This window comes from Pseudomonas sp. S2_A02 (genome assembly GCF_054668495.1).
In genome coordinates this window covers 4,826,282-4,883,952 of record NZ_CP162776.1, presented here as the reverse complement: position 1 = coordinate 4,883,952, position 57,671 = coordinate 4,826,282, and the positions used below count along the sequence as shown (strand labels likewise).

The window sequence follows — 57,671 nt, the reverse complement described above, 5'->3', positions numbered from 1 at the left end:
TCCCCATTTCCTTGGCCACTTCGGCAATGATCGGCGCAGCACCGGTACCGGTACCACCGCCCATGCCGGTGGTGATGAACACCATATTGGTGCCCTGCAGGACTTCGGCAATGCGCTCACGGTCTTCGAGAGCGGCCTGACGACCTACTTCAGGGTTGGCGCCGGCACCCAGGCCTTTGGTCACGCCGGTGCCCAGTTGCAGAATGGTCCGCGCGCCGATGCTTTTCAGCGCTTGGGCATCAGTGTTGGCGCAGATGAATTCAACGCCTTCAATGTTGCTCTTGACCATGTGATTGACAGCGTTGCCGCCGCCACCGCCAACACCGATAACTTTAATTACCGGGCTTGCGGGGATGTTGTCTACGAGTTCGAACATTTTCCCTCTCCTTACATTCTCTAGTTTTTTCGCCTACTGCTGTTTGAAGCGGTGTTGCGGTAAAGCTTTAGAAATTGCCTTGTACCCAGCTCTTGAAGCGATCGAGCAAGGCGACTTTCGGTTCGTCATTGCTGTAGCTGTCGCGGCTGCCGATGCCCGAGAACGAAATCCCGTCGGACTGCTTCTGCAGGCCGTACATCAACAAGCCAACGCCGGTGGAATAAATCGGGTTGCGGACCACGTCGTCCAGGCCCTTGACGCCATGCGGCACGCCCAGGCGAACCGGCATGTGGAAGATCTCTTCGGCCAGTTCGACCGCGCCTTCCATCTTCGAGGTACCGCCGGTCAGCACGATGCCGGCCGGGATCAGGTCTTCGTAGCCACTGCGACGCAGTTCGGCCTGGATCAGGGTGAACAGCTCGTCGTAACGCGGCTCGACCACTTCGGCCAGGGCCTGACGGGACAGCTCGCGCGGTGGACGGTCGCCGACGCTTGGCACCTTGATGGTTTCGCCGGCACCGGCCAGTTTGGCCAGGGCGCAGGCGTAGCGAATCTTGATTTCTTCTGCGTACTGGGTCGGGGTGCGCAACGCCATGGCGATGTCGTTGGTCACCTGATCGCCCGCAATCGGGATCACCGCGGTGTGACGGATCGCGCCTTCGGTGAAAATCGCGATGTCGGTGGTGCCGCCGCCGATGTCCACCAGGCACACGCCCAGCTCTTTCTCGTCGTCGGTCAGGACCGAATACGCGGAAGCCAGTTGCTCAAGAATGATGTCGTCGATTTCCAGACCGCAGCGACGCACGCATTTCTCAATGTTCTGTGCGGCGTTGACGGCGCAGGTGACCACGTGAACCTTGGCTTCCAGACGCACGCCGGACATCCCCAGCGGCTCGCGAACGCCTTCCTGGTTATCGATCACGTAATCCTGCGGCAGGGTGTGCAGCACGCGCTGGTCAGCCGGGATCGCCACAGCCTGGGCAGCGTCGAGAACGCGCTCAAGGTCGGCGGAGCTGACTTCGCGATCACGAATCGCCACGATGCCGTGGGAGTTCAGGCTGCGGATGTGATTGCCGGCCACGCCGACAAACGCCGAGTGGATCCGGCAACCGGCCATCAACTGCGCTTCTTCGATCGCGCGCTGGATCGACTGGACGGTGGACTCGATGTTCACCACCACGCCTTTTTTCAGGCCGCGGGACGGATGAGTACCGATCCCGACGATTTCGAGCGTGCCGTCGTCCGAGACCTCGCCGACCAGCGCCACCACCTTGGAGGTGCCGATATCGAGACCGACGATCATTTTGCCGCTTTGCACGTTTGCCATGGGTCCTGCCTCTTCTTAATTCTTCGCGACAGCGGGTTGGGCTGTCGTGGGCGCTACAGGTTCCCGCCAGCCAACAGCAAGGCCGTTGGCGTAGCGCAGATCGATGCGCGCAATGTTCGTAATCTGCTCTTTGAGCGTCTTGTCATAGATGGCAATGAAGCGGCGCATCTTTTCCACCAGGTTGCCGCGTCCCAGCAGCAGTTCGATTCCCGGGCCCGCGCTGCCGGCGCCGGTGGTCAGGAACCAGCTGCCTCGTTCACGCAACTCCAGGCGTGCAATCGAGAAGCCCAATGGCCTGAGCATCTGGCTCAGCACCTGATATTGCTGCATCACTTGCTGCTGGGCCCGCTGCGGGCCAAACAGCTGTGGCAAGTGTTCGTAGTTCGCCAGCTCACGCGGGGTGAACGCCTGCCCCTGGTTGTTCAACAGCGATTCGTCGCCCCAACGGGCCACCGGCAGTTGTTCTTCCAGGCGAATCACTACTTGATCCGGCCATACCCTGCGCACTTCGGCGTGGGCAATCCATGGCATCTGTTCAAGCTCGGTACGCATGCTCTCCAGGTCGATGGTGAAGAAGCTCGACGCCACGTAGGGGGCGATCCGCTGCTGCACCGCTTGCTGGCTGATGTAGCTCAAGTCGCCCTGTACCGCGATCTTGGTGATCGGCCGGTCGGCGTACGGCAGCAAACGCTGTGCGCCTTCATAAGTGCCGAACCCCAACGCAACCAGCAGCACGGGCCAGAACAGGCTTTTCAGAAAACCAAAGTTGGCTTTCGGCAGGCGCGCGGACATCGGCTCTTTGGCAACCATTCGGCTGGCACCCCGCGGTACAGGCTTGCGGCCGGGTGCGGAGGGCTGATGACGTAGCTGAGCGCCTTGCATGGTCTTAACCTCGCGGCTCGTTGTTGCTGGCAGTATTACCGGCAACGCTAGCGGCCAAAATCGCCAGAACCAGTTGCTGGAAATCCAGACCGGCAGCACGGGCTGCCATCGGCACCAGACTGTGATCGGTCATGCCCGGTGCGGTATTGACTTCCAGGAACCAGAACTGCCCATCGGCGTCCTGCATCACGTCTGCCCTGCCCCAACCGGCGATACCCAGCGCCTCACAGGCTTTGGCCGTGAGATCCATGAGTTCTTTTTCTTTGTTGCTGTCCAGGCCACACGGGATCCGGTACTGAGTATCGGAAGCCACATACTTGGCGTCGTAGTCGTAGAAAGTGTGCGGTGTGCCCAAGGCAATCGGTGGCAACACCTGGTCACGCAGGGTGGCGATGGTGAACTCCGGACCTTGAATCCATTGCTCGACCAACACTTGCGAATCGTAGGTACTGGCCGCTTTCCACGCATCGATCAATTCAGACGCGCAAGTCACTTTGGCCATCCCGATGCTGGAACCTTCATGGGCCGGTTTGACGATCAAAGGGAAGCCCAGTTCCGTGGCCGCCGAAATACAATCGGCCTCAGAGCTCAGTACCGCGTGGCGTGGCGTCGGAATACCGAGGCTGTGCCAGACCTGCTTGGTGCGCAGTTTGTCCATGGCCAGTGCCGAGGCCAGAATGCCGCTGCCGGTGTACGGAATCCCTGCGCATTCGAGCAGGCCCTGCATGCTGCCGTCTTCACCGCCACGACCGTGGAGGATGATGAAGGCGCGGTCGATTTTTTCGTTCAGCAGACGCTGCAGCAGGTCATCGCCCACATCAATACCGAACGCGTCCACACCGGCGCTTTGCAGTGCTTCGAGCACCGCGTTACCCGACTTCAGGGACACTTCACGCTCGGCACTCTTGCCGCCGAACAGTACGGCGACGCGGCCGAAATCTTTCGGCGCAATAGTGGAGACGAGGTTGGCGTAAGCAGCAGTCATTTCAACTTCCCCACGCTTGGCGCGGCAACCGCGCCAGCGAACAACGGACTGTTCAATAGTTTCGGTGCGAGACCGCCGATATCACCGGCGCCCTGGCACAACAGAATGTCGCCGGCACGCAGCAGCGGCTTGACGATTGGCGCGAGATCAATGCCGCGCTCGATGTAGATCGGGTCGAGCTGACCACGCTGGCGAATGCTGTTGCACAGCTTGCGGCTGTCGGCGCCCGGGATCGGCTCTTCGCCGGCCGGATAAACTTCCATCAGCAACAGCACGTTGGCGTCGGCCAGTACATTGACGAAATCGTCGTACAGATCGCGGGTGCGGCTGTAACGGTGCGGCTGGTAAACCATCACCAGACGGCGCTCCGGCCAGCCACCGCGCACGGCCTTGATCACGGCCGCGACTTCGGTCGGGTGGTGACCGTAGTCGTCCACCAGCATAACGTTGCCGCCTTCAACCGGCAGTTCGCCGTACACCTGGAAGCGCCGACCGACACCCTGGAACCCGGACAGGCCCTGGACGATGGCTTCATCGCTGACGCCTTCGTCGGTGGCGATGCAAATGGTCGCCAGCGCGTTCAGCACGTTGTGGTTGCCCGGCATGTTCACCGACACATCCAGCGGCTCGCGATCAGGGCGCAGCACGGTAAAGAAAGTCTGCATGCCCTGCTGACGCACATTGATGGCACGCACGTCGGCATCGTCGCCAAAGCCATAAGTGACCGTCGGACGTTTCACCTGCGGGAGGATTTCACGCACTACCGGATCGTCCAGGCACACCACCGCCAGACCGTAGAACGGCAGGTTGTGCAGGAACTCGACGAAGGTTTTCTTCAGTTTGTTGAAGTCGCCGTCGTAGGTCGCCATGTGGTCGGCGTCGATGTTGGTGACCACGGCCACCAGCGGCTGCAAATGCAGGAAGCTGGCATCGCTTTCGTCGGCTTCGGCGATCAGGTAACGGCTGGTGCCGAGCTGGGCATTGGTGCCCGCGGCATTCAGACGACCACCGATCACGAATGTCGGGTCCAGGCCACCAGCAGCGAACACCGAAGCGATCAGGCTGGTGGTGGTGGTTTTGCCGTGGGTACCGGCGACGGCGATGCCGTGGCGGTAGCGCATCAGTTCGGCCAGCATCTCGGCACGCGGCACCACCGGAATCCGGCGTTCCAGGGCCGTGGCCACTTCCGGGTTGGAAGTGTTCACAGCGCTGGAGGTGACCAGCACATCGGCGTTCGCGGTGTTCTCGGCACGATGGCCGATATAGATATGGGCACCGAAGGATTCCAGGCGCTCGGTCACCGGCGATGCTTTCAGGTCGGAACCGGACACTTCATAGCCCAGGTTCAGCAACACTTCGGCAATGCCGCACATGCCCACGCCGCCGATACCGACGAAGTGGATGCGACGGATGCGGCGCATTTCCGGGTGCGGCATGGCTTTCTTGTTCTCAACCATGGGCCACCTCCAGGCAGGTATCGACCACGTTACGAGTGGCATCGGGTTTGGCCAGGCGGCGTGCCGCGGTGGCCATGTCGTTGAGTCGTTGCGGTTGCATCAAGACCTCTGTCAGGCGAGCGGCAAGATCCGCTGCGCCGGTCGTTCTTTGCGGCATCAGGAAGGCAGCGCCTTCACGGGCCAAATAATCGGCGTTGCGGGTCTGGTGATCGTCGATCGCGTGGGGCAAAGGCACCAGCATCGAGGGCAGACCGGCAGCCGCCAGTTCACTGATGGTCAGCGCGCCTGCGCGGCACACCACCAGGTCGGCCCAGCCATAGGCTTGGGCCATGTCTTTGATGAAAGGCTGCACTTGCGCCTCGACGCCAGCTGCGCGATAGCGCTCTGTAGTCACTTCATCGTGGTTTTTGCCGGCCTGATGAAACACGTCCGGGCGCAGGTCGGGGGCGACTTGCGACAGGGCTTCAGGCAGCAACTTGTTCAACGGCTCTGCGCCCAGGCTTCCGCCCAGGATCAGCAAACGCGCCTTGCGACCGGCCAGGGCAGGTCGCGGTGTTTCGAGGAACAGCTCGGTGCGCACCGGGTTACCGGTGGTGCGACGGCTGTTCGACAGGGTAAAGGTGTCAGGGAACGCTTCACAGACTCGGGCGGCCAACGGCACCAGCAACCGATTGGCGGTACCTGCCACGGCGTTCTGCTCGTGAACGATCACCGGTACGCCAGCCAGTTTGGCTGCAACGCCGCCGGGACCTGTCACATAACCGCCGAAGCCGACCACGCACACCGGCCGCAACTGACGAATGATCGCCCGCGCCTGCCAGATCGACTTGAGCAACATGAACGGAGCCTTGAGCAGGGACAATTTGCCCTTGCCGCGCAAACCGCTGGCGTTGATCCGATGCAATTCAAGACCGGCCGCCGGCACCAGATCGTTTTCGATCCCGCGCGGCGTGCCGAGCCAGTGCACGGTGTAACCGCGGGCCTGGAACTCGCGAGCGCACGCCAGCGCCGGGAACACGTGGCCCCCGGTGCCGCCAGCCATGATCAATACGTTAGCGCCCATGGTTCGGCTCCTCGGCGAAGTCGCTCTCATGGAACTCCATCTCTTCACTGCCCAAGTGGGTTCGACTCTCCCACTCGATGCGCAGCAACAAGCCAAGACAGGCACAGCAGATCACCAACGAACTGCCGCCATAACTGAGGAATGGCAGAGTCAGACCCTTGGTTGGCAGCAGGCCGACGTTCACCCCGATGTTGATCAGGAACTGACCAATCCACAGGAACGACAGGCCGTACGCGATATAGGCGGCGAAAAATTGCTTGGCCTTCTCGGCCCAGTAACCGATGTACATGCCACGAATACAGACAAAGACGAACAGCGCTACGGTGCACAAAGAACCCACGGCACCCAGCTCTTCGGCCAGGACCGAGAACACGAAGTCAGTGTGGGCTTCCGGCAGGTAGAACTGTTTCTGCACGCTGTTGCCCAGGCCAACGCCCAGCCATTCGCCGCGACCGAAAGCGATCAAGGCTTGAGACAACTGATAGCCAGCACCGAACTGGTCGGCCCACGGATCCGCAAAGTTGGTCAGTCGCGCCATTCGATACGGCTGCATTTGAATCAACAACACCACCGCACCGACAGCCAGGACAACCATCAAGGAGAAACGGAACAGCCCGACCCCGCCGAGGAACAGCATCGCCGCAGCAGCCCCCATCATCACGACGGTGGCACCGAAGTCCGGCTCCATCAGCAACAGGCCCGCCATTGGCAGCAGAACGATGAACGGCTTGAAGAAACCCATCCAGCTTTCACGCACTTCTTTCTGGCGACGCACCAGATAACCGGCGAGGTAGATCACCACGAACACTTTGGCGATCTCGGAAGGCTGGACGTTGAAGAAACTGAAGCCGATCCAGCGCATCGAACCGTTCACTTCACGGCCAATCCCGGGGACGATCACCATCACCAGCAAACCGAACGCACCAATCAGCATCAACCAGCCCAGCCGTTGCCAGGTCGCGATTGGAATCATCATGGTGACGATGCAGGCACCAAGGCCCAGCACCACGTAGATCAAGTGGCGAATCATGTAATACAGGGCACTGCCCGACTGCACCGCTGCCACTTCGGTCGATGCCGATGCAATCATGACCAGTCCCAGGCCCAGCAGCGCCAGGCAGCCGGCGAGCATCGGGAAATCGAGGTCGATGCCGCGCCCGGTGATGATCGGCGACGGGTACGGCTTGATGATATTCAGGAGGCTCATGCCAAGCCCTCCACGGCGCGGACAAACTGGTGACCGCGATCTTCGTAGTTCTTGAACATGTCGAAACTGGCGCAGGCCGGCGACAACAGCACCACGTCGCCCGGTTGGGCAGCGGCGCGGCATTGCTCCACGGCTTTGACCAGCGAGCCGACGCGAATCTGTGGAACGGTATCGCCGATGGCCTCACCGATCTTGTCGGAGTCACGGCCCATCAATATGACGGCGCGGCAGTTGGCCGCCACCGGATCGCGCAGATCCTTGAACTCGGCACCCTTGCCATCGCCACCGGCGATCAACACGATCTTGCCGTCGATGTCCGCGCCCAAACCTTCGATGGCGGCCAGCGCGGCACCGACGTTGGTGGCTTTGGAATCGTTGTAATAGCCCACGCCATCCAGGTCACGCACCCACTGGCAGCGGTGCTCGAGGCCGGCGAAAGTGCGCAGGGCCGAAAGCATGGCATCGAACGGCAGCCCTACGGCGTGGCCCAGCGCCAAGGCCGCCAGGGCGTTGGACTGGTTATGCGCGCCACGAATCTTCAACTCGCGCACCGGCATCAGGTTCTGGAATTCGAAGGCCAGGTATTTCTCGCCATTCTCTTCCCGGATACCAAAGGCCTTGAAGTCGGGTTTGTTCAGACCGAAGGTCCAGCACGGTTGGCCTTCGCCCATCAGTGGACGGCTCAAGGCGTCCTGACGGTTGACCACAAACTGCCTGGCGCCACGGAAGATCCGGTGCTTGGCCAAGTGATAAGCCGGCAGACCGCTGTAGCGGTCCATGTGGTCTTCGCTGATGTTGAGCACGGTGGCCACTTCGGCGTTGAGCTGGTCGGTGGTTTCGAGCTGGAAGCTCGACAATTCCATCACGTACAACTCGACGTCGTCGCTGAGCAAATCCAGCGCTGGCGTACCGAGGTTGCCGCCGACGGCAACACGCTTGCCGGCCGCAGCCGCCATCTCGCCGACCAAAGTGGTGACGGTGCTTTTGGCGTTGGAACCGCTGATGGCGACAATCGGCGCCTTCGCGTTACGCGCGAACAGCTCGATGTCGCCGGACAACTTTACGCCACGGGCGGCGGCAGCCTGCAGGGCCGGGGTCGCCAGTGCCAGACCGGGGCTCACGTAGAGCTCATCGGCACGGCACAGGAATTCGACGTCCAGCTCGCCACAACGCACTTCCACGTGCGGATAGTCACGTTTGAGCGTGGCCAGTTCCGGTGGATTTTCCCGCGTATCGGCGACAGCAAACGACACGCCCCGATTCGCCAGGAAGCGAACCAGGGACATGCCGCTCTTGCCGAGGCCGACAACGATGCGGAAGTGGTCAGAAGCGATCAGAGACACTCGTTCTACCTCAGCTTCAGGGTGGCAAGGCCGACCAGTACCAGAATCACGGTGATGATCCAGAAACGGACGATCACACGCGGCTCGGGCCAGCCCTTGAGTTCAAAGTGGTGGTGTATCGGTGCCATGCGGAACACACGGCGACCGGTCAACTTAAAGGAGGCAACCTGGATGACAACCGACAGGGTCTCCATCACGAACACGCCGCCCATGATGAACAGAACGATTTCCTGACGGACGATCACCGCGATGGTGCCCAGGGCCGCGCCCAGCGCCAGTGCGCCGACGTCGCCCATGAACACTTGGGCCGGATAGGTGTTGAACCAGAGGAACCCCAGGCCCGCGCCGATCAACGCGCCGCAAAACACGATCAACTCACCCGCGCCCGGTACGTAAGGAATCAGCAGGTATTCGGCGAATTTCACGTTACCCGACAGGTAGCAGAAGATCCCCAAGCCGCCGCCGACCATCACGGTAGGCATGATCGCCAGACCGTCGAGGCCGTCAGTCAGGTTGACCGCGTTGCTCGAACCGACAATCACGAAATAGGTCAGGACGATGAAACCCGCACCCAATGGAATGCTGTAGTCCTTGAGCATCGGCAGGATCAGGGTGGTTTCTACCGGCGTCGCGGCAGTCATATAAAGGAAGATCGCCGCGCCCAGGCCGAACACCGACTGCCAGAAATACTTCCAGCGGCTCGGAAGGCCGCGGGAATTTTTCTCGATGACTTTGCGGTAATCGTCGACCCAGCCGATGGCGCCGAACAGCAAAGTCACCAGCAACACGACCCAGACATAACGGTTGCTCAGGTCGGCCCAGAGCAAGGTGCTGACACCGATGGACGAAAGAATCAGTGCGCCGCCCATGGTCGGGGTGCCGGATTTGGACAGGTGCGATTGCGGGCCGTCGTTGCGAACGGATTGACCGATCTGACGGTTCTGCAAAGTGCGGATCATCCACGGGCCATAGCACAGCGACAAAACCAGCGCGGTCAGCACACCGAGGATCCCGCGCAGGGTCAGGTACTGAAAGACCGCGAAGCCTTTGTAGAACTGTTGCAGATACTCCGCTAGCAGCAGCAGCATTAATGTTTCTCCAGACGGGTCCCGCACAAAGCGGCGACGATGTTTTCCATCGCGGCGCTGCGCGAGCCCTTGATCAAAATGGTGGTGTTTGTGTCCTGCTCGGCTTCCAGGGCCTTGATCAGTTCAGCCTGTGTGCTGAAATGAAAGGCCTGCTCGCCGAACGCGTTCACGGCGTGCGCCATCATTGGCCCCACGGCGTAAAGCGCGCAAACCTTGCCTCGGGCGTACTCGCCCACATCACGATGCCCCTGCTCCGCCCACGCGCCCAACTCGCCGATATCCCCGAGCACCAAAACGGTGCGACCGGAAAAGCCGGCGAGTATATCAACGGCGGCGCACATGGAGGTGGGGTTTGCGTTGTATGTGTCATCGATCACGCGTATGCCGTTACTCGCCAGTTGCGCGACGGTGCGGCCCTTGACCGGTTGCACGGAGCCCAGACCGGTGACGATGCCGAACAGCGACACGCCCAAGGCATGAGCTGCAGCGGCGGCGGCCATCGCATTGGCGACGTTATGGGTGCCGAGCAGGTTCAGTTGAACCCGTTCCACACCTTCAGGGCTGTGCAGGTTGAACGCTGGGCAACCGCGGGCATCGCGGTCCAGATCGCTGGCGTAGAAGTCGGCGCTGATGTTGCTCAGGGCAAACGTCAGCACTTTGCGACCGGCGGCTCGGGTTTTCCAGATTTCAAAAGCCTTGTCGTCAAGATTCAACACGGCGATGCCATCGGCATCCAGCCCTTCGAGAATCTCACCCTTGGCTTCAACGATTTTTTCCGGCCCGCCGAACTCGCCGACGTGGGCGGTCCCGGCGTTGTTGATGACAGCCACATGCGGCTTGGTCATGCCGACGGTGTAGGCAATCTCGCCGAGACGCGAAGCACCGAGTTCGATCACCGCTGCGGTGTGTTCCGGTGCCAATTCGAGCAGGGTCAGCGGAGCGCCGAGGTCATTGTTCAGGTTGCCACGGGTCGCCAATACAGGACCGCGCGTGCGCAGGATGCTCGCGAGCATTTCCTTGACCGTGGTCTTGCCGCTGGAACCGGTGATGGCCACGACCGGCTGAGTGAATGCCGCACGGTTCATCGCGCCCAATTGGCCGAGGGCCTGGCGGGAGTCCTTGACCAGCAGTTGCGGCAGCGCGCTGTCGACAACTTCGCGCTCGACCAAGGCACCCACGGCGCCTTTGGCGGCGACGTCATTGAGGTAGTCATGGCCATCAAAACGCGGGCCGGCCAGAGCAATAAACAGCTGGCCGGGCGTGATCGCGCGGCTGTCGATGCTAACGCCGTCGAAGCTGGCGTCGCTGGCAATCAGACGGCCATTCAATGCGCCGGTCAGTTCGCTCAGTTTCAAGGCTTTAAGCATGGGCCACCTCCCACGCGGTCAGGGCGTGATCGGCCTCGACCAGATCGGAGAAAGCGTGGCGCTCGCCATTGATTTCCTGATAATCCTCATGACCTTTACCGGCCAGGACAATCACGTCATCCGCCGAAGCGCCGGCGATCAATTGGGCAATCGCCTGGCCACGGCCAGCGACGAAGGTAACTTTATCCACAGCAGTGAAACCGGCGCGGATATCGTCGAAAATCACCGTCGGGTCTTCAGTGCGCGGGTTGTCATCGGTGACCAGTACGCCATCGGCCAGACGCTCGACCACTTCCGCCATCAGCGGACGCTTGCCGCGATCGCGATCACCACCGCAACCGAACAGGCACAGCAACCGGCCCTTGGCGTGAGGACGCAGGGCCATCAAGACTTTTTCCAGCGCATCCGGTGTATGGGCGTAATCGACCACCACCAACGGCTGAGTACCGCCGCCCAGCCGCTGCATGCGACCGGCCGGGCCTTCGAGTTTCGGCAGCACTTTGAGAATTTCATCCAGCGCGTAGTCCAGCCCGAGCAAGGCGCCGACCGCAGCCAACACGTTGCTCAAGTTGAAACGACCGAGCAAGGTGCTGCGCAAATGGTGCTCGCCTTGCGGCGTGACCAGCGTGGCGCGCACGCCTTCGTCGTCGAACTGCGCTTCGCGGCAATACAGGTAGGCGCTGGAATCTTCCAGGCTGTAAGTGATCAGTCGCGACTCGCCTTTATCGGCAGCCAGTTGCCGACCGAAATCATCGTCCAGGTTGACCACCCGGCACTTCAGATCATTCCAGGCAAATAACTTGGCCTTGGTTTCGCCATAGGCCTGCATGGTGCCGTGGTAATCCAGATGATCGCGCGACAGGTTGGTCATCACCGCCACATCGAACGCCAACGCAGTCACGCGGCCCTGATCCAGGCCGTGGGAAGAGACTTCCATGGCCACGGCTTTGGCGCCGGCCTTTTTCAGGTCGGCGAGGGTCGCTTGCACCGCAATCGGGTTCGGCGTGGTGTGCAGACCGCTTTCCAGCGCGCCGTAGAATCCGGAGCCCAAAGTGCCGACGATGCCGCAGTGTTGACCGAGCAGGTCAAGTGCCTGGGCGACCAATTGGGTCACGCTGGTCTTGCCGTTGGTACCGGTCACGCCAATCAGATTCAAGTGACGGCTCGGCTCACCATAAAAACGCCCGGCGATGTCCGACAGCTGCGCCGCCAGGCCTTTGACCGGAATCAGCGGCACGTCGGTAATCGGCAGCACGGTCGCGCCTTCGACTTCATAAGCCACGGCAGCAGCGCCGCGTTGCAAGGCGTCGGCGATGTGCGCACGGCCGTCGAACTTGCCACCAGGGACCGCGAGAAACAGATCGCCTGCTCGTACATTGCGACTGTCCAGCGCCAATTCGCGGATCAACAGATCGCGGCCGGCGTGGGCGAAAATCTTGTTCAGGCTCAGCGACATCAGCCGCGCCCTCCATTAGCTTTCAGCGGAACGACCGGTGCGGCGTTCGCTTGTTGAGTGGCTGGAAGGTTGTCCGGGGTGATGTTCATCAGACGCAGGGTCCCGGACATCACTTTGCTGAACACCGGCGCCGATACCAAGCCACCGAAGTAACCGGCCTTGGTCGGTTCATCGATCACCACCACGATTGCATAACGCGGATCGCTCATCGGGCCGAAACCGGCGAACAGCGAGCGGTAGGAATTCTCGGCATAGCCTTTGGTGCCGACCGACGTTTTACGCGCGGTACCCGACTTGCCGCCCACGTGATACGCAGGCACCTGCGCACGGAATACACCGCGCGGGGCTTCGATCACTTGTTGCAGCATGGTTTGCATGGTTTTCGCGACGGCTTCCGGCAGTACCTGTGTGGTTTGCGGCGCCTTGTCGGTTTTGATCAATGTCAGCGGCGCGAGACGACCGTTGTTGGCCAGGGCCGAGAAGGCGTGGACCAACTGGATAGCAGTCACCGAAATACCGTAGCCGTAAGACAGCGTGGCGGTTTCAGCCTTGCGCCATTCGCGGTAGTTCGGCAGGTTGCCGACGCGCTCACCCGGGAAACCGAGGCCGGTGTCCTGGCCGAGACCGACTTTCTGCGCGAGACGGAAAATCGTTTCGCCGCCAATATCGAAGGCGACCTTACTCATGCCGACGTTACTGGAGTTGATCAGGATACCGGTCAGGTCGAGTACCGGGCCTTCACTTTTGGATACGTCCTTGATGGTGTACTTGCCAATCTGCAAGGTGCCTGGATACACCTCGACGGTATCGGTCGGCTTCCAGCGCCCGGTTTCAATCGCGGCGCTCATGGAGATCGCCTTCATGGTCGACCCCGGCTCGAACACGTCGATCATTGCGCGGTTACGCATCATCGCCGGCTGCAGGTTGCGACGGTTGTTCGGGTTGTAGGTCGGCTGGTTGACCATGGCCAGGATCTCGCCAGTCTTCACGTCCATGATCACCAGGCTGCCGGCCTTGGCGCCGTTCTCGATGATCGCGTTACGCAGCTCGCGGTTGGCCAGGTATTGCAGACGCAGGTCAATGGACAACGCCAAGGGCTTGCCGGCCTTGGCGTTTTTGGTGACCTGGACATCTTTGATCAGCCGGCCACGCCGGTCCTTGATCACCTGCCGCTTGCCGGGGACACCGGCCAGCCATTCGTCGTAGGCCAACTCGACGCCTTCGCGTCCGTGATCGTCGATGTCGGTAAAGCCGACCATATGGGCGGTGACTTCACCGGCCGGGTAGAAACGCCGGAACTCTTCGATGCCATAAACGCCCGGCACTTTCAGGTCGAGCACAGCCTGGCCTTGCTCGGGGGTCAGCCCGCGCACCAGATAAATGAATTCTTTATTGGCCTGGGCCTCGAGACGCTCGGCCAGGGCTTTCGGGTCCTGCCCCAGGGCAGCCGCCAGTGCCGGCCACTTCTCTTTGGCCGTTTGCATTTCCTTGGCGTTGGCCCACAGGGTCGTGACCGGCGTACTCACGGCCAACGGCTCGCCGTTACGGTCGGTGATCAGACCACGGTGAGCCGGAATTGGAATATGACGGACGCTGCGCGCATCGCCCTGACCTTTAAGGAAGGCACGGTCGACCACTTGCAAATCGATGATGCGCCAAGAGATCGCCGCCACCATGATGCCGAGTAAACCCACCACCAAACGGAACCGCCATGGGAAGAGCGCGCCTTCGAGTTTCATCATGGCGCCACCATCTGCACTTCAGCGGCGCCGGGAATGCGCATCTTCAGTTGTTCGGTGGCCAGGACTTCGATACGGCTGTGGGCAGTCCAGGTGCTCTGTTCGAGAATCAACCGGCCCCACTCCGCCTGCGCCTTGTCTCGCACACTCAATTCGTTGTACAGCGAATTCAACAGCTGACGGTTCCAGTGCGCGCTATAGGACACGCCGATGGCCGACACGAGCACGCCGACAAACAGCAGCAGCATGAAAAAGCTTCCGCCGGGAAGTGGCTTGGCGAAAAGCTTGCTCACCGCAACTTCTCCGCGACACGCATGATGGCGCTACGGGAACGTGGGTTGGCTTTGAGTTCGGCCTCGGAGGCGGACTGCGCTTTGCCATGGATTTTGATTTTCGGTTCGAAAGCGACATGACGCACCGGCAGGTTGCGCGGCAGGTTGTCGGCTTCGCCTTTCACCAGTTTGCGCATGAACAGTTTGACGATGCGGTCTTCCAGCGAGTGGAAGCTGATGACGACCAGACGGCCGCCCACTTCCAGGCATTCCAGCGCGGCTTCGAGGCCGGCTTCCAGATCGCCCAGTTCGTTGTTGACGTGAATACGCAGGCCCTGGAATGCACGGGTGGCCGGATTCTTGCCCTTTTCCCATGCAGGGTTGGCGACTTTCAGCACTTCAGCCAGATCGCCAGTGCGCTCGAACGGCTTGATGTCGCGACGTTCGGCCACGGCACGCGCCATGCGACCGGAGAAGCGCTCTTCGCCGTATTGCTTGAACACCCGGGCGATTTCTTCCACCGGCGCGGTGTTGACGAACTCGGCTGCACTGATCCCGCGGGACGGGTCCATGCGCATGTCCAACGGACCGTCGTTGAGGAAACTGAAACCGCGTTCAGGGTCGTCGAGCTGCGGCGAAGACACGCCGAGGTCGAGCAGAACGCCGCTGACCTTACCGGCCAGACCACGTTCGGCGACTTCCGAACCGAGCTCGGCAAAGCTGCGCTGCACAATGACAAAGCGGCCGTCTTCGGCCGCTAGCGTTTGCCCGGTGGCAATCGCTTGAGGATCTTTGTCGAATCCGAGCAACCGACCATCAGGCCCGAGCTGGCTGAGAATCAACCGACTGTGGCCACCACGTCCGAACGTACCGTCCAGATAGCAGCCATCAGGACGTACGGCGAGAGCTTCGACGGCTTCGTCAAGCAGTACGGTGATGTGGTTAAAGCCGCTATCAATAGTCACAGGATTAAATCACGCAGTTCATCAGGCATGGCGCCCGGTTGTTGAATAGCAGCCAGGTCAGCGGCAGAAACCACATTCCAGGCATCCTCGTCCCACAATTGGAACTTGTTCAGTTGGCCTACCAACATTGCGCGCTTATCCAACTTGGCATATTCGCGAAGACGTGGCGGAACCAGAAAACGACCACTGCCATCGAGCTCGAGGTCGACGGCATTACCAATCAGTAAACGTTGCAAGCGGCGGTTCTCTTCGCGAAGCGAAGGCAGTGCACGCAGTTTGGTTTCAATAATTTCCCACTCATCGAGGGGATAAACACACAAACACGGATCAACGGCATCGATGGTGACGATCAATTGACCGGAACTTCGCGAAACCAGCTCGTCACGGTACCGGCTCGGCATAGCGAGACGGCCCTTTGCATCGAGACTGATAGCGTTAGCTCCGCGAAACACGTCAGCGCTTCTCCAAATATTAGCGTTTTACGCTCAAAAAACCCACTTCATGCCACTTTCCGCCACTTGCGCACACTATAGGAATGCGCCCACCACACCGTCAAGGCGCGGATTAAAGGAAAAGCCTTACAGAACGGAGATTTAGGAGTGTAAAAGGAGGGTTGACGAGAATCTGACGAATGAATTCGCTCAATAACTTGAATCAGCACAGAAGGCTGCGCTCAGAAGTTAAAGTAGTTTGTTAAGAGTAAGATTTTTTCGGTATTACAAAAGCGCTTCTGCTATTGATTCAGCAGGGAGGGAAATTGCCATTACACACATCGCTGCCAATGACTCGGCAGAGAGGAAAAAAGGTGGAGAGTCGATCTGTAAGCCGGGTTCTGTCTTGAACAGTCATTCGTCTACGATGGCCATCACTGGACATCTTTAGCAACCTACCCGGTCCCAGCGCGGGCCACGCCTTGGGACCCTATTTGGTCTTGCTCCAAGTGGGGTTTACCTAGCCACGAACTGTTGCCAGACGTGCGGTGCGCTCTTACCGCACCTTTTCACCCTTACCGGCGCCGAAGCGCTTAGGCGGTTATTTTCTGTGGCACTTTCCGTAGGCTCACGCCTCCCAGGCATTACCTGGCACTTCGCCCTATGGAGCCCGGACTTTCCTCCCCCTAATTTTCATAGAGGGCAGCGACTGTCCGATCGACTCTCCGCCGCGAAGATTAACGGCAGAGCGGCCGAAGAACAAGCGCTAAAAGCCTCTGGCCGGCGCTGCATGTCGGTTTACTCGCCCTTCTGTTTATCCAGCGCGACCTGATAGAGCACATTCTTGCGTTCGCCGGTAATTTGCGCGGCCAATGCCGCCGCTCGCTTGAGCGGCATCTCTTCGAGTAACAGGTTGAGAATACGCATCGCCTCACTGCTGACAGCGTCTTCGGTTTCGGGGGCAGTCCAGCCCGCCACCAGCACTACACACTCGCCGCGCTGCTGATTGCTGTCCGATTCGACGAACTCGCGCAACTCGGCCAACGGCAAGCCTTTGAGTGTTTCGAAAGTCTTGGTCAGTTCCCGCGCCAGTAATGCCGGACGCTCGCCACCGAATACCAGTTCCATGTCTTGCAGGCACTCGAGGATACGGTGCGGTGCTTCATAGAAAATCAGCGTGCGCGGTTCTTCTTTAACGAGTTCCAGACGAGCACGTCGGCCGACAGCCTTGGCCGGCAAAAAACCTTCGAAGATGAAACGGTCGGACGGCAGCCCCGCCGCCGACAACGCCGCAATCAATGCACACGCACCTGGAACCGGCACCACATTGATTCCCGCGGCACGGGCCTGACGCACCAGGTGATAACCCGGATCGGAAATCAGGGGTGTCCCGGCGTCGGAAATCAGCGCCACATCGTCGCCGGCCAGCAGACGCGTGATAAAGCGGTTACCCTCCTCCCGCTCGTTATGTTCATGGCAGGCCGCCAGTGGCGTGGGAATGCCGAAATGCTGCATCAATCGCTGGGAATGGCGAGTATCTTCGGCCGCGATCAAAGCGACGTCGCGCAGAATTTTCAGCGCCCGCGCACTGATATCGTCCAGGTTGCCGATGGGCGTCGCCACCACATAAAGGGAGCCAGCAGCGGAATTCAAAGCACCTGGAGCAGTCAAAGCGCACACCTCATGATCGGTAAAAAGCGGCATTGTAGCGCGTAGCGGCACTTGCGATACGTCTCACCCTTCCTGGGTTTTCCAGCCTTTTGTGCCGTACTGCAACATTTGCACGAGCTAAATTGATCGATTCACGCCAGTAGCATCGCGCCCCGGCCAGTGCTTGGGTACAATTCCACGCTAATTTGATCGAGTATCAGGAACACTTACATGATCGCTTGCCTGCGGCTGTTCACTGCCCTCTGCCTCGCTGCCTTGTTGGCGGCTTGCGCCAGCTCGCCCTCCTCCAGCCTTGGCGAACTTCCACGGACCCCGGACGCCAGTATCGAGCAACTGCTCGAACAGGCCACTAAAAGCAAAGATCCGGAAAAAGCCGCACTGTTGCGCTTGAGCGCAGCAGACCTGGCTTATCGTCAGGGCAATGCCGGCCAGTCCGCGCAAATCCTGCAACAGGTCCCGGTGGAACAACTCAAGCCTGGCCAACAAGTTTTCGCCAGCACCCTGGCGGCTGAACTGGCCATGACCCGCAATCAGCCCAAAGCGGCGCTGACTGCCCTGAGCCATCCGAGCCTGCAACGCCTGAGCGAACTGCCCGTCGAGCAACAGGTTCGCACCGGCACCGTACATGCTCGCGCCCTTGAGGCCGACGGCCAGACCCTGAACGCCGCACGGGAGCGCATCTTTATTGCCCCGATGCTTGAAGGTGAAGCAGCCAGCAAAAACCACGAAGCAATCTGGACCCTGATCGCTTCGCTGCCGACCGATCAATTGCAGCCGACCACCGACGATGACCTCGGCGGCTGGATACGTCTGGCGCTGGCAGTGAAAACAGCCGGCACTCTGGAACAGCAGCAAGCCGCGATCGACACCTGGCGCGAACAGAATCCAAAGCACCCGGCTGCCATCCAGCTGCCGCTGCCACTGACCAAACTCAAGGAACTGGCCAGCCAGCCCCTGAGCAAGATCGCCCTGCTGCTGCCGCAAGACGGCCCGCTGGGTTCGGTTGGCAAAGCACTGCGCGAAGGCTTCATGGCCGCTCACTACCAGGCGCAACAAGCCGGGCAGAAGCCGCCAGCCATCGAGTTCTATGACAGCTCGCGCCTGACCTCCCTCGATGAGTTCTATCGCAAGGCCCAGGCCGATGGCGTGCAACTGGTGATCGGCCCGCTGGAGAAGCCGCTGGTCAAACAGCTCAGCGCGCGCCCGCAACTGCCGATCACTACCCTGGCGCTGAACTACAGCGAAGGAGAACAAGGTCCGGCCCAACTGTTCCAGTTCGGCCTTGCCGCTGAAGACGAAGCCCGCGAAGTGTCCCGTCGTGCGCGCGCCGATGGCCTGCACCGCGCCGCCATCATGGTGCCGAAAGGCGAATGGGGTGATCGCGTACTCAGGGCATTCAGCCAGGATTGGCAAGCCAACGGTGGCAGCATCGTCGCTACCGAACGCGTCGACCAGCCGGTGCAACTGGCCCAGCAGATTGCCGACATGTTCCAGTTGCGCCAGAGCGAAGGCCGCGCCAAGAGCCTGCAAAGCACCGTTGGCTCGCAGGTTGCCGCCCAACCTTCGCGTCGTCAGGACATCGAGTTCATCTTCCTGGCCGCGACGCCGCAACAGGCTCAACAGATCAAACCGACCCTTAACTTCCAGTACGCGGGGGACGTGCCGGTTTACGCCACCTCCCACGTGTTCAGCGCCAGTGGCGACCAGAACCAGTACAACGACATGAACGGTATTCGCTTCTGCGAAACCCCATGGCTGCTGGATGCCAACGACCCGTTGCGCAAACAAGTCACTGCACAATGGCCACAAGCCGGCGGCAGCTTGGGCCGCCTGTACGCGATGGGCGTTGACGCCTATCGCCTGGCACCGCGCCTGGGGCAACTCAAGGCCTTGCCGGACAGCCGCATCCAGGGTCAATCGGGCAGCCTGGGCATGACTCAGAATCAACGGGTTGAGCGTCAGTTGCCATGGGCAGAGTTCACCAACGGTCAGGTTCAACGCCTGCCGGACACCTCGCGCTGATGCCTGACAGGTCACGCCAGCAAAGCGGTAAAGATGCCGAGCGTCATGCGCTCGAGCATCTTCAGCAACAAGGTCTGCGCCTGCTGGCGCAGAACTGGTTGTGTAAACGCGGCGAGCTTGATCTGGTCATGCTTGATGGCGATACAGTAGTATTCGTCGAAGTCCGCTACAGAAAAAACACCCAATGGGGTGGCGCGCTCGATAGCATCGATGGGCGCAAACGGCAGAAACTGATTTTTGCCGCGCAGTATTTTCTTCAGCGCGAGTCGCGTTGGGCCAATTCCCCCTGCCGCTTCGACGTGGTTGCCATCGACAGCAACCTTGATCAGTTGAATTGGTTGCAGAATGCCTTCGACAGCTGATCGCTTGCACCTCGAACCGGACACCTTCACCCAACACTTTTGCTCTTTGCTTTGCGGGCTGCACATTCATGTGCCAAGTAGCCGCGCTAATTAAGGTCACACAGATGGACATGCAATCCCGAATTCGCCAGCTTTTTCAGGCCAGTATCGACACCAAGCAAATGGCGATGGACGTACTTGCACCGCACATCGAGCAAGCCAGCCAAGTGATGGTCAACGCCCTGCTCAACGAAGGCAAAATGCTTTCCTGCGGCAACGGCGGCTCTGCGGGTGATGCCCAGCACTTTTCATCCGAGCTGCTCAACCGCTTCGAGCGCGAGCGCCCGAGTCTTCCCGCCATCGCGCTGACCACCGACAGCTCGACAATCACCTCGATTGCCAACGATTACAGCTACAACGAAATCTTCTCCAAACAGATTCGTGCCCTCGGCCAGCCGGGTGATGTTTTGCTGGCAATTTCCACCAGCGGCAACTCGGCGAACATAATTCAAGCGATCCAGGCCGCACATGATCGCGAAATGATTGTCGTAGCATTGACCGGTCGTGATGGCGGCGGCATGGCGTCACTGCTTTGCCTGAGGACGTCGAGATTCGCGTACCGGCCAACGTCACCGCACGTATTCAGGAAGTCCACCTGCTGGCGATCCATTGCCTTTGCGATTTGATCGACAGCCAACTGTTCGGGAGTGAAGAATGACCCCTAATCGCCTAGGCCTTCTGGCCTTGACCCTGTGCCTTGGCATCAGTGGCTGCACCTCGGTGGTTAACGCCAGCCGTGAAGCGCCGATCGACGATGACCGTGGCACCCGTACCTTCGGCAGCAAGATCGACGACTCCCTGATCGAAACCAAGGCCGGTGTAAACATCGCCAAGGCCGATCCGGACCTGGACAACAACTCGCACATCGTCATCACCAGCTTCAACGGCGTGGTGCTGCTCGCCGGGCAAACCCCTCGCGCCGACCTCAAGGCCAAGGCCGAACAGGTTGCCGCCTCTGTTCAGCGGGTAAAGAAGGTACACAACGAACTGCAAGTACTGGCGCCCTCGTCGCTGCTGGCGCGTCAGAACGACACCTGGCTGACCACCAAGATCAAGACCCAGATGCTCACCGACGCCTCCATCCCGGGTTCGCGTATCAAAGTCGTGACCGAAAATGGCATCGTCTACTTGCTGGGTCTGCTGACCAAGCAGGAAGCAGCCCAGGCGACCAATCTGGTACAAGGCGTTTCCGGCGTGCAGAAGATCGTGAAGTTGTTTGAGTACATCGACTGATCGGCTTGTTGGAGATAGCGCCCATGCCAGGCGCATATAAAAAAACCCGCTGAAATCACTTCAGCGGGTTTTTCATTTCAACGGCCACGAAGATCAGAAATCCTCCAACCGCCATACCTCATAAGCCGGCGTCTCATAGGGATGACTCTCTTTCAGAGCCACCACCACCGCCCGAATCAACTCATCGCTGACCACAAGCTCAACCTTCCATTCCTCAACCTGCTCGACCTGCCCCGCCTCACCAATAAACGGCTGACTGCCATCCAGTGGACGAAACTGACCCAACCCAAACACCTGCCACGCACAGTGATCATAAGCCCCGATCCGCCCGCCACCGGCAGCGAACACAGCGCTTTTGACCACTTCGACATGACTGGCCGGAACAAAAAAACTGAGCTTGTACACGGCGCTTAGTTAACCCAGACGCGAGCGTTACGGAACATACGCATCCAAGGTGCGTCTTCGTTCCAGTCTTCCGAACGCCACGAGTTCTGCACCGCACGGAATACACGCTCCGGATGCGGCATCATGATGGTCACGCGACCGTCACGGCTGGTAAGCCCGGTGATACCGCGCGGCGAGCCGTTCGGGTTGGCCGGGTAGTTTTCGGTGACCTTGCCGTGATTGTCGACGAAACGCATCGCCACACAACCCGACAGATCAGCTTCCAGCAACGCTTCTTCGCTGGCGAATTCGGCATGGCCTTCACCGTGCGCGATGGCGATCGGCATGCGCGAACCGGCCATGCCTTGCAGGAAGATCGAGTTCGACTCCTGGATCTGTACCATCGCCACGCGAGCTTCGAACTGCTCGGAACGGTTGCGCACGAAGTGCGGCCAGAACTCGCTGCCCGGAATCAGCTCGTGCAGGTTGGACATCATCTGGCAACCGTTGCACACGCCGAGGGTGAAGCTGTCGTTACGTTCGAAGAAGCCCTGGAAGGCATCGCGAGCGCGGCTGTTGAACAGCGCAGACTTGGCCCAGCCTTCGCCGGCACCCAGTACGTCGCCGTACGAGAAACCGCCGCAAGCCACCAGACCTTTGAACTCGTTCAGGTCGACACGGCCGGCCAGAATATCGCTCATGTGCACGTCGATTGCGTTGAAACCGGCGCGGTCGAACGCGGCCGCCATTTCCACCTGACCGTTGACGCCCTGCTCACGCAGCACGGCAACCTGAGGGCGAATGCCTTTCTTGATGTAAGGCGCGGCGACGTCCTGGTTGACGTCGTAGCCGAGCTTGACGCTCAGGCCCGGGTTGTCTTCTTCCAGCAGCACGTCGAATTCTTGTTCGGCGCAGTCGGCGTTATCACGCAGACGCTGGATCTGGTAGCTGGTTTCAGCCCACTGACGTTGCAGCAGACGACGCTGACCTTCGAACACGGTGTCGCCGTTGAACGTGATGCTGATCTCGCCGTTGTTCATCGGCTGACCGATCACCGACACGCAGTCACCCAAGCCCGCTGCGCTGAACTGCGCGAGGATGTCTGGAGTGGCGTCCTGGCGAACCTGAATCACAGCGCCCAGTTCTTCGTTGAACAGGATCGCGGCGATGTCGGCGGAGGTTTCTGCCAGACCGTCGAGGTTCAGGCTCAGGCCGCAGTGGCCAGCGAAGGCCATTTCCACCACGCTGGTCAGCAGACCACCGTCGGAACGGTCGTGGTAAGCCAGCAAGTGACCGTCGGCGTTGAGGCCCTGGATCACGGCGAAGAAGGCTTTCAGGTCTTCGGCGTCATCGACGTCCGGGGCCTGCTTGCCGAGTTTGCCGTGAACCTGAGCGAGGATCGAAGCGCCCATGCGGTTCTGACCGCGACCGAGGTCGATCAGGATCAGGTCGGTGGTGCCCTTGTCCATGCGCAGTTGCGGGGTCATGGTCTGACGGATGTCAGCCACGGGCGCGAAACCGGTCACGATCAGCGACATCGGCGAAGTCACAGTCTTGTCGACGCCGTCGTCGTTCCAACGGGTGGCCATGGACATGGAGTCCTTGCCCACCGGAATGGTGATGCCGAGGTCCGGGCACAATTCCATGCCGACCGCTTTCACGGTGTCGTACAGACGCGCGTCTTCACCCGGGTGACCGGCGGCGGACATCCAGTTCGCCGACAGTTTGATGTCGGAGATTTTGGCGATGCGCGACGCCGCGATGTTGGTCAGGGTTTCGCCGATGGCCATGCGGCCCGACGCCGGAGCGTCCAGCAGAGCCAGCGGAGTGCGCTCGCCCATGGCCATGGCTTCACCGGTGTAGACGTCGAAGCTGGTGGCGGTGACGGCAACGTCAGCCACCGGAACCTGCCACGGGCCGACCATCTGATCACGGGCCACGAGGCCGGTGATGGTGCGGTCGCCGATGGTGATCAGGAAGCTTTTGCTGGCCACGGCAGGGTGATGCAGAACGCGTTCGACGCTGTCGGCGATCTCGAGGGTCGACGGATCAAAATCGTCGCCCAGCTCGTTTTCGCGAACGGCCGAACGGTGCATGCGCGGGGCTTTGCCCAGCAGCACTTCGAGCGGCATGTCCACCGGACTGTTGCCGAAGTGGCTATCCGTGACAGTAAGCTGCGGCTCGGCAGTGGCTTCGCCGACCACGGCAAACGGGCAACGCTCACGTTCGCAGATCGCCTGGAAGCGTTCGAAGTCCGCAGGGCCGACTGCCAGAACGTAGCGTTCCTGGGATTCGTTACTCCAGATTTCGTGCGGGGCCATGCCCGGCTCGTCGTTTGGAATGTTGCGCAGTTCGAAGCGACCGCCACGGTTGCCGTCGTTGACCAGTTCCGGGAAGGCGTTGGACAGACCGCCCGCGCCGACGTCGTGGATGAAGCTGATCGGGTTTTTGTCACCCAACTGCCAGCAACGGTCGATGACTTCCTGGCAGCGACGTTCCATTTCCGGGTTTTCGCGCTGTACGGATGCGAAATCCAGATCCGCCGAGCTGGTGCCGGTGGCCATGGAGGAAGCCGCGCCGCCGCCCAGGCCAATGAGCATTGCCGGGCCGCCAAGAACGATCAGCTTGGAGCCGACGGTGATCTCGCCTTTCTGTACGTGTTCGGCACGGATGTTACCCATGCCGCCAGCCAGCATGATCGGCTTGTGGTAACCACGAACTTCGTCGCCACGCGGGGTGGTGATCGATTGTTCGAAGGTACGGAAATAGCCGGTCAGGGCCGGACGACCGAATTCGTTGTTGAACGCGGCGCCACCCAATGGGCCTTCGATCATGATGTCCAGCGCGGTAACGATGCGCTCAGGCTTGCCGTACGGCACTTCCCACGGCTGCTCGAAGCCCGGGATTTGCAGGTTGGACACGGTGAAACCAGTCAGGCCAGCCTTTGGCTTGGCGCCGCGACCGGTTGCGCCTTCGTCGCGAATCTCACCGCCGCTACCGGTGGATGCGCCCGGGAACGGGGCAATCGCGGTCGGGTGGTTGTGAGTTTCGACTTTCATCAGGATATGCACCGGTTCCTGCACCGCGCCGTACTGGCGGGTTTCAGGGTCCGGGAAGAAACGGCCGGCAACGGAGCCGACAATCACCGAGGCGTTGTCCTTATAAGCCGACAAAACACCTTCGCTGTGCATCTGATAGGTGTTCTTGATCATGCCGAACAGGCTTTTTTCCTGGCTCTGACCGTCGATGTCCCAACTTGCGTTGAAGATCTTGTGACGGCAGTGCTCGGAGTTCGCCTGAGCAAACATCATCAGTTCGATGTCGTGCGGATTGCGTTTCAAGCCGACGAAGGCGTTGACCAGATAGTCGATTTCGTCTTCGGCCAGCGCCAGGCCCAGCTCGGTGTTGGCTTTTTCCAGCGCGGCGCGGCCGCCACCCAACACGTCGATCGCGGTCAGGGGCTTGGGCTCGGCGTGGCTGAACAGGCCGGCGGCTTGTTCGAGGTTACCGAGGACGATCTGGGTCATACGGTCATGCAGCGCGTCCGAGATCAGCTGCGCTTCGGCGTCGCTGAACTGGCCGGCGACGTAGAACGCGATACCGCGCTCCAGGCGCTGGATCTTGGTAAGACCACAGTTGCGAGCGATGTCGCTGGCTTTACTGGACCACGGTGAGATGGTGCCGAAACGTGGCAACACCAGAAACAGACGACCGGTTGGCTCTTGTACTGGAACGCTTGGGCCGTACTTCAGAAGGCGCGCGAGCACCTGCTGTTCGTCGCCGGTCAGGACGCCGGTAACTTCGGCGAAGTGAGCGAATTCAGCATACAAGCCACTGACAGCCGGAACCTTCTGGCTCAGTTGCTCAAGGAGTTTGCTGTGGCGAAAGGCAGAAAGGGCAGGAGCGCCGCGCAGGATCAACATCTTCGGGACAGCCTCGGGAAGGGGTGTGCTTTGAGGCCGTGCATTCTAGCCTAAACCGCCCGCGACAGCACCCGAAACGGTACGCACGGCTGTACCCGAACGTCGGGCCGGGTATTCGGGCCCGAAACAGGTGCGTGTCGAGGGTTATTTTTTCTGTCACAAAATGCTGTTCAGGCCCATTCCTGCGGGCTCCAAGCGGGTTATAGACGCTCTAGCAGACAAGCCCTTTGCTGTCGAGATATGGCGCTCGTGGTCCTTTGCGTATACTGCGCAGATGTTTTCCCCAACGGCTTTGCGTCCGCGGTATGCCAAATGGCTGATCGCAACCGGACTCTTCCTGATGCTCAGCGGCTGTGTTGATAAACCCAACACGCTGGAGCGCGTAAAGGAGGATGGCGTGCTGCGGGTGGTTACCCGTAACAGTCCCGCCACCTACTTTCAGGATCGCAACGGTGAAACCGGCTTCGAATACGAGCTGGTGAAGCGCTTCGCCGACGATCTGGGGGTGGAACTCAAGATCGAAACCGCCGACAACCTCGATGACCTGTTCAGTCAGGTGGGCAAGCCCAATGGCCCGGTGCTGGCTGCTGCCGGCCTGGTCAGCAGCGAGCAACGTAAAAGACAGGTGCGGTTTTCCCACTCCTACCTCGAAGTCACCCCACAGATCATCTACCGCAACGGCCAGTCACGGCCGACCGACGCAGGCGACCTGGTCGGCAAGAAGATCATGGTGCTCAAGGGCAGCACTCACGCCGAGCAATTGGCAGAGCTGAAAAAGAAATATCCCGGCATTGAATACGAAGAGTCCGACGCGGTTGAAGTGGTCGACTTGCTGCGCATGGTCGACGAAGCCCAGATCGATCTGACCCTGGTCGATTCCAACGAAGTCGCGATGAACCAGGTGTACTTCCCCAACGTGCGGGTCGCCTTCGATCTTGGTGACGCCAGTAATCAGAGCTGGGCCGTGGCCGCTGGCGAAGACAACAGCCTGCTCAACGAGATCAACACCTACCTCGACAAGGTGAAGAAAAACGGCACCCTGCAACGTCTGAAAGATCGTTACTACGGCCACGTCGATGTACTCGGCTACATGGGCGCCACCACCTTCGCCCAGCACTTGCAGCAACGGCTGCCAAAATACGAACAGCACTTCAAGGCGTACGCCAAGAAAGAAAAAGTCGACTGGCGCCTGCTGGCGGCGATCGGTTATCAGGAATCACTGTGGCAAGCGGCGGTCACGTCCAAGACCGGCGTACGCGGATTGATGATGCTGACCCAGAACACGGCGCAAGCGATGGGCGTATCCAATCGCCTTGACCCCAAACAAAGCATCATGGGTGGCGCGAAGTACCTGGCCTACATGAAGGATCAATTGGACGAGTCGATCCAGGAGCCGGATCGTACGTGGTTCGCACTGGCAGCCTACAACGTCGGCAGCGGCCACCTGGATGACGCACGCAAACTGGCGGCCAAGGAAGGCCTGAACCCGGACAAGTGGCTGGACGTGAAGAAAATCCTGCCGCGTCTTTCCGAGAAGAAGTGGTTCAGCAAAACCCGTTACGGCTACGCCCGGGGCGGCGAACCGGTGCACTTCGTGGCAAACATTCGTCGTTACTACGACATCCTGACGTGGGTCACGCAGCCGCAACTGGAAGGCAATCAGATCGCTGAGGGCAATCTGCATGTGCCGGGGGTCGACAAGACCAAGCCGAGCCAGGAAACCCCTCCGCTCTAAATCTTCGCTGCCTTCAAGGACGCCATCGCGGACAAGCCACGCTCCCACAGGTCCGCGTCGAGTACATAGTTGTCGTTCAACTCGGACCTGTGGGAGCGTGGCTTGCCCGCGATGGCAGCGCCGCCGATCTAACCTTTCAACGCAGCTGCCAGAATCAGCGCTTTCATCTCCGACACCGCCGACTTGAACCCGACGAACAACGCATGAGCCACCAATGCATGGCCGATGTTCAGTTCGTTGATGCCCTTGATCGCCGCAACAGCCTCGACGTTGTGATAGTGCAGGCCGTGACCGGCGTTGACGATCAGGCCCTGGGCCAGGCCGAAGGCCACGCCATTGGCCACGCGCTTCAGCTCCTCGGCCACTGCAGTCGGCGTCTCGGCGTCCGCATAACGCCCGGTGTGCAATTCAATGGCTGGCGCACCAATACGACGGGATGCTTCGATCTGCCGCTCGTCCGCGTCGATGAACAGCGACACTTCACAGCCGATCTTCGCCAGGCGATCCACCGCTGCCTTGATTCGCGCCTCCTGCCCTGCCACGTCCAGACCGCCTTCGGTGGTCAGCTCCTGACGGGTTTCCGGGACCAGGCAAATATGTGCCGGGCGAATGCGTTCGGCGAAAGCCATCATTTCTTCGGTGACGCCCATTTCGAAGTTCATGCGGGTTTGCAGCACGTCCTTGAGCAACAGGACGTCGCGCTCCTGAATGTGCCGGCGGTCTTCGCGCAGGTGCACGGTGATGCCGTCAGCGCCCGCCTCTTCCGCATCCAGCGCTGCCTTGACCGGATCCGGGTAGCGAGTACCCCGGGCCTGACGCAGGGTGGCAACGTGGTCGATGTTCACGCCAAGAAGAATGCGATTGCTGGTGGTCACGGAAGCGCTCCTGAAAATAAGGGAAAGTTCGGTGCACAGCATACACGGGGAGCTTGGGTCTGTTGACGCAAGCATCACCAACTCCTATGGCTTGCGACACTATGGCTTGCGAAACAACTCGCGACTGACCAGAGGACGCCCGCCCAGATGAACGGCCAATGCCTGACGCATCAAGCGCTTGGCGGCGGACAGTGCGCCGGGCGCGGACCAGTCGGCATCGGCCATCGCCAGCAGTTCAGTGCCGTTGAACAGGCCCGGTTGCAGCAGATAGACCCGCTCCAGGCCTGCATCCACTTGCAAGCGGTAGAGGCCATCTGGCGCAATGGGGTCGCCGTGGATGTCGATGCTCAATGCAAAGCCGTAACCGAGGTCGTCGAGCAGACGCCATTCGAAAGAGCGCAGCAACGGCTCCAGCGGGCGGCCTTCGGCCAGGGCGAGCAAGGTCGCGGCGTAGTGATCGAAAACCGCGGGATGAGGGTCTTCGGCGGGCAGCAGGCGAATCAGCAATTCGTTGAGATAAAGACCGCTGAACAGCGCCTCGCCGTTGAGCCAGGTGGAAACACCAGCGCTTTCCATGCGGCCGACATTTTTCAACTCGCCTCGGCCACGGAACTCGACTTCCAGCGGCACGAACGGCCGCGCCAACGTCCCTGCCTTGCCCCGCGCGCTACGCAACACCGCGCGCAGCCGACCTTGCGGCGTAAGGAAATCCACCAGCGCGCTGCTTTCGCGGTAGGCGCGGGAGTGGAGGACGTAGGCGGGTTGGCCGATGGGGGTTTGAGACATGGGAGTCAGAGTTCTCAATGACGGAACGCAGTTTTACAAACAACCCAAAACCAATGTGGGAGCGGGCTTGCTCGCGAAAGCGGTATAACAGTCAACATCAATGCTGAATGTTACATCCTCTTCGCGAGCAAGCCCGCTCCCACAGTAGATCTATGTGCTGCCAAACGGTTTACAGGTCGCCGTAACCCAGCGAACGCAACGCACGTTCGTCATCGGACCAGCCGCCCTTAACCTTGACCCACAGGTTGAGCATGATCTTGGAGTCGAACAGCAGCTCCATGTCCTTGCGCGCCTCGGTGCCGATGCGCTTGATGCGCTCGCCTTTGTCGCCAATGATGATTTTCTTCTGACCGTCACGTTCGACGAGGATCAAGGCATGAATGTGCAGGGTCTTGCCCTGCTGCTTGAACTCTTCGATTTCCACGGTGATCTGGTACGGCAGCTCGGCGCCCAACTGGCGCATGATTTTCTCGCGCACCAGTTCGGCGGCGAGGAAACGGCTGCTGCGGTCAGTGATCTGATCTTCCGGGAAGAAGTGATCGTTTTCCGGCAGGTGCTCGGCGATCACTCGTTCCAGCGCGTCCAGGTTGTGCCCGTGCTGGGCCGAGATCGGCATGATCTGCGCGTTCGGCAGCTGCTCCTGCAACCAGCTCAGGTGCGGCATCAGCTCGGATTTGTCTTCGATGCGGTCGGTCTTGTTCAACGCCACGATCAGCGGGCCGGTCACGTACTGCACTCGTTCGAGGACCATCTGGTCTTCGTCGGTCCACTTGGTGCGGTCAACCACGAAGATCACCACGTCGACGTCTTTCAACGCCGCCGAAGCGGTTTTGTTCATGTAACGGTTCAGAGCCTTTTCGCCGCCCTTGTGCATGCCCGGGGTGTCGACGTAGATCGCCTGAACGGCGCCTTCGGTCTTGATGCCGAGCATGTTGTGACGGGTGGTCTGCGGCTTGCGCGAGGTGATCGCCAGCTTCTGACCCAGAATATGGTTCAGCAGCGTGGACTTGCCCACGTTGGGACGGCCGACGATGGCAACATAGCCACAGCGAGTTGCGGTTGTATCAGTCATTGCCATTCTCCACACCCAGGGCAATCAGTGCTGCGGCGGCCGCTACCTGTTCGGCAATACGACGACTCACACCCTGACCTCGGCTTTTTTCATTCAGTAAGATGATTTCGCATTCGACGAAGAACGTCCGGCAATGCGGCTCACCCTGGATATCCACCACTTCGTAACGCGGCAGCTCACAACCACGGGACTGCAGGAATTCCTGCAGGCGGGTTTTCGGATCTTTGTTGGTGTCGACCAGCGTCAGGCCTTCGAACTCTCCGGCCAGCCAGGCCAGCACGCGCTCGCGCGCCATGTCCATGCCGGCGTCAAGATAGATCGCACCGATCAGCGCTTCCAGGGCATCGGCCAGAATTGACTCGCGACGGAAACCGCCGCTTTTCAACTCGCCGGAGCCCAGGCGCAGGTATTCGCCCAGGTCAAAACCACGAGCCAGTACGGCCAGGGTCTCACCTTTCACCAAGCGGGCGCGCAAACGCGACAACTGGCCTTCGCGGGCCAACGGGAAGCGATCGAACAGCGCCTCGCCAGCGACGAAGTTGAGGATGGCATCACCGAGGAACTCCAGGCGTTCATTGTTGCGCCCGGCAAAGCTGCGGTGAGTCAGGGCCAGGACCATCAGTTCCTGGTCTTTGAAGGTGTAGCCGAGCTGACGCTCTAGACGGCTTAAGGAGACGCTCACGGTTTACCCACGCTGAGTTCGTGGCTGGATTCCACCGCCATCGCCGTGGTATGGCGCAGGCTTGGGACAATTAACGCTGTGTTCAAAAATAACGTCCTGAATATCGTTGTTTTCATGCTTCTGTCGCCGATTATGCCGGTTCCAGAAATGCATTCGGCGCTGTGTTCAACAGCGCCGTGTGTGATTACTTGATCAGGCCAACCCGCGAGAAATTCGGCAGGTGACTGAGTTTGGGTTCCGGCCAGCTCATCCAGACTGCGAAGGCCTTGCCGACGATATTCTTGTCGGGAACCATGCCCAGCAGATCCTTGGGAATGCTCGGATCATCCCAGTAGCGACTGTCGTTCGAGTTGTCGCGGTTGTCGCCCATCATGAAGTAGTGCCCGGCAGGCACGGTCCACGAATGATCCGGCGTTGCACGGTAGCGGCTCATTTCCTTGCGGATAAGGTGCTCGGCGACGCCGAGTTTTTCCTTGTAGAGCTCGGCGCTGCCCAACGTGCCCGGCTCGGAGCCGACCAGTTGTTCGGCAATCGACTCACCGTTGACGAACAGACGCTTGTCCGCGGTGTAGCGAATCTGGTCACCCGGCAGGCCCACCACACGCTTGATGTAATTGACGTTCGGGTCGCTCGGGTAGCGGAACACCATGACATCGCCGCGCTGCGGATCACCGACTTCGATGACTTTCTTGTCGATCACCGGCAGGCGGATCCCGTAAGAAAACTTGCTCACCAGAATGAAGTCGCCGACATCCAGGGTCGGTTTCATCGAGCCGGAAGGAATCTGGAACGGTTCCACCAGGAACGAACGCAGCACCAGCACGATGAACAACACCGGGAAAAACGACTTGCCGTATTCGACCAGCAGCGGCTCTTTGTTCAGTTTCTCGACCACCACCATGTCAGCCTGGCTGACGCTACCCTGGTAAGAGTTAATGGCAGCCCGGCGCCGTGGCGCCAGGAACAGCAAATCGAGCAACGCCAACAGGCCGCAGACAAACACGGCGATGACCAGCAACAGCGGGAAATTTAGTGACATAGGACCTAACTATCCAACCTGAGCACTGCAAGGAAGGCTTCTTGTGGAATCTCCACGTTACCGACCTGCTTCATGCGTTTTTTACCGGCCTTCTGCTTTTCCAACAGCTTGCGCTTACGACTAACGTCACCGCCGTAGCATTTGGCCAATACGTTCTTTCTGAGTGCCTTGACGGAAGTCCGCGCAATGATCTGCCCGCCGATGGCGGCCTGGATCGCGACGTCGAACATCTGGCGCGGAATCAGTTCTTTCATCTTCTCGGTCAACTGGCGACCTTTGTAGTGCGCATTGTCCCGGTGCACGATCAACGCCAAGGCGTCGACCTTGTCACCGTTGATCAGCACATCCAGTTTCACCAGACTAGCCGATTGGTAACGGTCGAAATGGTAATCCAGCGAAGCATAGCCGCGGCTGGTGGATTTCAGACGGTCGAAGAAGTCCAGGACCACTTCGTTCATCGGAATATCGTAGGTCACCTGGACCTGCGACCCGAGGAACAGCATGTCGTGCTGCACGCCACGCTTCTCGATGCACAGCGTAATGACGTTGCCCAGGTGCTCTTGCGGCACAAGAATATTGGCCCGCACGATCGGCTCACGCATGTCTTCGATCGAAGACACGTCCGGAAGCTTCGATGGGTTGTCGACGTAAATCGTTTCACCGGTTTTCAGCAACAGCTCGAAAATTACCGTTGGCGCCGTGGTGATCAGGTCCAGGTCGTACTCGCGCTCCAGGCGCTCCTGGATGATTTCCATGTGCAGCATGCCGAGGAACCCGCAACGGAAGCCGAAGCCCAGCGCGTCGGAGCTTTCCGGGGTGTACTGCAAGGACGAGTCGTTGAGGGTGAGCTTTTGCAGCGCTTCACGGAAATCTTCGAAGTCGTCGGAGCTGACCGGGAACAGACCGGCATACACCTGCGGCTGAATGCGTTTGAAACCTGGCAGCACGTCAACGTCTGGCGTGGAGCTCAAGGTCAGGGTGTCACCGACCGGTGCACCGTGAATGTCCTTGATGCCGGCGATGATGAAGCCTACTTCGCCCGCCTTCAGGTCAACGGTGGCAGTGTGTTTCGGGTTGAAGACACCGACGCTGTCCACCAAGTGGATCTTGCCGGTGGATTTAACCAGGATCTTGTCGCCCTTCTTCACACGACCATGACGCACGCGTACCAGGGAAACAACGCCCAGGTAGTTGTCGAACCAGGAGTCGATGATCAACGCTTGCAGCGGATCTTCGTAGTTGCCGGTCGGCGCAGGAATGGTGTGAACCAGGCGTTCGAGCACTTCGTCGACGCCCAGGCCAGTCTTGGCAGAGCACTCGACCGCATCGGTGGCATCGATGCCGATGATTTTTTCGATTTCTTCTTTGACGCGATCCGGATCGGCCTGTGGCAGGTCGATCTTGTTCAGGACTGGCATGACTTCCAGGCCCTGCTCGATCGCCGTGTAGCAGTTGGCAACCGACTGCGCCTCAACGCCCTGACCGGCATCGACCACCAGCAATGCACCTTCACAGGCCGCCAGCGACCGGCTGACTTCGTAGGTGAAGTCAACGTGGCCGGGGGTGTCAATGAAGTTCAGCTGGTACTTGATGCCATCGCGGGCGGTGTAATAAAGGGTGACGCTATGGGCCTTGATGGTGATCCCGCGTTCACGCTCCAGGTCCATGGAGTCCAGTACCTGGGCTTCCATTTCGCGCTCGGCAAGGCCGCCGCACATCTGGATGAAGCGATCGGCCAGCGTCGACTTGCCATGGTCAATGTGGGCGATGATGGAGAAATTGCGGATATGACTCAAATCACTCACGGATCAACACTCAAAAAGGCTGCAGGCATAGCCCGCCGAAAAATAGCCGGGAATTGTACCTGATCCACGGCGCAAGCGTCACGTTCGCAGGTCAGACGGCGCGTACAAAAACGCCCCGGTCTTGCGACCGGGGCGTTTTGAGTGACAAGCAATGTCGGGAATAACCCGCGATCAACCGGCCCGGCGCAACAACCAGACCCCGGCCAGGGCACAGACACCGGCCGGCACCAGCACCGCAAACAGCGGAGAGAAACCGAACACCAGGCTCGAAGGCCCCAGCAAATCCTGGACGATGCGGAAGGTGAAGCCCACCAGCACACCGGTAAAGACCCGCTGACCGAGAGTCACCGAACGCAGCGGGCCGAAGATGAAGGAAATTGCCATCAACACCAATGCGGCGGTCACCAGTGGCTGCAACACCTTGACCCAAAACGCCAGCCAGTAACGACCGTTGCTCAGGCCCTGGTCAGCCAGGTAGTGGATGTAACTCCACAGACCGGTGATCGAGAGAGATTCAGGCGCCATCACCACAGTGCTCAGCAGTTGCGGGCTCAGGGCTACTTCCCAACGCTCCACCGGAGTCGTCACCACTTCGGTGCTCTTGTCATGGAACAACGTGGTTGTGACATCGCTCAGTTGCCAGTGATCCGTGTCGAATTCCGCGCGCTTGGCAAAGCTCGAAGACAGCATATGGCGTTGATCGTCGAAGCGATAACGGGTCACGCCGTACAGCAGACCATTGGGTTGCACAGAGTTGACGTGAATGAACTCGTCACCCTGCCGGTGCCACAGACCGTGCTTGGCGCTTTGTGCATCGCCACTGCCCTGGGCCAGCGAGCGATTGGCCTGAGCGGTGACCTCCGTGGCCGGCGCGACGTATTCGCCAATCACCAGCCCCACCGCCATCAGAAGCAGCATCGGCTTCATGACGGCCCAGACGATCCGCCCAAGCGATACGCCCGCAGCACGCATGATGGTCAGTTCGCTGTGGCTGGCCAGGCTGCCGAGGCCGATCAGGCAACCGATCAGCGCCGCCATCGGCAACATGTCGTACAGACGGCGCGGAGCGGTCAGCAGCACGTAGCTCAGGACATCCATCAGCGTATAGGTATCGCTGACCTCACTCATTTCATCGATGAAGGCAAACAGCGTTGCCAGGCCGAGGATGATCCCCAGCACTGCCAGGATCGCGACGAACACGCTGCTACCGATGTAGCGATCGAGCTTATCCACGGGCCACCTCCAGCGCACTGCGGCGACTCGCCATTTTCAAGCGCAGCGGCTCCCAGTACAACAAGCCCAGGCCGATGACCAGGAAGATCGCATGCACCCACCACAAGCCCAATGCCGCCGGAATCTTGCCCTTTTCGAGGGCGCCGCGAGCGGCAATCAGGATGGTCAGGTAAGCCATATAAAGAAGAATCGCCGGCAGCAACTTGAGGAAACGGCCCTGGCGCGGGTTAACCCGCGACAGCGGCACCGCCATCAGGGTCACGATGAAGACCAGCAACGGCAGGGACAGACGCCATTGCAGTTCAGTGCGCGAGCGGATGTCATCACTGCCCAGCAAGGAACGGGTGGTCATCGCGTCACGGTCGGTGACTTCGTCGCTGACGTCCGGCTTGGGCAGCAATACGCCGTACTCGTCGTATTTGATGGCGCGGTAGTCGGCCTGACCCGGATTACCGTCGTAACGGTAGCCGTTGTCGAGGATCAGATAACGGTTGCCGTCGGGGCGAATTTCCTGACGCCCCTTCTCGGCCACCAGTACGGAAATCCCGCGATCCTTTTTGTCGGAGTTTATATTTTTCTGCGAAATGAACACGCCGCCCAGATTGATGCGGTCATCCGACAGTTGTTCGGTGTAGGTCACCCGAGTACCGTCGCGCAAGGCCTGGAAGCGGCCCGGCTCAAGGGTATCGAATTCAGTCAGTGCATCCTGTTTGTTCAGCAGCAACTGGAACTGATTGGCCCCTTGCGGCGCCAGGCTCAGGCTCAGCCATGCCACCACCAGCGCAACCAGGGTGGCCGGAAAAAGGGTCATGGCGAACAGACGCTGCTGACTCATGCCAGTGGCAGACAACACGGTCATTTCACTTTCAAGATATAGGCGACCGTAGGCCAGCAAAATCCCGAGAAACAGCCCCAAAGGCAGGATCAACTGCAGAAAACCCGGCAGACGGAAACCCATGATCAGGAACAGCGACCCCGGATCCAGCAGGCCAGAGGCCGCCTGGGCGAGGTACTTGATAAAGCGTCCGCTCATGATGATGACCAGCAGCACGGCGCTGACGGCGCTCAAGGTCAACAGGACTTCGCGGGATAGATAACGGAAGACAATCAAACCAGACACTCCAGGGTTGTCAGGCTAAGCGGCCAAACAAACAAACGTATCGGTCGGCCCGCAGGGCAGAGCCGCCGAAAAAGATGGCGCATTATCCTGTGATTGGGTGCGCCTGTCACTGCGCACGCTCAAGCAGACACCTGAACCACCGAAGTTCGCATGACCGAGGGTTGTCAGGCGCCGGTAGCGAGGTTCAAACTGCGGCCTTTGTCGCTGGCACTGCACCGGCGTCTTTCTTATAAGCAAGCCTCTGCGCGTCGCGCACTTTGACCATTAATTCAGGGACCCAGACATGGAACTGGTTGTAAAAAGCGTTAGCCCGGAAACGTTGAAGACCGCCACGCTGGTGGTCGCCATCGGCGAAGGCCGCAAGCTCGGCGCCGTTGCCAAACAACTCGACGAACTGAGCGGTGGCACCATCAGTGCCGTTCTCAAGCGCGGCGACCTGGCCGGAAAAGTCGGCCAGAGCCTGTTGCTGCACAGCCTGCCTAACCTCAAGGCCGAGCGCGTGTTGCTGGTGGGCGTGGGCAAGGATGAAGAGCTGGGCGATCGCCCGTTCCGCAAAATCATCGCCGGCATCCTCAACACCCTTAAAGGCCTGGGCGGCAGCGATGCCGTTCTGGCCCTGGACGAAGTCGTGGTCAAAGGCCGCGACAGCTATGGCAAGACCCGCCTGTTGGCCGAAACCCTGGTGGATGGCGAGTACACTTTCGACCAGTTCAAGAGCCAGAAAGCCGACCCGCTCTCCCTGAAGAAAATCACCCTGGTGACCATCAAGGCAGCACAGGCCGAAATCGAACGCGCCGTGGCCCACGCCACCGCAATCGCCAATGGCATGGCCTTCACCCGCAACCTGGGCAACCTGCCACCAAACATCTGCCACCCGACGTTCCTGGGCGAGCAAGCCAAGAGTCTGGGCAAAGAATTCAAGAGCCTGAAAGTGGAAGTCCTTGATGAGAAGAAGATCAAGGACCTGGGCATGGGCTCGTTCTACGCGGTCGGCCAGGGCAGCGCCCAGCCGCCACGCTTGATCGTCATGCAATACAGCGGCGGCAAGAAATCCGAGAAGCCGTACGCACTGGTCGGCAAAGGCATCACCTTCGACACCGGCGGCATCAGCCTCAAGCCGGGCGCCGGCATGGATGAAATGAAGTACGACATGGGCGGCGCCGCCAGCGTGTTCGGTACCCTGCGTGCCGTGCTTGAGCTGAAACTGCCGATCAACCTGGTGTGCATCCTGGCTTGCGCCGAGAACATGCCGAGCGGCAACGCTTCGCGTCCGGGCGACATCGTTACCACCATGAGCGGCCAGACCGTGGAAATCCTCAATACCGACGCCGAAGGCCGTCTGGTGCTGTGCGATGCTCTGACCTACTCCGAACGTTTCAAGCCGCAAGCGGTGATCGACATCGCCACCCTGACCGGCGCTTGTGTCGTCGCACTGGGTTCTCACACCTCGGGCCTGCTGGGCAACAACGACGAGCTGATCAGCCAACTGCTGAGCGCCGGCCAAGCCGCCGACGACCGCGCCTGGCAACTGCCGCTGTTCGATGAATATCAAGAGCAGCTGGACAGCCCGTTCGCCGACATCGCCAACATTGGCGGCCCGAAAGCCGGCGCCATTACCGCTGCCTGCTTCCTGTCGCGCTTCACCAAGAGCCTGAACTGGGCGCACCTGGACATCGCCGGCACGGCCTGGACCAGCGGCGGCAAGGACAAGGGCGCCACTGGCCGTCCGGTTCCCCTGCTGACCCAATACCTGCTGGACCGCGCCAAAGCCTGAAACCGATGACCTGGGGCGGCGTTGCTTTCGGGTGACGCCGCTCAAGGCTCAGGAACCGCAATGACCAAAGTCGACTTTTATATCCTGCCCAGCGCCGATCCTTCGGCACGGCTGGATTTTGCCTGCAAGCTCACCGAAAAAGCCTGGCGCATGGGCCACCGCATTTACCTGCACTGCAGCGATGCCGCCCAGCGTGACGATCTCGATGCACGTTTGTGGGCCTTCAAGGGCGAAAGCTTCGTGCCCCATGGTCCCGCTGAAAGCGAGCCGGAGGGTTTGATTGTCCTGGGTCTTGGCGATGACTGCGGTCAGCATCAGGATCTGCTAGTCAATCTCGACCTGAAAGTGCCGGTATTTGCCAAACAGTTCGCCCGCGTGGCGGAAGTGGTGGTGGAAGATCCGACGATTCGTTCGGCTGCGCGGGAGAGTTTCCGTTTCTACCGCGAACAGGGCTATCCTCTGCAAGATCACCGTTTACAGCGACTCTGAGCATTACGATGGACACTCCAAAACCGCAGCAAAATTCCGCGCATCTGTTGGATGACCTCGAGTCGATCCGCCAACTGCTCGGCGATGACAACCTGCAACCGCCCTTGCTGACCGACACGGTCATTGAAGGTGATCAGGAACAGATCCCCATGCTGTTCGACACAGTCGGCAACGCGCCGCAACCGGTCGAAACGACACCACCACCCGCCCCAGCCGCGCAACCGTCGCCTGCCGCCAGCAAAGGCGCCGACGCCCTGCTGCATCTGGACAGCGAACTGCGCGCCGCCGCGCTATTGATCATGCAAGATGTGATCGACGACTTCGCCCCGCACATCGAAACCGAAATCAAACGCCGTCTTGATGCGCGGATGGAACGGTTGCTCAGTCAGTACGAATAACACCACCTTTCCCTGTGGGAGCGAGCCTGCTCGCGATAGCATCACCTCGGTTTCCTGACAGACCGCGGCGCCCGCATCGCGAGCAGGCTCGCTCCCACATCTGATCTGCGCTGGAATTGATCAAGCGCCCTGTCCGCACCTGCTCGCCCTACGCCCCACGCCCCGCTATACTTGCCGGCTTTTCCTGAATAAATGCCAATAGGGTCCCGCCGCGCATGGATAAGACCTACCAGCCGCACGCCATTGAAACTTCCTGGTACAACACCTGGGAGTCTGAGAATTACTTCGCCCCGCAAGGCGCGGGCGAGTCCTACACCATCATGATCCCGCCGCCGAACGTCACCGGCAGCCTGCACATGGGTCACGGCTTCAACAACGCGATCATGGACGCCCTGATCCGTTTCCGCCGCATGCAGGGTCGCAACACCCTGTGGCAGCCGGGTACCGACCATGCCGGTATCGCCACGCAAATGCTGGTGGAACGCCAACTCGAAGCCCAGGGCCAGAATCGCCATGATCTGGGCCGCGAGAAATTCCTCGAGAAAGTCTGGGAGTGGAAGGATCAGTCCGGCGGCAACATCAGCCGTCAGATCCGCCGCCTCGGCTCGTCCGTGGACTGGAGTCGTGAGCGCTTCACCATGGACGACGGCCTCTCGGAAGCGGTTAAAGAAGCGTTCGTGCGCCTGCACGAAGACGGCCTGATCTATCGCGGCAAGCGTCTGGTCAACTGGGACACCAAGTTGCACACGGCGATTTCCGACCTCGAAGTGGAAAACCACGACGAGAAAGGTTTCCTGTGGAACCTGAAGTACCCACTGGCCGACGGCGCTAAAACCGCTGAAGGCAACGACTACCTGATCGTCGCGACCACTCGCCCGGAAACCATGCTCGGCGACGCCGCCGTGGCCGTTAACCCGAACGATGAACGCTACAAAGCCCTGATCGGCAAATTTGTCGAGCTGCCACTGGTTGGCCGCCGCATCCCGATCATCGCCGACGATTACTGCGATCCTGAATTTGGCACCGGTTGCGTGAAAATCACCCCGGCCCACGATTTCAACGACTACGAAGTCGGCAAGCGCCACAACCTGCCACTGCTGAACATCTTCGACAAGAACGCCAATGTTCTGCCCGCAGCCCAGGTGTTCAACCTGGACGGCACGCTGAACACCGAAGTCGACGGCAAGCTTCCGGCCGAATACGCCGGCCTGGACCGTTTCGAAGCGCGCAAACAGATCGTGGCTGCATTCGAAGCCGCCGGTCTGCTGGTCAGCGTCGACGATCACGCCCTGAAAGTGCCGAAAGGCGACCGCTCCGGCACCATCATCGAGCCGTGGCTGACCGACCAGTGGTACGTGTCCACCAAGCCATTGGCCGAGCCGGCCATCGCTGCGGTTGAAGACGGCCGCATTCAGTTCGTGCCAAAACAATATGAAAACATGTACTTCTCGTGGATGCGCGACATCCAGGATTGGTGCATCAGCCGTCAGCTGTGGTGGGGTCACCGGATTCCGGCCTGGTACGACGAGTCGGGTAAGGTCTACGTCGGTCGCGACGAAGCCGAAGTGCGTGCCAAGAACAACCTTGGCCCGGACGTTGCGCTGCAACAGGACAACGATGTTCTGGATACCTGGTTCAGTTCGGGCCTGTGGACTTTCTCCACGCTCGGCTGGCCGGAGCAGACCGAGTTCCTGAAGAAATTCCACTCCACCGACGTGCTGGTGACCGGTTTCGACATCATTTTCTTCTGGGTTGCCCGGATGATCATGCTCACCATGCACCTGGTGAAAAACGAAGACGGCACGCCACAGGTTCCGTTCAAGACCGTTTATGTGCACGGCCTTGTGCGTGATGGCCAGGGCCAGAAGATGTCCAAGTCCAAGGGCAACGTCCTGGACCCGCTGGACATCATCGACGGCATCGAGCTGGAAGAGCTGGTGCAGAAACGCACCTCCGGCATGATGCAGCCGAAACTGGCGAAGAAGATCGAGAAGCAGACCCGCGACGAGTTCGCCGACGGCATCGCCAGCTATGGCACCGACGCCCTGCGCTTCACGTTCTGCTCGCTGGCATCGACCGGTCGCGACATCAAGTTCGACATGGGCCGCGTCGAAGGCTATCGCAACTTCTGCAACAAGATCTGGAACGCTGCGCGCTACGTGCTGGACAAAGGCGAAGACTGCGGCCAGAACGGCGAAGCCTACGAGCTGTCCCTGGCAGATCGCTGGATCATTTCGCAGCTGCAACGCACTGAAACCGAAGTGACTCGTCAGCTCGATCAGTTCCGTTTCGACCTGGCCGCACAAGCCTTGTACGAGTTCATCTGGAACCAGTATTGCGACTGGTACCTGGAACTGTCCAAGCCTGTGCTGTGGGACGAAAATGCACCGGTCGAACGTCAGCGCGGCACCCGCCGCACGCTGGTTCGCGTGCTGGAAGTCGCGCTGCGTCTGGCGCACCCGTTCATGCCGTTCATCACCGAAGAAATCTGGCAGCGCGTCGCGCCGCTGGCCGGTATCGAAGGCAAGACAATCATGCTGCAACCTTGGCCTGTGGCCAACGAAGCACGCATCGACCAGGGCGCTGAAGACGACATCGAATGGCTCAAGGGCCTGATGCTCGGCACGCGCAACATCCGTGGCGAAATGAACATCGGTCCGGGCAAGCCGCTGAACCTGTTCCTGAAAAACGTCAGTGCCGAAGATCAGCGTCGCCTCACCGAAAACGAAGCGCTGCTGAAGAAGCTGGCGCGTCTGGAATCGATCACCGTTCTGAAGGCCGGCGAAGAAGCACCGCTGTCCGCCACCGCTCTGGTTGGCGAGATGGAAGTGCTGGTGCCAATGGCCGGCCTGATCGACAAGGACGCCGAACTGGCTCGTCTGGACAAGGAAATCCTGCGTCTGCAGGGTGAAGTTCAGCGGGTGGGCGGCAAGCTGTCCAACGCCGGCTTCGTCGACAAGGCCCCTAGCGACGTCATCGAGAAGGAACGCGCCAAACTGGCTGAAGCTGAACAGGCTTTGGGCAAGCTGGCCGAGCAGCATGCGCGGATTGCCAGTTTGTAACGGCACGTCGCAATGATAAAGGGAGGCCAGATGGCCTCCCTTTTTCATGCCCGCCCCTTCCCCCAAAACACCAAAACATGCTTTCTGTAGGATCCCCCGCGCTGCCATTGTCTGTGGGACAATACCCGCCACTTTTAGCCATACCCGAATCGACAACGCCCATGAACGCCCCCCGCACACCAAGACCTGCGCGCAAGAAGCCTGACTCCGCTACCCCGGCCAAAGCCGTGGAATCCCGCGAGAAGGCCAGCCTGCATCCGCGCAATCGCCATCAGGGTCGTTATGACTTCCCGGCGCTGATCAAAACCACGCCGGAACTGGCGAAGTTCGTGATCATCAACCCGTATGGCAAGGAAAGCATCGACTTCGCCAGCCCGGACGCGGTTCGGGTGTTCAACCGGGCGCTGCTCAAGTCGTTCTACGGCATCGCCCATTGGGACATCCCGGCCGATTACCTGTGCCCACCGGTGCCGGGCCGTGCTGACTATGTGCACTTCCTCGCTGACCTGCTGGCCAGCGTCAACGACGGCGAGATTCCTCGCGGTGCGCCGGTCAAGGTGCTCGATATCGGCATGGGCGCCAACTGCGTCTATCCGTTGATCGGCTACAGCGACTATCGCTGGCACTTCCTCGGCTCGGAAATCGACCCGACGGCCGTGGCCGCCGCCAAAGCCATCGTGCAATCCAACGGGCTGAACAAAGCCATCCAGCTGCGCCAGCAAAGCAATCCCAAGCACATTCTGCTGGGCCTGCTCGAGCCCGGCGAACGATTCGACCTGACCATGTGCAACCCGCCGTTCCACGCCTCGATGGACGAGGCCACCAAGGGCAGCGAGCGTAAATGGCGCGCATTGGGCCGTGCCGACCCAAAACGTAAACTGCCGGTGCTGAACTTTGGTGGTCAATCGGCCGAACTGTGGTGTGAAGGTGGCGAAGCACGGTTCGTGACGCAACTGATCGCCGAGAGCGCGCATTTTCAGCACAAAGTGCTTTGGTTCAGCACCCTGGTCTCGAAAGCCTCAAACCTGCCTGCAATCCAGACGGCGCTGAAAAAGGCTGGCGTACTGGAAAGCCAGGTGGTGGAAATGTCCCAGGGGCAGAAGCAAAGCCGTTTCGTGGCCTGGACGTTCCAGACTAAAAGCGAGCAGCAGGTCTGGCGCGAACGCTGGGTTCGCAAGAGCTGAGTAACGGTTGGTCCTGAACTGCGAAAAATCAAATGTGGGAGCGAGCCTGCTCGCGATGGCGGTGCATCAGTCGACATCATCGTTAACTGACATGCAGCTATCGCGAGCAGGCTCGCTCCCACATTGGTTTAGAGGTATTGCAGGTCAATCGATAAATCGCAGGCACAAAAAAACCGTGCCCGGATTGCTCCGGTGCACGGTTTTTTTAACAAGTCTTACTTGTTAACAGCGTCGGTCAGGCCTTTGGCCACAACCAGCTTGATAACTTTCTTGGCAGCGATTTCGATGGCAGCGCCAGTCGAAGGGTTGCGGCCGGTACGGGCAGGACGCTCAGTCACTTTCAGCTTGCCGATACCTGGCAGGGTAATTTCGCCGCCGTTTTCCAGCTGATCAGCAACGATTTGGCCCAGTTGGTCCAGAGCGTTACGCGCGGTGGTTTTTGGCGCGTCGATAGCTTCAGCGATGTCGGCGATCAGTTGGTCTTTAGTAAGAGCCATGTAATGTTCCTTCCCTATCAAATTCATATGGATTGCAGAGTGCAGTGTCAGCCATCGAGCCCGATCTTCTGGATCTGGCACCCTCGGCCATAACCACGACGAGTCGGGGTTATAGATACCGAAATCAGGGTTTGGTTCGACCTGACAAATGCTGAATGCACGCTTAACGCAGTGACTTCGCGTAAGACCGGGCAAAACTAGCACAGAGACGGGGAAATATCCGCCTCTAGCTACCCATTTGGTCAGCTTTATTGCTCTAAATAGGCAAAAAACTGCATAAGGGCCCTCGGACAACTTCGAATTGCCCTTGGTACCACGCCAAAACCAGTGGTTGCGGTACACTGGGCGCTTTTTCGGGGAGCACGCCCTCCTCTCTTCAATCAGCCGAGAAGCCCATGCCGATCCGTCATTGCATCGTCCACCTGATCGACAAAAAACCCGACGGCACACCCGCAGTTCTTCATGCCCGCGATTCCGAGCTGGCCGAGTCCAGCGCCATCGAGTACATGCTTGCCGACCTCAATGAGAGCTACAACGCCAAACAAGGCAAGGCCTGGGGTTTCTTCCATGCCGAGTCCGGGGCGCATCCGTTCAGCGGCTGGCTGAAGGAATACCTCGACGGCGGTAAAGACTTCACAGCCTTCAGCCGTGTGGCGGTGGAACATCTGCAAAAGCTGATGGAAGAGTCGAACCTCTCTGTGGGCGGCCACGTGCTGTTCGCGCATTATCAGCAGGGCATGACCGATTACCTCGCCATCGCCCTGCTGCACCACAGCGAAGGCGTGGCAGTGACCGATCAGCTGGACGTGACACCTTCGCGACATCTGGACCTTGGCCAGTTGCATCTGGCAGCGCGGATCAACGTCTCCGAGTGGCAGAACAACAAGCAGTCAAAGCAGTACATCTCGTTCATCAAAGGCAAGAACGGTAAAAAGGTTTCGGAGTACTTCCGCGACTTCATCGGCTGCCAGGAAGGCGTCGACGGCCCCGGCGAAACCCGCACCCTGCTCAAGGCCTTCAGTGACTTCGTCGAAAGCGAAGACCTGCCGGAAGAGTCCGCACGCGAAAAGACCAAGACCCTGGTGGATTACGCCAGCAGCCAGGCAAAAATGGGCGAGCCCATGGGCCTGGAAGAATTGTCCGAACTGATCGACGAAGAGCGCCCGAAAGCCTTTTACGATCACATCCGCAACAAGGACTACGGCTTGTCGCCTGAGATCCCGGCGGATAAGCGCACCCTGAACCAGTTCCGCCGCTTTACCGGCCGCGCAGAGGGCTTGTCCATCAGCTTTGAAGCGCACCTGCTGGGCTCGAAGATCGAATATGACGAAGAAGCCGGTACGCTGATCATCAAAGGCCTGCCGACCCAATTGACCGACCAGCTCAAGCGACGCAACTGATGCTCGGCGGCGTATTGAAGAAATGCCTGCTAATCCTGCTGGTGGTCGTTGTTTACCAGAACTGGGGCAAGATCGAGCGGGTGTTTCATCCCTTGCAGGTGGTGTCCGAGCAGACCCAGGTCAAGGCCAACGTCGTGCTCTACGCCACCGATTGGTGCGGCTACTGCAAGCTGACCCGGCGCTTTCTCGATCAGAAGGGCATTCCGTACAAGGAATTCGATATCGAGAAAGATGCTCTGGCGCGTAAAGCATACGAGGCGCTGGGCGGACGCGGGATCCCGCTGATCGATGTCAACGGAACGTTGATACGCGGGTATGACCCGGACAAGGTTCTTGCGGCGCTGGAATAACTCTTCAGGCCGACACCGTCCCTTGTGGGAGCTGGCTTGCCTGCGATAGCGGAGTGTCAGGCAACGTCAATATTGCTGGGCTGACCTCATCGCAGGCAAGCCAGCTCCCACAAGTTAGTGCATGGCCAGAAAATCAGTGGTTAGCGCCTACTGCGCTTCGATGCGAAACCCGAACCGCGGAAAGTGCACATGCACCACACCGGCCCGCTCGTCTTCGCGACGCAAAATCAATTCTTCGCTACCCGCAAACAACAATTCACCCGCCACCGGATCAACGCCGTAATCAGTCGCGGCGATCACCACCTTCTGGCCAACCTCAAACCCGTTCGGCTCCTCAAACTGCTCATCCGGCAACGCGGCCGGCGTGGCGTTGCGCGCGACTTCAAGCGCTTCCTCAGAAGTCATCTCGCTGAACGCGCCATGACCAAAACCCATTACCCGACCAAACCACGCCAAAACAGCCGGATAAGCATCCACCAACGGTGACGTCACGTGCGTCGCTTTGAGGAACCACAGTGAGTGGGCCAGGGCAAAGTCGGCAATCGACGGCTCGCCAAACAGGAAGTCGCCCTGTTCGCGCTGAAGCTGTTGCTCCAGCCGCGCCATGATCGTTGGCCACTGATGCCGGGCCTGCTCGGCGGACAACCGTGTGGCGCTGCCACCGCTGAACAGACCAGCGCGATCGGCCAGGAACCCCTTGATCGCTTCCGGCGACAACTTGCCAAAGCGCACCGCCACTGACGCCGGCTGGAACACCAGGCTGACCGCATGCTGGAACACCACCGAATCGGCCCACGCCGCGAAGGTCGCGGTGATCATTTCCTGACCTTCCGGGAAGAACGCCGGCAAGGCTTTTTCCTGCTCCAGACGACGAGCCATCAACGCGGTGTCGCAATAGACATCAGCACCAATCTGCAATACCGGCGTCTTGCGGTAGCCGCCGGTCAGCGCCGTCAGGTCGGGTTTTGGCATCACCGGCGAGATGCTCACCGACCGCCAGGACAGCCCCTTGAAGCCCAGCAGCAAGCGGGCCTTTTCGGCGAAAGGGGACGTCGGGTAGTGATGAAGAATCAACTCGGACATGCTCGGCTCCGCCGCTCGGATAAGGAGTTCGCAGCTTAGCGCGCAATCCGCGAGCGGCCTACCCATCTGCCTGATGGGCGCTTATCAGTCAGATTGATAAGCCCCCAGCCGCGCTCGCCACCAGACATTCCTTGGCGCTTTTCTTGAGTTTTTTGATCAGGCGTTCCTGGCGCAGTGCTTCGCTTTTATCGCGGCAGATTTCGGTGTAGACCAATGCCACGGCCGGGCTGGACAGGAAGAAGCGCGCGCCTTTGCCACTTTGATGGGTGGCGAAACGGCGGACAGGATCGTCGCTGATCCCGCAGTAGAGCGAACCATTGGCCGCGCGAACGAGGTAGACGAACCAGGGTTTGCTGACGGGCAGCGGCGGTTCGGCGGCAATGACGGAAGATTCGCTCGAGGTGTTCACGTGACGATCAAGGCTTGTAGGAAACAAGCCGCGATCTTATCAGCGACTGGCCTGAAATGCCTTCAGCCCCTTCAAGGCCTGGGCACGAACGGCATTTCTCACCACTGGCGTCCAGCCCAACAACAGCCCTTTGAAACCCAGCGCCTGACGCGACCAGCGCCACAGATCAAAGCTGTCATGATGCTCGCAGATCTTGCCGTCGCGAAACACAAAACGCGCCTGGATGTCGTTGACCACGGTATTGCCGGTCTGGCTGAACAGGTAGGTCGCCACCCAATGGGCACCGCCCGTGCGTTCATCGCTGCGCACATTATCGAAGGTCAGGGAGAAGTCTTTGGCTCGGGTGGTGAGCATGCGCCACATGTCGCCGGCATCGCGCCCGCGCAGTTCGCCGAACGCCGGATCACTGAACACCACGTCGTCGGTGTAGCAGGCACTCATGGCCTCGGCGTCCAGCCGCTGGAAGGCTTGGTAAAAGCGGGTGATCAAGGCGTTGTGGGCATCATTCATGGGCAGACTCCCTGTGCTTGAAAAATGGCTTCGAAAGATTGCCTGCACGATAGTCTGCAACCGGGCGAAACACTATCGGCATTCGCGGGACGAATATCGAGAGTGCGCTAGCGTCAGACTCTCTCGCTTTGAACCTGAACGTACAACGAGCGGCCGGCACCGAGACCGGCAATGATCGCGCCGAGGCCGATGACGCCGAAGATCCAGCCCAGAGCATTCCAGCCGCCGGTCCAGTCATGCACCACGCCGACCGCGAACGGCCCCATGGACGCCAGGGTGTAACCGAAGCCCTGAGCCATGCTCGACAGGTTGGCCGCGACATGGGCATCCCGCGAACGCAGGACGATCAGAGTCAGCGCCAGGCTGAACGTCGCGCCCTGTCCCAACCCCAGCAGGATCGCCCACCCCCACAGGCCGTCGATTGGTGCATAAAGGCAACCGAACAAACCGCCGAGGGTCATTGCCATGACGATCACGATTGCCAGCCGCTGATCCTTGCCACGCGTCGCCAACCAGGGTGCTGCCAGGGAGCTGATCAACTGGACAATCACCGAACCCGACAACACAAGACCGGCCTGGGTTGGTGTCAGACCGCGGCCGATCAGAATCGACGGCAGCCAGCCAAACACGATGTAGGCCAAAGACGATTGCAGGCCCATGTACAAGGTCACTTGCCAGGCCAGCGGATCACGCAGCAGCCCTCGAACCCGATAGGCAACATGATGCGCACCGTGATTCTGACCGACTTGCGGCAACCAGAAAATCGCCGCGACCAACGCTGGAATCACCCAGAAGCCAAGGCCCAAGGCCCAGCTTTTGTCGAAATGTTCGCTCAACGGCACGGTCGCGCCAGCCGCCATGGCCGCGCCCAGGCACAGGGCCATGGTGTAGACACCGGTCATGGTGCCGGCCTGTTTCGGGAAGTCGCGCTTGACAATGCCGGGCAGCAGCACGCCGATCACCCCGATGCCGGCGCCGGCCAGCACACTGCCGGCGAACAGACCGACCTCACCAAACGAACTGCGCAAAATGATCCCGCCGGCCAGCATCAGAAGAATCCCCAACACCACCCGCTCGGCACCAAAACGCCGCGCCAGCACCGGCGCCAAGGGGGCAAACAGACCGAGGCAGAGTACTGGCAAGGTCGTCAGCAACCCGGCTTGGGCAGCCGATAGCCCCAGCGCCTTCGAGATTTCGCTGAGCATCGGCGCCATGCTCGACAACGCCGGACGCAGGTTCAGCGCCACCAGAATCAGGCCGAGCAACAACAGCCACGGCTGCCGCAGGACCAGGTGAGTTTGCTGAACCTGTTCGTCATCGGCCTCGGCGTCGATCAACAGCTCTTCGAGCTCCGCCGTACGCTTGAGCTCAGTGACGCTGCTGTTACTGGCCTGCTGGGTGAACATGGGGTTCTCGGTTTCAAGGTTCATTGATCAACTGCCTCGACAGGGCTTTGGCCCGTTCCGGGTCGCGTTGCTCGACGGCCTCGAGCAGTTCGACATGAAGGTCGAACACCGATTGGCGTCGGGGTGAGATGTTCAGGGTCTGGCGCAAGTGCGCGCCGACGATGCTGGAAAAGTAGCGATACAACTCGCTGAGGGTCGGGTTGTGCGCCGCATCCACCAGTCGACGGTGAAATACCAGGTCGCAGGCGATGTAGGTATCGAGATCGCCGTGGTAGTGACTGCCGCTGACGCCTAGCGCCTCGCGCAATGCCACCAGGTCTTCATCGGTGCGGCGTAACGCCGCGAGGCCGATGGCTTCAACTTCCAGAATGTGCCGGGTTTCCCGAGCCTGTTCCTGAGTGCAACGGGACAGCGCCTTCATGGTGTCCAGCGGATCAATCACCGCCCGCAGATAACTGCCGTCGCCCTGACGGATTTCGATCAACCCGGAAAACGCCAATACGCGCATGGCTTCACGCACGGTGTTGCGGCTGATGCCCAGCTCAGTCGCCAATTCCGGCTCGGTGGGCAAGCGCTGGCCGACCGTCCAGATGCCTTCAGTGATGCGCAGGCGTAACTGGTCCAAGGCCTGATCGACCAGGGATCGTTTAATTAATGGAGAAATATCTGACATGGAATTCGCCTTTTCATCCAATCATAGGATGAATTTTCTGACATGTTAGTCAGCTTCGTGTAGGACGGCAACCGCCTACGGTCAGAGAGAAGGAATGGAGCGGGATTTTCGATTAGTCAAAATTACCCTTTAAGGGTAATTTCTAGAACAGGTTCAAGGTTTCTTATGGAGAAGCACACACCCCATTACAACCTGGTGGTGATCAAGGAGGATGTCAGGCGGCTCGGGAAAAACGCGTTTACCAAGACGGCACGGAAAAACGGCAGAGACCTGGGCTTTAGCATCAGGGAAATGCAAGAAGTCATTTTCGAATTGCACAGCAAGATGTTGTACAAATCGATGACTACCTATGGCGATCATCGGATATGGCAAGACGTGTACCACATCACTTCGCACGATCTGGAGATTTACATCAAGGTCACTTATTGCTCAGGCAGTGAACCTCCGGTGATCTCCTTCAAGGAGAAAAACCCATGAATACAAAACAATGCTTCAGTTGCGGCGCGCGAGAGGGAATGAGGCACTTCGAAGGTCGCGGCGAAACCATGAGCGTCAAGGGTATGGAGCGCCGGGTCGATGATTTATCCGGATGGGAGTGCCAAGCATGCGGAGAAGTCATACTCGACCCCGGTTGCTCGGAGCGCTATTCCGATGCGTGCGACGAGCTGGTCATCGCCGGCAGACAAATGATCGGCAACGAAATGAAACGAATCCGCCGCAAGCTGCATCTATCGCAAAAAGAAGCGGTTTTGCTGTTATCCGGTGGCGGACATAACGCGTTTTCCCGTTACGAGCGCGGCGAACTACTCCCGCCCAAGGCGCTGATGGTGCTGATGCGCTTGCTTGATCGCTATCCGCACTTGCTCGCGGATGCGAGAACCCTGGGTGAAGGGGCGGACTTGAGGGGTTTCAAGGATACGGAGCACAAGGAACATGAAACGCTCACCGTGTCCTGAGCTCCAGAAATACAAAAAACAAACCCGGCGCGAGGCCGGGTTTGTTTTTGCGAGTCAGTCTGGCATCAATGCAGGATCTGGCTCAGGAACAGCTTCGTACGCTCATTCTGCGGGTTATCGAAGAAGTCGTTCGGCGCAGCCTGTTCGACAATTTCACCCTTGTCCATGAAGATCACGCGGTTGGCCACGGTACGGGCGAAACCCATTTCGTGGGTCACGCAGAGCATGGTCATGCCGTCTTCGGCCAAGCCGATCATGGTGTCCAGAACCTCTTTCACCATCTCTGGGTCGAGTGCCGAAGTCGGTTCGTCAAACAGCATGATTTTCGGCTTCATGCACAGGGCGCGGGCAATCGCCACACGCTGTTGCTGACCGCCGGACAATTGCCCCGGGAATTTATGCGCCTGCTCCGGAATGCGTACGCGCTCCAGGTAATGCATGGCGATTTCTTCGGCCTTGCGCTTGGGCATCTTGCGTACCCACATCGGTGCCAGCGTGCAGTTCTGCAGGATGGTCAGGTGTGGGAACAGATTGAAGTGCTGGAACACCATACCGACTTCGCGGCGGACCGATTCGATCTGCTTGAGGTCGTTGGTCAGTTCCACGCCATCGACCACGATGCGGCCCTGCTGGTGTTCTTCCAGACGATTGAGGCAACGGATGGTGGTGGATTTGCCGGAACCCGACGGGCCGCACAAAACGATACGCTCGCCTTGCTTGACGTTCAGGTTGATGTCTTTCAACACGTGGAACTGCCCGTACCACTTGTTCACGCCCTGCATCTGAATAATGCCTTCGGGGCTCACTGTCTTTTTAATTGCTTCGCTCATCAGAGAACTTCCTAAATTAGGTACTGCTTTAGCGCTTGTGGCCAGTGTCCAGCTTGCGTTCCAAATGCATGGAATAGCGGGACATACCAAAACAGAAAATCCAGAACACCAGGGCCGCGAACACATAGCCTTCAGTGGCCATGCCCAGCCATTTCGGGTCGGCGGCGGCTTGCTTGACGCTGTTGAGCAAGTCGAACAGGCCGATGATGATCACCAGGCTTGTGTCCTTGAACAGCGCAATGAAGGTGTTGACGATGCCAGGGATCACCAGCTTCAGGGCTTGCGGCAGAATCACCAGGCCCATGCTGCGCCAGTAACCGAGGCCCATTGCTGCAGCCGCTTCGTATTGACCTTTGGGGATCGCTTGCAGACCGCCACGCACCACTTCAGCGATGTAGGCCGACTGGAACAGGATCACGCCGATCAGCGCCCGCAGCAGTTTGTCGAAGTTCATGCCTTCGGGCAGGAACAACGGCAACATCACCGAAGACATGAACAGCACCGTGATCAACGGTACGCCACGCCAGAATTCAATGAAGGTCACGCAGACCACACGAATCGCCGGCATGTTCGAACGCCGACCCAAGGCCAGAACGATACCCAGCGGCAATGCGCCGACGATACCGACGGTAGCGATCACCAGGGTCAGCATCAGGCCGCCCCACTGGCTGGTCGCCACGGTGCTCAGACCGAACAGGCCACCGTGCAGCAGGAGGTAGGCAATGATCGGATAGAGCACCAGAAAGCTCAGGCCATAGATTGCCTTGTGTGGAACGCGTGCGACGAACAACGGCGCCACGCCAATCACCGCCAGCCACACGGTCAGGTCTACGCGCCAGCGCAGCTCTGTCGGGTAGTAGCCATACATGAACTGGCCGAAGCGCTGCTGGATGAACACCCAGCAGGCGCCCTCCTTGGTGCAATCGGCGCGAGTGGTGCCGACCCAGTTGGCGTCGAGAATCGCCCAGCTCACGATAGGCGGAACTATCAGGTAGATCAGATAGAACGCGAACAGCGTCAGCAGGGTGTTGATCCAGCTGGAGAACATGTGCGCCCGCATCCACGCCACGACACCGATGCTGCTGCTCGGTGGTGGCATGTCAGGTTTGAAAGTATGAGTCGTCATGCGCTTTTCCTTACCGCTCGATCAGCGCAATGCGCTTGTTGTACCAGTTCATCAGCAGGGAAATGCTGATACTGATTGCCAGGTACACGCTCATGGTGATGGCAATGACTTCGATCGCCTGCCCGGTCTGGTTCAGCACCGTACCGGCAAACAACGACACCATCTCCGGATAACCGATACCGGCCGCCAGCGAGGAGTTCTTCGCCAGGTTCAGGTATTGGCTGGTCAGCGGTGGAATAATCACGCGCAGGGCTTGCGGGATGATCACCTTGCGCAGGGTCGGACCGTTGCGCAATCCCAACGAGTGCGCCGCTTCGGTCTGGCCATGGCTGACCGACTTGATGCCCGAACGCACGATCTCGGCGATAAACGCTGCGGTGTACACCGTCAAGGCCAGGGTCAGCGCCAGCAGTTCCGGGATCAGCACCCAGCCACCGACGAAGTTGAAGCCCTTGAGTTCCGGCATTTCCCAGTGCAGTGGCGCGCCGAAGATCAAGGCGCACAGCGCAGGGATCACCAGGAACATCGCCAGGCCGACCCAGAACTTGTGAAACGGTACGCCGGTCGCTTCGAAACGCTTGGTAGCCCAGCGGCTCATCAGCACGATAGCCACAATGGCCACGACGATGCTCGCCACAAACGGCCAGAAACCGTCCGCCGCCAACGCTGCGGGCATGTTCAGGCCGCGGCTGCTGACGAAGAAGGTGTCGCCGAAGTTATGGCTGTTGCGAGGCCCCGGCATGGTCAGGAACACCGCGAAGTACCAGAACAGGATTTGCAGCAGCGGCGGAATGTTACGGAAGACCTCTACATAAACCGTCGCCAGCTTGGCAATGATCCAGTTCTTCGACAGCCGTGCCACACCGACGATGAACCCGAGAATCGTCGCCAGGATCACACCGATAAAGGTGACCAGCAGGGTGTTGAGCAAGCCGATGACAAACACCCGGGCATAGCTGTCCGATTCGGTGTAGTCGATCAGGTGCTGAGCGATGCCGAAACCGGCGCTGCGCTCCAGAAAACTGAAACCGGAGGTAATGCCCCGGTGTTGCAGGTTTGTTTGAGTGTTGTCGAACAGGTACCAACCCATCCCGACCACGGCGACAACCGTGATGATCTGAAACAGCCACGCACGCACTCGTGGATCGCTGAGGCTGAGCCTCTGCTTTGGTGCGCCGATTGAATTTTGCATGAAGTGCCCCGGAAATAATGGAACAGAACATCACCCGGTGGTTGGCCCACCGGGTGATAGAACCATCAGCGCACTGGTGGTGCGTATTGAATGCCGCCGTTGGTCCACAGGGCGTTCAAGCCACGGTCGATTTCCAGCGGAGTGCTCTTGCCGAGGTTTTTATCGAAAACTTCGCCGTAGTTGCCGACTTGTTTGACGATTTTAACTACCCAGTCTTTCGGCAGTTTCAGATCCTTGCCGTATTCACCGTCGCCACCCAGCAAACGGGCAACGTCCGGATTCTTGGTCGACTTGGCTTCGGCTTCGACGTTCTTCGAAGTGATGCCGGCTTCTTCAGCGTTGAGCATGGCGTAACCCGTCCAGCGCACGATGGCCAGCCACTCGTCGTCGCCATTACGCACGACCGGACCCAGAGGTTCCTTGGAGATCGTTTCCGGCAGAACGACGTAGTCTTTTGGCGAGGCCAGTTTGCTGCGCTGTGCGTACAACTGTGACTTGTCGGAGGTCAGCACGTCGCAACGACCGGATTCCAGCGACTTGGCGCTTTCATCGGAGGTGTCGAAGGTGATCGGGGTGTACTTCAGGCCATTGGCGCGGAAGTAGTCGGACACGTTCAGCTCGGTGGTGGTACCGGCTTGAATACAGATGGTTGCGCCATCCAGTTCCTTGGCACTTTTCACGCCCAGCTTGCTGTTAGCCAGGAAGCCTACGCCGTCGTAATAGGTGATGAAGCCAGGAAACTTCAGGCCCATGCCCGCGTCACGGGAGCTGGTCATGGTGGAGTTGCGCGACAGCATGTCGATTTCGCCGGATTGCAAAGCAGTGAAACGCTCCTTGGCATTCAACTGGCTGAATTTGACCTTGGTTGCGTCGCCGAATACGGCAGCAGCTACAGCACGGCAGAAGTCAGCATCGATACCAACGATCTTGCCGGTAGAGTCCGGAACCGAGAAGCCCGGCAGACCATCACTCACACCACACTGTACGAAACCTTTCTTTTGCACTGCATCCAGGGTTGCACCCGCCTGAGCGAACCCACTGACACCGAGCACTGCGGCTGCAGTCACGATGGCCAGGGTGGATTTCAACATCTTCATTCAAACCTCCAGTTTTGCTCTTGTTGTGTCGGAGCTTGAGCCCTGTCGCACCCTTATGAGGCGTTGTTGACCCGTGTTGGCTTTTTTTAGGGTCAACCGACGCAGGACCGTCGCTATGAGTCTAGTAGGAGAAAATCCACATCATGGACAACTCCCTTCTCACCAATCGGCCGAACGGGCGGTAGCCCTTTCACGTTCGCGAAGCCCGTAGCGGCCTTTGGCGAACATCCATCACCGGATTCTTTGCTATCCCATGACTAGCCGTACACTGATAGTGTTACCGCCAGGCATGAGAATGGTGCACAGGTTTCCCTATAGCAAAGCCCGTACCAGACCGCTCGCTAAAGCGATTCAGCGACAGGTCAATAGCAAAACTTTCAGCCTTGCGACATCTTCTTAACTGATCAACCTGTTGCGCACTCCAACCTCGCACTTAAATGAGAGCGCATGCACAAATATGGAGCACCCATGACCGAGCCCTTGATTCTTCAACCCGTCAAGCCCGCAGACGCCTGCGTTATCTGGCTGCACGGGCTGGGCGCCGACCGTTACGACTTCCTGCCGGTGGCTGAAGCGCTGCAGGAAAGCCTGCTGACCACTCGCTTCGTCCTGCCCCAGGCACCGACTCGCGCCGTCACCATTAATGGTGGCTACGAAATGCCGAGCTGGTACGACATATTGGCCATGAGCCCGGCTCGCGCGATCAGCCGAGAGCAGCTGGAAACGTCCGCGCAACGGGTCTTTGATTTGATCGAAGAGCAGAAGGCCAGCGGAATAGACGCTTCGCGCATCTTTCTCGCCGGGTTTTCCCAAGGTGGCGCCGTGGTATTGCACACGGCCTTTCTGAAATGGCAGGGACCGCTGGGTGGCGTACTTGCCCTCTCGACTTACGCGCCGACCTTCAGCGATGAACTGGAGCTTTCCGCCAGCCAGCAGCGCATTCCGGTGCTGTCATTGCACGGCCAGTACGATGAGGTGGTTCAAAACTCCATGGGCCGGACCGCCTATGAGCATTTAAAGCAGCGTGGTGTCACCGTGACATGGCAGGAATACCCAATGGGCCACGAAGTGTTACCCGAAGAAATTCGTGACATCGGCGTCTGGCTCGCCGAGCGTTTGCGCTAAAAGCTACCCATTGATCCATCCCACTACGCCGCGCCCGATTCTTGCATTACACTGGCCGGCGTATATTCCTTAACCAATTGATGAGATGACCGTGCTCAAAGCACTCAAGAAAATGTTCGGTAAAAGCGAGACTGAGCAGCTCGCGCCAGTCTCCAGCGCTCCTTCTCATACTCCCAGCCACCGCACCGACGGTAATCAGCCTGGCCGGACCGCAACCGTAGCGGCACCGAAACACGAGCCGGTGACCACACCGACCGCCCCCGCAGCCCCGGCCATCGCCTCTGAGCAGCCGCGCAGCGAAGCCCCGAAGCCGGCAAAACCGCGCCGCGAACCAAAGCCAAAAGCGCCGGTTATTCCCTGGAAACTCGAAGACTTCGTCGTCGAGCCCCAGGAAGGCAAAACCCGCTTCCACGATTTCAAACTCGCCCCCGAACTGATGCACGCCATTCAGGATCTGGGCTTTCCGTATTGCACGCCGATCCAGGCGCAGGTGCTTGGCTTCACCCTCGCGGGCAAAGACGCCATCGGTCGCGCCCAGACCGGCACCGGCAAAACCGCCGCCTTCCTGATTTCGATCATCACTCAGCTGCTGCAAACCCCGCCGCCCAAAGAGCGCTACATGGGTGAACCGCGGGCACTGATCATCGCCCCGACCCGGGAACTGGTGGTGCAGATCGCCAAGGACGCAGCCGACCTGACCAAGTACACCGGCCTCAACGTCATGACATTTGTCGGCGGCATGGACTTCGACAAGCAACTCAAGCACCTCGAAGCCCGTCACTGCGACATTCTCGTCGCCACTCCGGGCCGCTTGCTCGACTTCAACCAGCGCGGCGATGTGCACCTGGACATGGTCGAAGTGATGGTGCTGGACGAAGCCGACCGGATGCTCGACATGGGTTTCATCCCACAAGTGCGTCAGATCATTCGCCAGACTCCGCCGAAGAACGAGCGTCAGACGCTGCTGTTCTCCGCGACCTTCACCGAAGACGTGATGAACCTCGCCAAGCAATGGACCACCGACCCGTCGATCGTCGAGATCGAAGCGCAGAACGTAGCCAGCGAAAACGTCGAGCAACACATCTACGCGGTGGCCGGTGCCGACAAATACAAACTGCTCTATAACCTGGTCAACGATAACGGCTGGGAACGGGTAATGGTCTTCGCCAACCGCAAGGACGAAGTGCGGCGCATCGAAGAACGCCTTGTACGCGATGGCGTCAACGCGGCGCAACTGTCTGGCGATGTGCCGCAGCACAAGCGCATCAAGACCCTGGAAGGTTTCCGCGAAGGCAAGATCCGCGTGCTGGTGGCCACCGATGTTGCCGGTCGCGGCATTCACATCGACGGCATCAGCCACGTGATCAACTTCACCCTGCCGGAAGTCCCGGACGACTACGTGCACCGTATCGGTCGTACCGGTCGTGCCGGCGCGGATGGCGTGTCCATCAGTTTTGCCGGTGAAGACGACTCCTACCAGCTACCGTCCATCGAGGCGCTGCTGGGTCGCAAGATCAGTTGTGAAACACCACCGACGCATCTGCTGCGGGCGGTTGAACGCAAGCGCCCGTAACCGGGAGTTTGCAGAAAGAGGCGCAGCCGGAAACGGACTGCGCTTTTTTTTCGTCCGGCTTTTTTCAACAGGAGCTTGCTCGAGACAACTAAAAGTCCATAATGGACAAATTAGTTTAATTCCAGCTCCCGGAGCCGACCATGTCCAGTACGCCTCACGTGATCACCCAACCTCAAGCCCGTGAACTGCTGACACAAATTGACGTGCCGCAGATCCTGCGCAAGCTGTTCCGCGACCTGGCCGCCGGGCAAGCCGTGCAGCCGGCGCAACAGCTGGTGGAATTCCCGCAGGGTGCCGGGGACTTCATCAACTACTTGGGTGTGCTGGCCGAAGACGGGGTATATGGCGTCAAGACATCGCCTTACATCGTGCGCGAGCAAGGCCCGCTGGTAACCGCCTGGACGCTGCTGATGTCGATGCAGACCGGCCAGCCGCTGCTGCTCTGCGATGCCGGTGAATTGACCACGGCTCGCACTGCCGCAACGACGGCGGTGGCGGTCGATGCCCTCGCGCCGCTGAAGGCCCAACGTCTGGCGATCATTGGCAGCGGCAAGGTGGCCCAGGCGCACCTGCACTACGTGAAGAACCTGCGAGACTG

General features: G+C 59.7%; 52 protein-coding genes, 1 other RNA gene and 1 pseudogene (2 of these 54 running past the window's edge). 17 read left to right on the top strand and 37 right to left on the bottom strand.

Going from position 1 to position 57,671, the window contains the following annotated elements; translation table 11 throughout:
• The 17 genes from ftsZ to rsmI all read right to left on the bottom strand — a co-directional run.
• Nucleotides 1-376 carry the beginning of a cell division protein FtsZ gene (gene ftsZ / locus AB4O41_RS22415; RefSeq protein ID WP_460144740.1) on the bottom strand. It extends 818 nt beyond the left edge of the window, so only the first 376 of its 1,194 coding nucleotides appear in the window; its start codon is at nucleotides 374-376; the stop codon falls past the left edge of the window.
• Between the two features lie 67 nt (nucleotides 377-443).
• Nucleotides 444-1,703, bottom strand: coding sequence for a cell division protein FtsA (gene ftsA, locus AB4O41_RS22410; RefSeq protein ID WP_007904319.1), 1,260 nt, complete (start codon nucleotides 1,701-1,703; stop codon nucleotides 444-446).
• 15 nt (nucleotides 1,704-1,718) lie between these two features.
• A complete protein-coding gene (locus tag AB4O41_RS22405) occupies nucleotides 1,719-2,585 on the bottom strand; it encodes a cell division protein FtsQ/DivIB (RefSeq protein ID WP_460144739.1) in 867 nt (288 codons plus the stop codon).
• Between the two features lie 4 nt (nucleotides 2,586-2,589).
• Nucleotides 2,590-3,570, bottom strand: coding sequence for a D-alanine--D-alanine ligase (locus AB4O41_RS22400; RefSeq protein ID WP_460144738.1), 981 nt, complete (start codon nucleotides 3,568-3,570; stop codon nucleotides 2,590-2,592).
• Nucleotides 3,567-5,027 carry a UDP-N-acetylmuramate--L-alanine ligase gene (gene murC, locus AB4O41_RS22395; protein WP_123719473.1) on the bottom strand — a complete coding sequence of 487 codons (1,461 nt, stop codon included), beginning with the start codon at nucleotides 5,025-5,027 and terminating at the stop codon, nucleotides 3,567-3,569. Before murC ends, AB4O41_RS22400 begins: the two co-directional genes overlap by 4 nt.
• Nucleotides 5,020-6,090, bottom strand: coding sequence for an undecaprenyldiphospho-muramoylpentapeptide beta-N-acetylglucosaminyltransferase (murG, locus tag AB4O41_RS22390; protein WP_367372849.1), 1,071 nt, complete (start codon nucleotides 6,088-6,090; stop codon nucleotides 5,020-5,022). Before murG ends, murC begins: the two co-directional genes overlap by 8 nt.
• Nucleotides 6,080-7,297, bottom strand: a complete 1,218-nt coding sequence (ftsW, locus tag AB4O41_RS22385; RefSeq protein WP_123719474.1) for a putative lipid II flippase FtsW — start codon at nucleotides 7,295-7,297, stop codon at nucleotides 6,080-6,082. The genes murG and ftsW overlap by 11 nt, the downstream gene beginning before the upstream one ends.
• Nucleotides 7,294-8,640 carry a UDP-N-acetylmuramoyl-L-alanine--D-glutamate ligase gene (murD, locus tag AB4O41_RS22380; RefSeq protein WP_460144737.1) on the bottom strand — a complete coding sequence of 449 codons (1,347 nt, stop codon included), beginning with the start codon at nucleotides 8,638-8,640 and terminating at the stop codon, nucleotides 7,294-7,296. The genes ftsW and murD overlap by 4 nt, the downstream gene beginning before the upstream one ends.
• Nucleotides 8,641-8,645: 5 nt before the next feature.
• Entirely contained in the window at nucleotides 8,646-9,728 is a 1,083-nt protein-coding gene (gene mraY, locus AB4O41_RS22375) for a phospho-N-acetylmuramoyl-pentapeptide-transferase (RefSeq protein WP_016773275.1), read from the bottom strand.
• Nucleotides 9,728-11,095: a UDP-N-acetylmuramoyl-tripeptide--D-alanyl-D-alanine ligase gene (locus AB4O41_RS22370; protein WP_460144736.1), complete on the bottom strand. Its 1,368-nt coding sequence runs from the start codon at nucleotides 11,093-11,095 to the stop codon at nucleotides 9,728-9,730. The genes mraY and AB4O41_RS22370 overlap by 1 nt, the downstream gene beginning before the upstream one ends.
• Complete coding sequence (locus tag AB4O41_RS22365; protein ID WP_460144735.1) at nucleotides 11,088-12,551, bottom strand: UDP-N-acetylmuramoyl-L-alanyl-D-glutamate--2,6-diaminopimelate ligase; 1,464 nt, start codon at nucleotides 12,549-12,551, stop codon at nucleotides 11,088-11,090. Before AB4O41_RS22365 ends, AB4O41_RS22370 begins: the two co-directional genes overlap by 8 nt.
• The gene (locus AB4O41_RS22360) at nucleotides 12,551-14,290 is read right to left on the bottom strand and encodes a peptidoglycan D,D-transpeptidase FtsI family protein (RefSeq protein ID WP_367375774.1); all 1,740 of its coding nucleotides are present in this window, start codon (nucleotides 14,288-14,290) and stop codon (nucleotides 12,551-12,553) included. The genes AB4O41_RS22365 and AB4O41_RS22360 overlap by 1 nt, the downstream gene beginning before the upstream one ends.
• Nucleotides 14,290-14,583 (bottom strand): cell division protein FtsL, encoded by a 294-nt coding sequence (gene ftsL / locus AB4O41_RS22355; protein WP_030129814.1) that lies wholly within the window; start codon nucleotides 14,581-14,583, stop codon nucleotides 14,290-14,292. The genes AB4O41_RS22360 and ftsL overlap by 1 nt, the downstream gene beginning before the upstream one ends.
• Nucleotides 14,580-15,527, bottom strand: a complete 948-nt coding sequence (gene rsmH, locus AB4O41_RS22350) for a 16S rRNA (cytosine(1402)-N(4))-methyltransferase RsmH (protein WP_437128244.1) — start codon at nucleotides 15,525-15,527, stop codon at nucleotides 14,580-14,582. Before rsmH ends, ftsL begins: the two co-directional genes overlap by 4 nt.
• Complete coding sequence (gene mraZ, locus AB4O41_RS22345) at nucleotides 15,524-15,979, bottom strand: division/cell wall cluster transcriptional repressor MraZ (protein WP_248739348.1); 456 nt, start codon at nucleotides 15,977-15,979, stop codon at nucleotides 15,524-15,526. The genes rsmH and mraZ overlap by 4 nt, the downstream gene beginning before the upstream one ends.
• A gap of 353 nt (nucleotides 15,980-16,332) precedes the next feature.
• An RNA gene (gene rnpB, locus AB4O41_RS22340) (RNase P RNA component class A) lies at nucleotides 16,333-16,683 on the bottom strand.
• Nucleotides 16,684-16,756: 73 nt separating this feature from the next.
• Entirely contained in the window at nucleotides 16,757-17,662 is a 906-nt protein-coding gene (rsmI, locus tag AB4O41_RS22335; protein WP_460144734.1) for a 16S rRNA (cytidine(1402)-2'-O)-methyltransferase, read from the bottom strand.
• Between the two features lie 177 nt (nucleotides 17,663-17,839).
• Between rsmI and AB4O41_RS22330 the strand changes: the two genes are divergently transcribed.
• The 4 genes and pseudogenes from AB4O41_RS22330 to AB4O41_RS22315 all read left to right on the top strand — a co-directional run bounded on the left by AB4O41_RS22330 (nucleotide 17,840) and on the right by AB4O41_RS22315 (nucleotide 21,285).
• Complete coding sequence (locus tag AB4O41_RS22330; protein WP_460144733.1) at nucleotides 17,840-19,651, top strand: penicillin-binding protein activator; 1,812 nt, start codon at nucleotides 17,840-17,842, stop codon at nucleotides 19,649-19,651.
• On the top strand, nucleotides 19,651-20,013 hold the full coding sequence (locus AB4O41_RS22325; protein ID WP_007904371.1) for a YraN family protein: 363 nt from the start codon (nucleotides 19,651-19,653) through the stop codon (nucleotides 20,011-20,013). The genes AB4O41_RS22330 and AB4O41_RS22325 overlap by 1 nt, the downstream gene beginning before the upstream one ends.
• A gap of 104 nt (nucleotides 20,014-20,117) precedes the next feature.
• Nucleotides 20,118-20,710: pseudogene (locus AB4O41_RS22320) on the top strand (phosphoheptose isomerase).
• Nucleotides 20,707-21,285, top strand: coding sequence for a BON domain-containing protein (locus AB4O41_RS22315; protein ID WP_460144732.1), 579 nt, complete (start codon nucleotides 20,707-20,709; stop codon nucleotides 21,283-21,285). The pseudogene AB4O41_RS22320 and the gene AB4O41_RS22315 overlap by 4 nt, the downstream one beginning before the upstream one ends.
• A 93-nt stretch (nucleotides 21,286-21,378) precedes the next feature.
• Here AB4O41_RS22315 and AB4O41_RS22310 read toward each other — a convergent pair whose 3' ends face one another.
• Together AB4O41_RS22310 and purL are read right to left on the bottom strand one after the other, a co-directional pair.
• Nucleotides 21,379-21,690 (bottom strand): YqfO family protein, encoded by a 312-nt coding sequence (locus AB4O41_RS22310; RefSeq protein WP_038981681.1) that lies wholly within the window; start codon nucleotides 21,688-21,690, stop codon nucleotides 21,379-21,381.
• A gap of 5 nt (nucleotides 21,691-21,695) precedes the next feature.
• Complete coding sequence (gene purL, locus AB4O41_RS22305; protein ID WP_460144731.1) at nucleotides 21,696-25,592, bottom strand: phosphoribosylformylglycinamidine synthase; 3,897 nt, start codon at nucleotides 25,590-25,592, stop codon at nucleotides 21,696-21,698.
• A gap of 274 nt (nucleotides 25,593-25,866) precedes the next feature.
• Between purL and mltF the strand changes: the two genes are divergently transcribed.
• Complete coding sequence (mltF, locus tag AB4O41_RS22300; RefSeq protein ID WP_460144730.1) at nucleotides 25,867-27,327, top strand: membrane-bound lytic murein transglycosylase MltF; 1,461 nt, start codon at nucleotides 25,867-25,869, stop codon at nucleotides 27,325-27,327.
• 128 nt (nucleotides 27,328-27,455) lie between these two features.
• Here the strand turns inward: mltF and pdxJ are convergent, their stop codons facing one another.
• The 8 genes from pdxJ to lptF form a co-directional block, all read right to left on the bottom strand.
• Nucleotides 27,456-28,202: a pyridoxine 5'-phosphate synthase gene (gene pdxJ / locus AB4O41_RS22295; protein WP_460144729.1), complete on the bottom strand. Its 747-nt coding sequence runs from the start codon at nucleotides 28,200-28,202 to the stop codon at nucleotides 27,456-27,458.
• Nucleotides 28,203-28,301: 99 nt separating this feature from the next.
• Nucleotides 28,302-28,988 (bottom strand): DNA repair protein RecO, encoded by a 687-nt coding sequence (gene recO, locus AB4O41_RS22290; protein WP_460144728.1) that lies wholly within the window; start codon nucleotides 28,986-28,988, stop codon nucleotides 28,302-28,304.
• A gap of 169 nt (nucleotides 28,989-29,157) precedes the next feature.
• Nucleotides 29,158-30,060: a GTPase Era gene (era, locus tag AB4O41_RS22285; protein WP_367372862.1), complete on the bottom strand. Its 903-nt coding sequence runs from the start codon at nucleotides 30,058-30,060 to the stop codon at nucleotides 29,158-29,160.
• Entirely contained in the window at nucleotides 30,053-30,742 is a 690-nt protein-coding gene (gene rnc, locus AB4O41_RS22280; protein ID WP_007905528.1) for a ribonuclease III, read from the bottom strand. Before rnc ends, era begins: the two co-directional genes overlap by 8 nt.
• A 184-nt stretch (nucleotides 30,743-30,926) precedes the next feature.
• A complete protein-coding gene (gene lepB / locus AB4O41_RS22275) occupies nucleotides 30,927-31,781 on the bottom strand; it encodes a signal peptidase I (protein ID WP_460144727.1) in 855 nt (284 codons plus the stop codon).
• 5 nt (nucleotides 31,782-31,786) lie between these two features.
• A complete protein-coding gene (gene lepA / locus AB4O41_RS22270; RefSeq protein ID WP_090188076.1) occupies nucleotides 31,787-33,586 on the bottom strand; it encodes a translation elongation factor 4 in 1,800 nt (599 codons plus the stop codon).
• Between the two features lie 171 nt (nucleotides 33,587-33,757).
• Nucleotides 33,758-34,819 (bottom strand): LPS export ABC transporter permease LptG, encoded by a 1,062-nt coding sequence (lptG, locus tag AB4O41_RS22265; protein WP_007905523.1) that lies wholly within the window; start codon nucleotides 34,817-34,819, stop codon nucleotides 33,758-33,760.
• Complete coding sequence (gene lptF / locus AB4O41_RS22260; RefSeq protein WP_460144726.1) at nucleotides 34,812-35,930, bottom strand: LPS export ABC transporter permease LptF; 1,119 nt, start codon at nucleotides 35,928-35,930, stop codon at nucleotides 34,812-34,814. Before lptF ends, lptG begins: the two co-directional genes overlap by 8 nt.
• A gap of 292 nt (nucleotides 35,931-36,222) precedes the next feature.
• Here lptF and AB4O41_RS22255 point away from each other — a divergent pair, with 292 nt between their 5' ends.
• The 5 genes from AB4O41_RS22255 (at nucleotide 36,223) to rlmF (ending at nucleotide 42,846) form a co-directional block, all read left to right on the top strand.
• On the top strand, nucleotides 36,223-37,713 hold the full coding sequence (locus AB4O41_RS22255) for a leucyl aminopeptidase (RefSeq protein ID WP_460144725.1): 1,491 nt from the start codon (nucleotides 36,223-36,225) through the stop codon (nucleotides 37,711-37,713).
• Nucleotides 37,714-37,773: 60 nt separating this feature from the next.
• Complete coding sequence (locus AB4O41_RS22250; protein WP_008072051.1) at nucleotides 37,774-38,202, top strand: DNA polymerase III subunit chi; 429 nt, start codon at nucleotides 37,774-37,776, stop codon at nucleotides 38,200-38,202.
• Nucleotides 38,203-38,210: 8 nt separating this feature from the next.
• Nucleotides 38,211-38,600 carry a DNA polymerase III subunit chi gene (locus AB4O41_RS22245; protein WP_460144724.1) on the top strand — a complete coding sequence of 130 codons (390 nt, stop codon included), beginning with the start codon at nucleotides 38,211-38,213 and terminating at the stop codon, nucleotides 38,598-38,600.
• Nucleotides 38,601-38,815: 215 nt separating this feature from the next.
• A complete protein-coding gene (locus AB4O41_RS22240; protein ID WP_460144723.1) occupies nucleotides 38,816-41,662 on the top strand; it encodes a valine--tRNA ligase in 2,847 nt (948 codons plus the stop codon).
• A 161-nt stretch (nucleotides 41,663-41,823) separates the two neighbouring features.
• Nucleotides 41,824-42,846 (top strand): 23S rRNA (adenine(1618)-N(6))-methyltransferase RlmF, encoded by a 1,023-nt coding sequence (rlmF, locus tag AB4O41_RS22235; RefSeq protein ID WP_460144722.1) that lies wholly within the window; start codon nucleotides 41,824-41,826, stop codon nucleotides 42,844-42,846.
• Between the two features lie 215 nt (nucleotides 42,847-43,061).
• Here rlmF and AB4O41_RS22230 read toward each other — a convergent pair whose 3' ends face one another.
• A complete protein-coding gene (locus AB4O41_RS22230; protein WP_007905514.1) occupies nucleotides 43,062-43,343 on the bottom strand; it encodes an HU family DNA-binding protein in 282 nt (93 codons plus the stop codon).
• A 395-nt stretch (nucleotides 43,344-43,738) separates the two neighbouring features.
• Between AB4O41_RS22230 and yejK the strand changes: the two genes are divergently transcribed.
• Nucleotides 43,739-44,743, top strand: a complete 1,005-nt coding sequence (gene yejK, locus AB4O41_RS22225; protein WP_038981666.1) for a nucleoid-associated protein YejK — start codon at nucleotides 43,739-43,741, stop codon at nucleotides 44,741-44,743.
• Nucleotides 44,743-45,093, top strand: coding sequence for a glutaredoxin family protein (locus tag AB4O41_RS22220; protein WP_460144721.1), 351 nt, complete (start codon nucleotides 44,743-44,745; stop codon nucleotides 45,091-45,093). Before yejK ends, AB4O41_RS22220 begins: the two co-directional genes overlap by 1 nt.
• 147 nt (nucleotides 45,094-45,240) lie before the next feature.
• On the opposite strand, the gene AB4O41_RS22215 is transcribed toward AB4O41_RS22220, so the two are convergent.
• The 5 genes from AB4O41_RS22215 to AB4O41_RS22195 all read right to left on the bottom strand — a co-directional run bounded on the left by AB4O41_RS22215 (nucleotide 45,241) and on the right by AB4O41_RS22195 (nucleotide 49,174).
• Nucleotides 45,241-46,176: a glutathione S-transferase family protein gene (locus tag AB4O41_RS22215; RefSeq protein WP_460144720.1), complete on the bottom strand. Its 936-nt coding sequence runs from the start codon at nucleotides 46,174-46,176 to the stop codon at nucleotides 45,241-45,243.
• Between the two features lie 88 nt (nucleotides 46,177-46,264).
• Nucleotides 46,265-46,585, bottom strand: a complete 321-nt coding sequence (locus AB4O41_RS22210) for a GIY-YIG nuclease family protein (protein WP_460144719.1) — start codon at nucleotides 46,583-46,585, stop codon at nucleotides 46,265-46,267.
• Between the two features lie 39 nt (nucleotides 46,586-46,624).
• Nucleotides 46,625-47,095 (bottom strand): nuclear transport factor 2 family protein, encoded by a 471-nt coding sequence (locus AB4O41_RS22205; RefSeq protein ID WP_460144718.1) that lies wholly within the window; start codon nucleotides 47,093-47,095, stop codon nucleotides 46,625-46,627.
• Nucleotides 47,096-47,208: 113 nt separating this feature from the next.
• Nucleotides 47,209-48,525, bottom strand: coding sequence for a CynX/NimT family MFS transporter (locus tag AB4O41_RS22200; RefSeq protein ID WP_460144717.1), 1,317 nt, complete (start codon nucleotides 48,523-48,525; stop codon nucleotides 47,209-47,211).
• Nucleotides 48,515-49,174, bottom strand: a complete 660-nt coding sequence (locus AB4O41_RS22195) for a FadR/GntR family transcriptional regulator (protein ID WP_460144716.1) — start codon at nucleotides 49,172-49,174, stop codon at nucleotides 48,515-48,517. The genes AB4O41_RS22200 and AB4O41_RS22195 overlap by 11 nt, the downstream gene beginning before the upstream one ends.
• 165 nt (nucleotides 49,175-49,339) lie before the next feature.
• Here AB4O41_RS22195 and AB4O41_RS22190 point away from each other — a divergent pair, with 165 nt between their 5' ends.
• Nucleotides 49,340-49,651, top strand: coding sequence for a type II toxin-antitoxin system MqsR family toxin (locus AB4O41_RS22190; RefSeq protein ID WP_048395423.1), 312 nt, complete (start codon nucleotides 49,340-49,342; stop codon nucleotides 49,649-49,651).
• Nucleotides 49,648-50,130 (top strand): type II toxin-antitoxin system MqsA family antitoxin, encoded by a 483-nt coding sequence (locus AB4O41_RS22185; protein WP_460144715.1) that lies wholly within the window; start codon nucleotides 49,648-49,650, stop codon nucleotides 50,128-50,130. Before AB4O41_RS22190 ends, AB4O41_RS22185 begins: the two co-directional genes overlap by 4 nt.
• Nucleotides 50,131-50,195: 65 nt before the next feature.
• Here AB4O41_RS22185 and AB4O41_RS22180 read toward each other — a convergent pair whose 3' ends face one another.
• The 4 genes from AB4O41_RS22180 to AB4O41_RS22165 form a co-directional block, all read right to left on the bottom strand.
• On the bottom strand, nucleotides 50,196-50,960 hold the full coding sequence (locus AB4O41_RS22180; RefSeq protein WP_460144714.1) for an amino acid ABC transporter ATP-binding protein: 765 nt from the start codon (nucleotides 50,958-50,960) through the stop codon (nucleotides 50,196-50,198).
• A 28-nt stretch (nucleotides 50,961-50,988) separates the two neighbouring features.
• Nucleotides 50,989-52,086, bottom strand: a complete 1,098-nt coding sequence (locus AB4O41_RS22175) for an amino acid ABC transporter permease (protein WP_460144713.1) — start codon at nucleotides 52,084-52,086, stop codon at nucleotides 50,989-50,991.
• A gap of 10 nt (nucleotides 52,087-52,096) precedes the next feature.
• Nucleotides 52,097-53,278 (bottom strand): amino acid ABC transporter permease, encoded by a 1,182-nt coding sequence (locus AB4O41_RS22170; RefSeq protein WP_460144712.1) that lies wholly within the window; start codon nucleotides 53,276-53,278, stop codon nucleotides 52,097-52,099.
• Nucleotides 53,279-53,343: 65 nt separating this feature from the next.
• Nucleotides 53,344-54,375, bottom strand: coding sequence for an amino acid ABC transporter substrate-binding protein (locus tag AB4O41_RS22165; RefSeq protein WP_367372879.1), 1,032 nt, complete (start codon nucleotides 54,373-54,375; stop codon nucleotides 53,344-53,346).
• Nucleotides 54,376-54,843: 468 nt separating this feature from the next.
• Between AB4O41_RS22165 and AB4O41_RS22160 the strand changes: the two genes are divergently transcribed.
• From AB4O41_RS22160 to AB4O41_RS22150, 3 genes are all read left to right on the top strand, one after another.
• A complete protein-coding gene (locus AB4O41_RS22160) occupies nucleotides 54,844-55,500 on the top strand; it encodes an alpha/beta hydrolase (protein ID WP_460144711.1) in 657 nt (218 codons plus the stop codon).
• Between the two features lie 85 nt (nucleotides 55,501-55,585).
• Nucleotides 55,586-57,073, top strand: coding sequence for an ATP-dependent RNA helicase RhlB (rhlB, locus tag AB4O41_RS22155; protein ID WP_217854429.1), 1,488 nt, complete (start codon nucleotides 55,586-55,588; stop codon nucleotides 57,071-57,073).
• Nucleotides 57,074-57,213: 140 nt separating this feature from the next.
• Nucleotides 57,214-57,671: the 5' end (the start) of an ornithine cyclodeaminase family protein gene (locus AB4O41_RS22150; RefSeq protein WP_460144710.1), read on the top strand. The gene runs 490 nt beyond the window's last position; 458 of the gene's 948 nt are visible here — the first part of the coding sequence; the start codon lies at nucleotides 57,214-57,216; its stop codon lies beyond the right edge, outside the window.

Coding starts and splice junctions, on each gene's coding strand:
- rhlB (WP_217854429.1), top strand. CDS start 55,586: ATGACCGTGCTCAAAGCACTCAAGAAAATGTTCGGTAAAAGCGAGACT.
- mltF (WP_460144730.1), top strand. CDS start 25,867: ATGTTTTCCCCAACGGCTTTGCGTCCGCGGTATGCCAAATGGCTGATC.
- AB4O41_RS22220 (WP_460144721.1), top strand. CDS start 44,743: ATGCTCGGCGGCGTATTGAAGAAATGCCTGCTAATCCTGCTGGTGGTC.
- AB4O41_RS22195 (WP_460144716.1), bottom strand. CDS start 49,174: ATGTCAGATATTTCTCCATTAATTAAACGATCCCTGGTCGATCAGGCC.
- murC (WP_123719473.1), bottom strand. CDS start 5,027: ATGGTTGAGAACAAGAAAGCCATGCCGCACCCGGAAATGCGCCGCATC.
- era (WP_367372862.1), bottom strand. CDS start 30,060: ATGACTGATACAACCGCAACTCGCTGTGGCTATGTTGCCATCGTCGGC.
- AB4O41_RS22240 (WP_460144723.1), top strand. CDS start 38,816: ATGGATAAGACCTACCAGCCGCACGCCATTGAAACTTCCTGGTACAAC.
- AB4O41_RS22365 (WP_460144735.1), bottom strand. CDS start 12,551: ATGTCGCTGAGCCTGAACAAGATTTTCGCCCACGCCGGCCGCGATCTG.
- rsmI (WP_460144734.1), bottom strand. CDS start 17,662: ATGCCGCTTTTTACCGATCATGAGGTGTGCGCTTTGACTGCTCCAGGT.
- AB4O41_RS22400 (WP_460144738.1), bottom strand. CDS start 3,570: ATGACTGCTGCTTACGCCAACCTCGTCTCCACTATTGCGCCGAAAGAT.
- AB4O41_RS22330 (WP_460144733.1), top strand. CDS start 17,840: ATGATCGCTTGCCTGCGGCTGTTCACTGCCCTCTGCCTCGCTGCCTTG.
- AB4O41_RS22215 (WP_460144720.1), bottom strand. CDS start 46,176: ATGTCCGAGTTGATTCTTCATCACTACCCGACGTCCCCTTTCGCCGAA.
- AB4O41_RS22360 (WP_367375774.1), bottom strand. CDS start 14,290: ATGAAACTCGAAGGCGCGCTCTTCCCATGGCGGTTCCGTTTGGTGGTG.
- AB4O41_RS22315 (WP_460144732.1), top strand. CDS start 20,707: ATGACCCCTAATCGCCTAGGCCTTCTGGCCTTGACCCTGTGCCTTGGC.
- rlmF (WP_460144722.1), top strand. CDS start 41,824: ATGAACGCCCCCCGCACACCAAGACCTGCGCGCAAGAAGCCTGACTCC.
- AB4O41_RS22180 (WP_460144714.1), bottom strand. CDS start 50,960: ATGAGCGAAGCAATTAAAAAGACAGTGAGCCCCGAAGGCATTATTCAG.
- AB4O41_RS22175 (WP_460144713.1), bottom strand. CDS start 52,086: ATGACGACTCATACTTTCAAACCTGACATGCCACCACCGAGCAGCAGC.
- ftsA (WP_007904319.1), bottom strand. CDS start 1,703: ATGGCAAACGTGCAAAGCGGCAAAATGATCGTCGGTCTCGATATCGGC.
- AB4O41_RS22245 (WP_460144724.1), top strand. CDS start 38,211: ATGGACACTCCAAAACCGCAGCAAAATTCCGCGCATCTGTTGGATGAC.
- AB4O41_RS22160 (WP_460144711.1), top strand. CDS start 54,844: ATGACCGAGCCCTTGATTCTTCAACCCGTCAAGCCCGCAGACGCCTGC.
- mraY (WP_016773275.1), bottom strand. CDS start 9,728: ATGCTGCTGCTGCTAGCGGAGTATCTGCAACAGTTCTACAAAGGCTTC.
- AB4O41_RS22165 (WP_367372879.1), bottom strand. CDS start 54,375: ATGAAGATGTTGAAATCCACCCTGGCCATCGTGACTGCAGCCGCAGTG.
- AB4O41_RS22185 (WP_460144715.1), top strand. CDS start 49,648: ATGAATACAAAACAATGCTTCAGTTGCGGCGCGCGAGAGGGAATGAGG.
- yejK (WP_038981666.1), top strand. CDS start 43,739: ATGCCGATCCGTCATTGCATCGTCCACCTGATCGACAAAAAACCCGAC.
- ftsW (WP_123719474.1), bottom strand. CDS start 7,297: ATGAGCCTCCTGAATATCATCAAGCCGTACCCGTCGCCGATCATCACC.
- AB4O41_RS22405 (WP_460144739.1), bottom strand. CDS start 2,585: ATGCAAGGCGCTCAGCTACGTCATCAGCCCTCCGCACCCGGCCGCAAG.
- AB4O41_RS22190 (WP_048395423.1), top strand. CDS start 49,340: ATGGAGAAGCACACACCCCATTACAACCTGGTGGTGATCAAGGAGGAT.
- AB4O41_RS22170 (WP_460144712.1), bottom strand. CDS start 53,278: ATGCAAAATTCAATCGGCGCACCAAAGCAGAGGCTCAGCCTCAGCGAT.
- AB4O41_RS22230 (WP_007905514.1), bottom strand. CDS start 43,343: ATGGCTCTTACTAAAGACCAACTGATCGCCGACATCGCTGAAGCTATC.
- murG (WP_367372849.1), bottom strand. CDS start 6,090: ATGGGCGCTAACGTATTGATCATGGCTGGCGGCACCGGGGGCCACGTG.
- recO (WP_460144728.1), bottom strand. CDS start 28,988: ATGTCTCAAACCCCCATCGGCCAACCCGCCTACGTCCTCCACTCCCGC.
- AB4O41_RS22205 (WP_460144718.1), bottom strand. CDS start 47,095: ATGAATGATGCCCACAACGCCTTGATCACCCGCTTTTACCAAGCCTTC.
- purL (WP_460144731.1), bottom strand. CDS start 25,592: ATGTTGATCCTGCGCGGCGCTCCTGCCCTTTCTGCCTTTCGCCACAGC.
- AB4O41_RS22370 (WP_460144736.1), bottom strand. CDS start 11,095: ATGCTTAAAGCCTTGAAACTGAGCGAACTGACCGGCGCATTGAATGGC.
- AB4O41_RS22250 (WP_008072051.1), top strand. CDS start 37,774: ATGACCAAAGTCGACTTTTATATCCTGCCCAGCGCCGATCCTTCGGCA.
- AB4O41_RS22200 (WP_460144717.1), bottom strand. CDS start 48,525: ATGAACCTTGAAACCGAGAACCCCATGTTCACCCAGCAGGCCAGTAAC.
- AB4O41_RS22255 (WP_460144725.1), top strand. CDS start 36,223: ATGGAACTGGTTGTAAAAAGCGTTAGCCCGGAAACGTTGAAGACCGCC.
- lepB (WP_460144727.1), bottom strand. CDS start 31,781: ATGTCACTAAATTTCCCGCTGTTGCTGGTCATCGCCGTGTTTGTCTGC.
- AB4O41_RS22325 (WP_007904371.1), top strand. CDS start 19,651: ATGCCTGACAGGTCACGCCAGCAAAGCGGTAAAGATGCCGAGCGTCAT.